Raw genomic sequence first — 56,178 nt, forward strand, 5'->3', positions numbered from 1 at the left:
AGTTGACAACCTATATAGGAACACCCCCCTGTCTGCGCTGGTCAACGGGGAAGTTTTGTGAAAGATTTTGTGCCCCAGAGTGGATTCGAACCACCGACACCGGCTTTAGGGGTACTCGAAGCAATATCGCCAGGATAAACGTACCGAAATATCCAGCGTAACTAGCCTTTTTGCCCCCTAGGTGGGTACTAGGTTAGTACGCGGGTACTACTCGGTTATGCACCCAAAGTTAGTACATAAGTTAGTACATATCGTTATTCTCTAGAAGTACTAACTTGCTAGTCTCGATGACGGGTTTGACGCTCACCGCGTCCGTGTATGACGCCCCGCTCACCTCCGGCGTATGCCCGAAATACGCGGAAATCAGGTGCGGCGGGAGAATCCCCGCCATTGCCGTCGTGAGAACCTTCCGCCACACATGAGAACGGTTCTTGCGCAAGAACTCGAACCCCTGTGTATCAGCTAGCCCTGTGTAGTAGTGACGTACGGCTTTCGTCGCCCCGCCGCGCTCCCATGCCTTACTCGTGTCAGTCGGTGCCGGTATGACCAGCCCCGTACCCGCGTGTGCTCTCGCTAGTGCCGCCGATACCTCTGGCACCAGCACCGGCACCCGGCGTGCCTTGCCCGTCTTCGCTAGCTCGGCGGTGACTGTTATCCAGGCTGTGCCGTCGGCGTCGATTTCGACATTTTCCCAGGTCAGGGTTAACGCCTCGCTGATTCTTAAGCCCGTAGCCATCTGCAGTACCGTTAGCTCCATCACTCGTGCGTGACGTGCTCGCGCACTCAGCTTCTTCGCTTGCGGTGAGTCTTGCCCCGGCATCGGCGCGTTAGCGTCTTCCTCGTGCAGAATGAACCGTAGAAGGGCCTTCCACTCCTCAACGGTAGGAATTGCTACATGCTCCTTTTTCGCCCGTGTGAAGGGCATAGAAACGCCGTGAATTGGGTTTCTATCCAGTAGCCCGTACTCGATCTGTTGTTGGATGACATACGCGCTGACCACACTGCGCGCTTGCCGTGCGCTCTCTGGCCCGTGCTTATCGGCGATATTCTTAATCACTGCCTTAATCGCCGCCGCCGTGGTTAGCGACCGCATTGAACGCCCGTCGGTGTAGTGGCGGTAAAGATGTAGAACCTCCAGGTAGCGCGCCTGTGTACGTGGTTTAGTATCCGCGCTTTTAACAGCGGGAATAACAACGTCATCAATAAAATCAGTAATTGAATCTTCTAGCGTCCAGCTGCTATCTGTTACTACCCCTGCGGATTCAGCGAGTATTTTCTCCCATGTCCTCAGCGCCCGCGCTCGGCATTCCCCGACGTCTCGCCCTTGTGTCCTCTTTTTGTGGGGTTGTCCCGTCCAGTCCCGCCCGAGCCAGCGTATTGCTTTGCCCTTGCGGAAGTTCGTCGCCTTAACTTGCATAATCGTGCTCTCGCCTGGTTGCAGTGGTTGTCTTCCCATGCTCAAAAGCCTAGCAAAGTTAGTACAAATTAGGGAAGTTCGATGCGGAGTTTTCCCTACAGTCTTGCGTAACCCAGTAGTAACCGTGTACTATTGACGATGAAAATTTCACACTCGCACCCGTTGTGTGGCCCCCGGGCAGAACAATACAGACGACAGACAAGGATTCTCAGTGCATAAGCGCTGGTAGGAATCGCTCACCCGGTGGATACCCACACTAAAAGCATGACTGGTTTTCTATAGGGCAGCAGGCGTTACGCGTAAGCCCCAGGTTGGTTGAAAACCGCCACCCCAGGAGGGGTTTTCAGTCATGCCAAAATCGGTATCAACCTGCGAATTACTCACCACGGCAGAACTCGCCGAACGCCTCAAAATCTCCGTAGCCACCGCTCGCCGCTGGCGACATAACGGAAAAGGCCCGAATTACGTCCGTCTCGGCCACAACGATGTGCGCTACAGGCTAGAAGACGTCGATGCCTTCCTTAAGGGCCAGACCGTCATCACCTTCGGCGGTGGTGCGTAGCCATGCAGCAAATGAAAAACTCCGCTGCGGTAACAGCGGAGCTCAATAAAACAAACTTCGCTTACAAGAATACGCGAATCATTGCCACCCCGCAAGGATTAAATTCACGCCCGTGGCAGAGTTGCCAGGTTTCTCCAAGATTCACAGGGAATTCTTCCACGAAAAGTGAATTCTCGAATACGGTGTGGTTTTTTGGATTTTTCCAAACGAATTTTCACCACACACAAAACGAAAACCCACAACTACCAGCAAAAACACTAACGCGCGCGGGCGAGCTGGGCTTGTGCCTCGCCCGCGGACTCCGCTGCGAAATTTTGCGTTTCCGCAGGTCACAGCGTTGCACCTCCGCGAAAAACACACATCGCAAAATCTGTGTTTTTGGATTTTTCCGCTTTTCGGTGGTGGTATGCGATGTCTAAGCCTGAAAAGTGTGACAAAACTCACATGACGGAAGATGCAACTTCAGCGCCGGAATCGGAGCCGCAAACAGTAAAGGCGTTGCCGGAATCGCTGCAGCTTCTGCAACTTGTAGGTACCGACAAGTGCCCGTTCGGACCAGGCGGGAAGTGGCACAACCACGACAAGAAGAAGTTCAGCGTGCTTTTCATCACGCAGCAAGCGTTTTACGACGGTTACGGTGACCTGCTCACGGAGGAGCGCATTAAAGAAGCGCTCGCCCCGAAGGGTATGACTGAATGGGCGTATATCAACCACGACCGCGACACGTACACGCCGAAGGACTTTAAGAGCAAGTACACGCCGCCGAAGGGTGCATCTGTCGGTGACAAAAAGCCTGCTCATTGGCACATTGTCATTTTCTGCAAGTCGCGTAAAACGATTGCAGCGGTCGCGAAAGCGCTTGGTGTTCCGCCGCAGTACGTAGAAGGAAAGCCGCCTAGTGCGTTTCTGCCGCTCTGTAAGTACTTGACGCACGAAGACCCTGCTCAGGCAGATAAAGAGACCTACGACCGCAGCGAAGTAGTCACCAACGTGCCGGATCTCTGGGAACAGGTCGACGAAGACGATGAGCGCCGCGCGCAGCAGAAGAAAGTTAACGTTGATGAAGTATCAGCGCTGGTCGCTCAGGGAAAAATGACGCTCGCTGAAGTGCGCGAAAAGTACTTGAAGCTTTACGTCAAGCGCGGAATGCTTGCGCATCTGACAAAGCTGCGCGGTGACTACTTGCAGTACGCGCCCTTACCGCCACGGATTGTGAATATCTTGGTCTACGGCGACGGCGGTACTGGCAAAGACCTGATGACCGGCCCGCTTCCGCACGAACTGGGTTTTCTGGTATTCAAAATCGGCGGCGAAAACGTCGGTTTTGACGGCTACGACGGTGAAGAGTGCGTTGTTTGGGAAGACGCCCGTGCCGGCTCGATTATTCAGGCTTGCGGCAATAGAGGAAACGCCTTCCGCATGTTTGCACCGTTCAGGCAACCTGGTGACGGCCGCCTTTCGGCCAATATCAAGTACGGCCGTACGTATCCCATTCAACAGCTCAACATCGTCACTGCGGCGACTACCCCAGATGATTTCTTCCAGGGACTCGCGGGTACCTACATAGATCGTTTTGGCCGCCCTCAGATGGCAGAAGACGAATCGCAAGCGTACAGGCGATTCCAGATTCTCATCAAGGTCGAGAAGGGTCAGTACATGATTTACCTGAACAAGGGATTCTTTAACGGCACACGCGAATACTTCGACTACATCACGGTTGGCCCGCTTTCGCAGAATCTGGAACAGCTGCGCCGTAGGGCCGAGAACATCGCAGACCCAGAAGAGCGCGAAGCGGTGATTAGCGAAATTGAATCGCGAACAGTCGCGCCGATTGTAGACGTCATCAAGCAGATTCTGTACGGCGACCCGAACACCCCGACAGAAGACGCCGACGCGCTACTTGCTGATTTCGCTGACGCAGGTCAGCAGGTCACGGCGCGCACCTCGCGTATCAACCCGCCGCAGATGGACTTTGCCGCAGACGCGAAGCCGAACGCGTACTTTTCGCGTACGGATTTCCTTTGCACAGCAATTTGCGCGAATCCCGCCGCGCCGCCGCGCGCTTGGCTGCTCGACGGCAGCGAAGACGGCCAGCAACACCGCATTTTGCAAGTGCAGAACTCTGACGGTACGTACACGAACTACCTTGCGGGACTCAGCTACAGCCGTAGCGGCTACGCAACACGCACTACAGGCGCGCTAGACAGCTCAGCAACGACGGTAAGCACCGCAGTAGCCAACGGCGTACTTGTCGCCGGAGAACCGGCCAATTCGCGACAATTATGCGTCAGCAGCAACGGCAAAACTTACGTTTGGCGCTGGCCCGGCACCGACGACAAGGAACGTACGAATCTTGAAGTACGGATTTCCGCGAACACCCGCGACGTCATCCGCGTAGTCAGCGAAAGCAATGACAGTCTCCCGGCGGAACAAAGGCACTCTATTCAGCGCTACAGCGCCGCACTGGTGGACAGCCCTACGTACGTCAGTCTTGAACAAAAGGTACTGAACGCCGATGAAGCTGTAGCGGTCATCACCCGGGGTACTTGGGCCACGGCCGCAGTCACTGACGAAGAACTACAACAGATCTTCGCCGCGATTACCGCAGGGGGTGCAGAACGATGACCCGTTTAGACCGCGTACGCGGACCTCCTGGAGTAAGGCACTCGCGCCTTGCCCCTCATGTCAAAACACCAAAACCAAAACAAGGAGAACTAACCGTCATGGCAACACTCGAAGAGCTACAGCAGCAGGCAAAGAACGCCCAGCGGCGTTTGAACAATGCACGCAAGCGCGCTGACGAAGAACTCGGCAAGCGGCTGCGGGAGATTCTCGCGGGCGAAGACAAGCTGAGTCGTGAGGCTCAGGACGAGCGCGCTCACGCCTTCATCGACGAGCATTTTGCTCAGGAGATTATCGAGCAGCGGCAGCGCGCCGAGCGTAAGAAGCAGGAGCGCGAGGAGAAGAAGAAGGCGAAGGAGGCGGAAGCCGACAACGACGAGGAGCGCCAGGAGCGCGACGAGCAAGACGGTCAGGGATACGAGGGCCACGGCCAGTATTCCTAGACCGTCAAAGCAAAACAGAAAGACCCCGGCACGTGATGTGTCGGGGTTTTGTTTTGCTCAGCCCCCGGCAGGGCCCCCGGAGGGCCCCAGGAACTTAGTGGAGCAGCGCGGAACTAAGTGTATGGGGCTACACTTATTGGAAAGTTAACTATTCAGAGGACAGGATAAGGACATGGCACAGACTCGCGTCACATGTGACGTCAGCAAGGGTGGCAAGGTTAAGGCCGATGCCACAACCGCGATGATTCGGCACTGGGCGCGCGACGTTGATGCTGCGAACGGGATTGAACGTGCTCACTCGAACGAGAGCATTGATACCAGCCGGTCGATTAACAACGAAACGTATTTCCCGACAGATGGGCCACGGGATGAATGGACCACGCCGGGAAGTACGGAGGAAATCGAACAACGGCTGCAGGACCGCTTAGCGACAGTCACGGGACGGACGCGCAAAGACTCAGTCGTTATGCGCGGGGTCGTACTGGGTCTGTCTCCCGAGTGGGTCGAAGAACACACGCCTAACTGGAAGACGGACCCAGCGGACCGAGAGAAGTTTATGGACGCGCTGCACCCGGTGGTGGAGCGAGTTATCGAGAAGGCCGGTGGCGCTAAGAACGTCATCTTGGTCACGGGTCATTTCGATGAAACCGCTCCGCAGATTCAGATGGCGGTCACGCCGGTGACGGAGGACGGCAGACTTAGACAGAACGATTTCGATCTGTTCAAGTCGCCGGGGTCACTGCGAAAGCTCCACAAGAAGATTCGCGAGGAGCTTAAAGAGTCTGGCCTGGACGTGATTCTCGAAAGCAGCGAGCGCAGCCGAGAACATCTGTCGAACCTTGAGTATGCACGCAAGGCGGACAAGGAGCGCGAGAAGGAAAAGGAAGCACTCGCCAAGGAGCGCCAGGAGCTTGAAGCCGAGCGCGAACAGTTGGAGCGCGACAAGGCTGCTCTGGCTGAGCGCCGACGTATAGCACGTGATGAAGGATTCCAGGAGGGCTACGAGGCCGGAGAGGTCGAAGCAGGCGCGCTGTATGCAGACGTGCAGCAGCAGCGCCAGGAGGTCGAGGACGAGCGAAAGCAGCTGGACGAAGACAAGGCGAAGCTGCCGGAGTTGAAGCGCGCAGCGGCAAAGAAGGGTTACGCCGCTGGCCACAAGAAGGGCTATGGCGACGGTCAGGAGCAGGTGGGCACGCTACTGGCTGATGCGCGTCAGAAGGCTAACGACATCGTTGCTCAGGCACACGCGCAGGTAGATGCGATACGCAAGCAGCGCGAGGACTTAGAGAAGGAGAAGGACAAGGAGAAAGCACTACTGCAGGAGACCAGCGACGCGGTCACGGCCAAGTACAACGAACTGCAGCAGCTGCGCCAGGAGGTCGAAGACGCCGAGGCCGTTAAGAACTCACGCGAGAACATGAAGCAGCTGGATTCTGATTTCTTGGACGACATACTCAAGTACCCGAAGATTCATCAGCGCTACGAGGACTTTAAGAAGAAGCGCGTGAAGGGGTTTGCAGCCGTCGTAGACGGTACGCAGGACTATTACGAGCGCACGGTAGGTGAAAACCAGCAGCTCCAGGAGCAGCGCGCTCAGACACGTCAGCGGCAGAACCAGCAGCAGCGAGGTACTCAGAAACCCACGCAGCCGGGCTATAAGCCGATGTTTTAGGGCTCTTCGCGCTGAGTCTAATTCTCTGCAAAGTCAGTACTTAAGTTAGTACTTCGGCGAATTTGCCCAAGAGTCAGGAAACCCCCGTAGCCCGTATGTGCAGGTCACGGGGGATTTTCTGTGCCCCAGACTGGAATCGAACCAGCGACACCGGCTTTAGGAGAGCCGTGCTCTATCCCCTGAGCTACTGGGGCGGGGTTGCGTGTGCAACGTGGCTAATCATAGCAGTGGGGCAGGGGCGCTCCGAAATGGCTGGGGTTTGGATTAGCTCTCGGCCAATTCCTTCTGCTTATTGCGCACAGAGGACGCCGGTGGGTTGGTAACGGAGGTGCCGTCGGAGTAAAGCACGGTTGGCACGATGCGGTTGCCGTCATTGACGGACTTGATCCACTCGTTTATGTCCTCAGTGCCTTCGGCCTCGACGTCGACAAGCGCGTATGGCGTCTCCGTGCGGTTCAGTGCCTTGAGCAGCTTCGCGCAAAACGGGCACCAGTCGGCGTAGAAGATCGTGACGTGCTCGGTGGTTTCGGGAGTTGCGACGGTCATTTAAGCGGCGTCCTTTCGTTCATAAGTTAAAAAGCGGTATTTAATCGGCAGCTCACTCGGGGGCTGCCCCGGAATGGTCAGGTGGCCCTTTTCAGAAGTGAGCCAATCAGTGCTAGCCGCTAGGCCGAAAGTCTCCGGAACTGCGGGGGCATAGACTGCGTCATCACCGTAGACATCCCCGATGTTAACGCCCATCAACGTAATTTCGATGACGTCGACCTCATCCAAGGTTGAGGCGTATAGCTGGCCGCCGCCGATGATCCAGGCGTCGGAAAGCGTGGAAGTTACGTCGTTGAGGTTGCTGGTTGTGCTCGCCCCAGCGGACCATTGGCCCGGCTCCTTGCGGGAGAGAACATAGTTATCGCGGCCTGGCAGCGGGCGAAACTTCGGGTTTAGCGATTCCCACGTGCGTCGGCCCATCACTACGGGCGAGCCTAGCGTGACCTCCTTAAAGTGCTTGAGGTCCTCTGGTACGTGCCACGGCATGACGGAACCATCGCCGATGATGCCGTCCAAGGACTGCGCCCAAATAGCACCCAACATTAGACGGAAACCTGCGCTTTGATGGTGGGGTGGGGATCGTAGCCTACGACCTCGAAATCGTCGAAGGTGTAGTCGAACAACGAGTCAGCCTTGTGCAGCTTGAGCTGCGGGTAGGGGCGTGGCTCGCGGGAGAGCTGCTCCTTGACCTGCTCCAGGTGGTCGTTGTAGATGTGGCAGTCGCCGCCGGTCCAGATGAGCTCGCCGACCTCCAGTCCAGCCTGTTGCGCAAACATGTGGGCCAGCGCAGCATAGGAAGCCAAGTTGAAAGGCACGCCCAGGAACATATCCGCCGAACGCTGATATACCTGCAGGGAGAGCTTGCCTTCTGCCACATAAAGTTGGAATAGCAGGTGGCAGGGCATAAGCGCCATCTTGTCTAGTTCTGCCACGTTCCAGGCGGAGACCAGGTTGCGACGAGAATCCGGATTATTCTGCAGTGTATCCAGAGCCTGCTGGATCTGGTCTACATGCGTGCCATCCGGGGTAGGCCACGAGCGCCACTGGACGCCGTAGACAGGACCCAGCTCGCCATCGGCGTCAGCCCACTCATTCCAGATACGGACGTTGTTGTCCTGCAGCCACTTCACGTTGGAATCGCCCTTGAGGAACCACAGCAGCTCGCCGATAACACCGTGGAAGTAGACCTTCTTGGTGGTCAGCAGCGGGAAAGACTCCGCCAAGTTATAGCGCAACTGCGCACCGAAAATTGAGCGCGTGCCGGTCCCGGTGCGGTCACCTTTGTCCGCGCCTTCTTCCAAAACTTTGCGGAGGAGGTCCTCATATGGGGTCTGGATCATGGTTCTCAAGTGTAGAAGCCTTTTTGCTGAAACGCCTAAAAGTTGAGGAACGGCTTAAAAGCCGCCGTTTTCTTCGGCATAGGCAGCAGCGTGCTCCAGGATTTCATCGGCGAGTTCCGGCCGGCAGATGAGCAGGTCTGGGATGAAGGTGTCCTCGTTGTTGAAACGAATTGGGGAGCCATCCAAACGGGAACAGTGCAGGCCCGCCGCCATGGCAACGCCCACCGGCGCAGCCTGGTCCCACTCGTACTGGCCGCCTGAGTGGATATAGCCGTCAAAGTCACCGAGCAGAACGTGCATTGCCTTGGCACCGGCAGAACCGATGCCGACGGTTTCAAATCCCATCTTCTCCCCAATATGGGAAGCCACCTGGGGCGGACGGTTGCGGGAGACCACAAACTTCTTAGAAAGCGGGCCGGTAACGGCGCGGGCATCGGAGGAGCGGAAGGTTACGCCCAAATCCGGCATGGCCACGGCCGCATGCTGTGGCATGCCGTTGACCACGAGCGCGATGTGAACAGCCCAGTCTTGGCGGCCGGTGGCAAACTCCTTGGTGCCATCGAGGGGATCGACGATCCACACGCGTTCCTTCTTCAAACGGCTGAGATCGTCTGCTGCTTCCTCGGAAAGCAGGCCGTCTTCGGGGCGGTGCTGCGCAATTACCCGGGTGATCCATTCTTGTGCGGCTTCATCGCCGGCGTCGCCAAGCGCGAGGCCGCGCAGCAGGCCACCGTTGCGCACACCTTTGAGGATCTCACCGCAGCCGTTGGCTAGTGAATTGGTCAGGCGGGAATCAGAAATCTCGACGGTCATGCATGCTAGATTACCGCGCGCGTTAGAGTAAGGCATGAACAAAAACGTCCTAACCCGCTTCCGGCCCCAAGTCCGGCAATGGTTCGAGGACGTTTTCGCAGCGCCCACGCCCGTACAGCGCGAGGCATGGGAGCAGATCTCATCCGGCAACCATGCGCTCGTGGTCGCCCCCACCGGCTCCGGTAAAACCCTGGCGGCGTTTTTATGGGCCTTAAATTCCCTCGTGGAAAAGGAAGGCCAAACTGCACTGCCCGTAGGACAGCCGGCAAAGGGCGGCAACTCAGGCGTCAAGGTTTTGTATATCTCCCCGCTGAAGGCGCTTGGCGTGGACGTGGAAAATAACCTGCGTGCTCCGCTGAACGGCATCGCTCGTGCGGCAGAACGATTAGGACTTGACGCCCCCGACATCACCGTCGGCGTACGCTCCGGGGATACACCTTCTGCAGAACGCTTCCGGCAGGTACGCCGCCCGCCGGATATCCTCATCACCACTCCGGAGTCGGCTTATTTGATGCTGACCTCGAAGGCCGCGGGCATCCTATCTGCCGTCGATACCGTCATCATTGATGAAATCCACGCCCTGGCCGGCACCAAGCGTGGCGTGCACTTGGCGCTCACGCTCGAGCGGCTGGCGGCCGTGGCGGGGGAGTTCCAACGCATCGGGCTATCGGCAACGGTGCGCCCGCTTTCTGCAGTGTCGAATTTTTTGGGCGGCGACAGGCCCGTAGAAATCGTGGCACCGCCGGCTGAAAAACGCTGGCAGCTTGATGTCCACGTGCCCGTGGAAGACATGTCGGATCTGCCCACCCCAGAGCAAGGTTCCACTATCGGTGAGATGACAGTGGATGATCCGCTGGGCATTACTGGCCCCGCGGCGGTGGCTGATTCGGCATTGCCCACCGCGAAATCCATTTGGCCATTTATTGAAGAAGACCTCTACGGCGAAATCATGGAGCATCGCTCCACCCTCGTGTTCGTGAACTCGCGGCGTACCGCGGAGCGCCTGACCTCCCGGCTCAATGAGCTTTATGCCATGGAGCATGAGCCGGAAAGCTTGTCGCCTGCTACGCGCCGGGACCCAGCGCAGCTGATGAAGCAAGTCGACGTCGCCGGCAAGGCACCTGCCGTCATCGCTCGCGCACACCACGGCTCGGTGTCGAAGGATGAGCGCACATTGACTGAAACGATGCTCAAGGAAGGCACACTGCGAGCAGTGGTGGCCACCAGCTCGCTAGAGCTGGGCATCGACATGGGCGCAGTAGATCTAGTGGTGCAGGTGGAATCACCGCCTTCGGTAGCCTCTGGTCTGCAGCGTGTGGGCCGCGCCGGGCACTCCGTGGGCGCGGTATCGCAGGGTTCTTTCTATCCGAAGCACCGTGCTGACCTTGTGCAATCCACTCTTACTGTGGCGCGTATGCGCGAGGGCCTCATCGAGGAGATGCACTCCCCGCAGAATCCGTTAGATGTGTTGGCACAGCAGACCGTGGCAGCCGTCGCCGCCGCCGAGGTTGCTCCGGTTACCTCCCCAGATAATGCGGGTGGCCTAGATGTGGATGCCTGGTACGCCATGGTGCGCCGCGCGTGGCCTTATCGCGATTTGGCCAGGGAGGTATTCGATTCCGTCATCGACCTGGTCTCCGGCGTCTATCCCTCCACGGACTTCGCGGAGCTCAAACCCCGCGTGGTCTTCGACCGCATCACTGGCCGGCTGAGCCCGCGCCCTGGTGCGCAGCGCGTGGCCGTTACCAACGGCGGCACGATTCCGGACCGTGGAATGTTTGGTGTCTTCCTTCCTGCGGGGGCAGAAAATGCCGCGCCCCGGCGCGTGGGTGAGCTCGACGAGGAGATGGTCTATGAATCCCGCGTGGGCGATATCTTTACCTTGGGTGCTACTAGCTGGCGCATTGAGGAAATCACGCGCGATCAGGTGATTGTCACCCCTGCGCCGGGGCACACTGGCCGGTTGCCTTTCTGGAATGGCGACCAGGCAGGGCGTCCTTATGAGCTGGGCAAGGCCTTGGGTGCGTATCGCCGGCAGGTGCACCTTTCTCCAGAGATCATCCAGGACGCAGATGGGCATGCGGTGGATAACATCGTGGCCTATCTGCAGGAACAGCATGAGGCCACGGGTGTTATTCCGGATGAGAAGACCTTGGTTCTCGAGCGTTTTAAGGACGAACTCGGGGATTGGCGCGTGGTGTTGCACACGCCGTTCGGCCGGGGTGTGAATGCCGCCTGGGCGCTTGCGGTGGGGCAGCGGGTGGCGGAGCTGACCGGCATGGACGCGCAAGCAGTGGCTGGCGACGACGGTATCGTCCTGCGCTTGCCCGAGGGGGAAAAGGAGCCGGATGCTGCGCTTTTTCTTTTCGACGCCGATGAAATTTCGGACATCGTGGCCGAGCAGGTGGGCGGTTCCGCGCTCTTTGCCTCGCGTTTTCGTGAGTGTGCCGCGCGTGCGCTGTTGCTGCCGCGCCGCAATCCCGGCAAGCGCGCGCCGCTGTGGCAGCAGCGTCAGCGGGCAGAACAGCTTCTCGACGTCGCGCGGAAGTACCCTTCCTTTCCCATCATCCTGGAGACGGTCCGCGAGGTCCTGCAGGATGTCTATGATCTGCCGGCGTTGACGGAAACCATGCGCGAGCTGGCTTTGCGTCGCATTCGCATCGCGGAGGTGACCACAGAGCAGCCTTCGCCTTTTGCTTCGACGCTGCTGTTTAATTACACCGGCGCCTTCATGTACGAGGGTGATTCTCCGCTGGCGGAAAAGCGGGCGGCGGCGCTGGCGCTTGATCCGGCGCTTCTGGCCAAGCTTTTGGGCACGGTGGAGCTGCGGGAGCTTTTAGATCCGGAGGTCATCGAGCAGGTGCATGCCCAGCTGCAGCGCACCTCCGCGGAGCGTCGGGCCCGCACGACGGAGGAAGTCGCGGACCTGCTGCGGGTGCTGGGGCCGATTCCGGTGGAAGAGATGGCGGAGCATGCCTCGGTGCCGCTGAGTGCAATTGATTCTCTGGGCGCCCGCGTGATGCGGGTGCGCATTGCCGGACGCGAGCACTTCGCGCAACCTCTTGATGCGCCGCTGCTTCGCGACGGACTCGGCGTGCCCGTCCCGCCTGGTGTTGCCGCGCAACAGTCCACCATCACCGATGCCTTGCAACAGCTGGTCTCGCGTTGGGCACGCACCCGCGGTCCTTTCGTGCTGGGGGACTTGCAGGCGGCCTTTGGCCTTTCGGCCTCGGCAGCACACACCGCGCTGGCGAGTCTCGATAGCGTGGTGGAAGGCCGCTACCGCCAAGGAATCGAGGAGACCGAGTACTGCGCTGCGGAGGTCTTGCGCACCATTCGCTCGCGCTCGCTGGCAGCGGCACGCGCTGCAACGGAGCCTGTTAGCGCCGCCGCTTTCGGACGCTTCTTGCCCGATTGGCAGCAGGTAGCGCCCGTGGGCAAGCGTCCTGCGCTACGCGGGGCGGATGGCGTCTACAGCGTGATTGAACAGCTCGCCGGCGTGCGTCTGCCAGCCTCTGCGTGGGAGTCGCTGATTCTGCCGACGCGCGTGGGCGATTACTCACCGACCATGCTCGATGAGCTGACCTCTAACGGCGAGGTGCTCATCGTGGGCGCTGGCAAGGCTGGCACGAATGACCCTTGGATCATGTTGCTGCCGGTGGACTATGCGGCGCAGTTGGCGCCGCAGGTTAACCCGGATGAACAGGGGCTGAGCATGTTGCAATTAGCGGCGTTGGAGGTCCTGCGCGGTGGCGGCAGCTACCTGTTCAACGATATCGCGGCGCAGGTGCCGGGCACTGCCGAGGAGCTGCGGGAAGCGCTGTGGCAGCTGGTAGAAATGGGCCTGGTTAGTCCCGATTCCTTTGCGCCAATCCGCACACACATTGCCGCGGCCGGCTCGCGCTCGGGAGCAACTGCGCACCGCGCTAAGCGACGCCCCACCCGTTCCCGGCTGCGCATGGGACGCACGTCCTTTGCCCAAACGCAGGGCCTCGGCGGGGCCGCAACCGCCCCGGACGTGGCCGGCCGTTGGGCTGCTTCCGTGTCAGGCCAAGGCGTCGACGCGACGAGCCGCTCCGTAGCACACGGTGAGGCTTGGCTTGACCGCTATGGCGTGCTGACTCGGGGTTCCGTGGTGGCCGAGGACGTGCTCGGCGGCTTCGCGCTGGCCTATAAAGTGCTCTCTGGCTTTGAGGAATCTGGCAAGGCGATGCGCGGCTATGTGATTGAAGGGCTTGGCGCGGCGCAGTTTTCTACTCCCGCGGTCATCGATCGCTTGCGTGGTATGAACGATTCTCCCGACGTGACGGGCTGGCCATCTGGCACTGCGAGCACTGCGGAAGTTAATACCTACGTGCTCGCCGCGACGGATCCCGCCAACCCATATGGTGCAGCCCTTGCTTGGCCGCAGCGCGATGGCGCGGACAGCGGCCACGGCCCCACCCGTAGCGCCGGTGCCCTAGTGGTGCTGATGGACGGGCTCTGCGTGGCGCATCTAACCCGCGGTGGAAAGACGCTGACAACTTTCTTGGACGCCCTGCCTGAAGACATCGATGCTGATGAAGTGCTTGGCAAAGTGCTTGAAGGTCTCACGGAGCTCATCGCCGCAGGGCGTTTGAGCCCGCTGGTGATTGAGAAAATCAACGGAGCGCCCGCATTCGAATCGGAAATCTCCACTCGCTTGCGAGGCCTTGGCGCAGGTATCAGTCCCCGTGGCGTGCGGATCTCGGCCAAGGCTGCGCCGCCGCGCACGTCCCGCCGCATCGAAGACAACCGCAGCGACCCCTGGCAAAAGCCCATGGAGCCGCGCCGCGGCCGAAGCGTTTCGGAAGCTCTGGCGGAGCTACCGGATTTAAGCTTTGACGATCCTCCCGAACCAGGCCGTGGCGTGCCGGGTGGATTTCGTCCGCGGGGCAGCCGCCGCTAGAAACAGGACTCAAACGGTAAAACCAGGATGGTAAATCCGAGACGGTAAATCCATGTGCCACGGGCCTCAGCGGCTACCGGGTACCTCATCTTTAACGAGCTGGTTTTGCCATCTAGTTAGACTGGTTGCATGCCAGAAGGTGATTCCGTCCTGCAGTTGTCCAATAAGCTGCAGTTTATGACCGGCCGTGAGGTCACCGGGGCGTCGCTTAGGGTGCCCCGGTATGCCACCGTGCATTTGGAGGGCAGCACAGTTTCTCGTGTGTGGCCTTATGGAAAGCATCTTTTCATGCAGTTCGCGCGGCCCGATGCCGAAAGCTTGGTGCTGCATACTCACTTGAAGATGGAAGGCCAGTGGGCCATTCACTACAAGGGCGATAGGTGGCGCAAGCCGGGCCATAGTGCGCGGGTGGTGCTGCAGCTCGCTAGTAGCCCGCGCGATATTGAGCTGGTGGGCCACTGGCTGGGCATGGTCGAGGCCTATCCTGCCTCCTTGTACAACGAGCGGATTTCGCATTTGGGCCCAGATATCTTGAGCGAGCAGTGGGAGTCTGAGGGCGCGGACGAAGCCGCGCGGCGAATCTTAAGCCAGCCCACCCGTACCATTGGGGCGGCGCTGCTGGATCAGAAAAACGTGGCCGGAATCGGCAACGAATACAGGGCGGAGGCCTGCTTCATCGCGGGCGTGCACCCAGCCCTTCGCGTGGCCCAAGTGGATGTGCCGCGGATTCTGGAGATATCGCGGCGCATCATGTGGGCCAACCGCAACTCCCCAGTGCGCGTGACCACGGGTGTGCGGCGCGCCGGGGAGACCACCTATGTCTTCGGCAGAAATAACGCCAAGTGCAGGCGGTGTGGCACGCCAATTGCCAAGTCGACGCTCGGCGGCGTTGACGCCGGCGGGGAAGAAGGCGAGCTGGAGCGCATCATCTGGTGGTGCCCGCATTGCCAGCCCTATTCCCGGGCCGGGGCTTAATTAGTTTCGAGCCAACCGTTAAGTGCTAGGCGCTTAGCGGTTGGAGCGGTACCAACCAATGAGCTCGTCGGTGGATTGGTCGCCGGATGCGGCTTCCTCCTTGCCGGAGACTGCCGGCGCCAAGTCATTAGCCTGCTGCTTGCCCAGCTCCACGCCCCACTGGTCAAAGGAATTGATATCCCAGATAACGCCCTGGGTGAACACGATGTGCTCGTAGAGCGCGATGAGCGCGCCCAACACAGCCGGGGTCAGCTGCTCCGCCATGATGGTGGTGGTCGGACGGTTGCCTGGCATGACCTTGTGAGGAACCAGCTCAGGGGCAACGCCTTCCGCCGTGATTTCCTCGGCAGTCTTGCCGAATGCCAGAACCTTGGTCTGAGCAAAGAAGTTACCCATCAGCAGATCGTGCATGGAGCCGGTGCCGTCGGCAGTAGGGAAATCCTGCTGCGGGCGAGCAAAACCGATGAAGTCCGCCGGGATAAGGCGAGTGCCCTGGTGGATAAGCTGGAAGAAAGCGTGTTGGCCGTTGGTGCCCGGCTCGCCCCAGTAGATTTCCCCAGTGCCGGTGGAAACTGCGGTGCCGTCGCGGCGAACGGACTTGCCGTTGGACTCCATGGTCAGCTGCTGTAGATAAGCAGGGAAGCGGCCTAGGTCCTCAGAATAAGGCAGGACCGCATGGGTCTGTGCGCCGTGGAAGTCGGAGTACCACACGCCGAGCATGCCCATCAGGACCGGTAGGTTCTGCGCAAGCTCCGCGGTGCGGAAGTGCTCGTCCATCGCATGGAAGCCGGCAAGCATGTCCGTGAAGTTATCCGCGCCGATGGTGCACATCAGGGACAGGCCGATGGCGGAATCCATGGAGTAGCGGCCGCCCACCCAGTTCCAGAAGCCGAACATGTTCGCAGTGTCGATGCCGAACTCGGAGACTTTCTCGGCGTTGGTCGATACAGCAACGAAGTGCTTGGCCACTGCCGCCTCATCACCCAACTTATTGATGAGCCACGCGCGCGCCGCGTGCGCATTGGTCAGGGTCTCCTGGGTGGTAAAGGTCTTAGAAGCAATGATGAACAGAGTCTCCTCAGCTTCTACCTGGTCCAGCGCTGCAGCCATGTCAGCCGGGTCAACGTTGGAGACAAAAAGTGCCTTGATGCCGGCGTCTTCGTAGCTGCGCAGCGCCTTCGAGGCCATGGCCGGGCCCAAGTCGGAGCCGCCGATGCCGATGTTGACCACGGTGCGGATCTTTTTGCCCGTATGCCCCAGCCAGCTGCCATCGCGCAGGGAATCAGAAAAGGCACGCATGCGGCCCAAAACTTCGTGAACGTCAGCTACTGCGTCTTGGCCATCGACGCTAAGCTCCGAGTCTGCCGGCTGACGCAGGGCGGTGTGCAATACGGCGCGGTCCTCAGTGTTGTTGATGTGTTCGCCGGCGAACATGGCATCGCGGCGGCCTTCTACGTCTGCAGCCCGTGCAAGTTCTACCAATGCCGTGAGGACATCGTCATCGACCAGGTTCTTGGAAAGATCGACATGCAGCCCCGCAGCGTCGAAAGTTAAGCGAGCCGCACGCTGCGGGTCAGCGGCGAAGAGCTCACGTAGATTGAGGTCTTTCTTCTCCGCAAAGAGCTGCTCAAGTGCGTTCCACTGGGGCTGGGTGGTGATGTCCATTACAAGGGCCTTTCTGGCTTTAGTCAGACACTAAAAATTACGGATACCACCGTAGTCCACGCGGGAGCATTTTGCCGTTAGCTACAGGACCATTGCTGCAATCCAGCCGGCGATGAGAAGCGGGATATTAAAGTGCAGGAAGGTCGGGATGACCGAATCGCGGATGTGATCGTGCTGGCCGTCCGCGCCGAGGCCCGCGGTGGGGCCGAGGGTGGAATCGGAGGCGGGGGAGCCGGCGTCGCCAAGCGCGCCTGCGGTGCCGACGATGGCCACCGTCGCGGCGGGGCTAAAGCCCAGTGACATGCACAGTGGAACATAGATGACGGAGATGATGGGAAGCGTGGAGAAGGAAGAACCGATGCCCATCGTCACGACAAGTCCCACGATGAGCATGACCGCGGCGGCCATCATCTTGTTGCTGCCGAAGATATCGCTGGTTGCACTCACCAGTTCCTCGACCTGACCTGTGGCTGTCATGACAGAGGCAAAGCCCTGGGCAGTAATCATGATGAAACCGATGAGCGCCATCATGCGCATGCCATCGGAGAAAACATCGTCTGCTTTGCGCCAATCGATGGCGCCGGTGACCAACATGATGCCAAGTCCTGTCAGGGCGCCGACCATAAGACCATCGGATTCGAAATCCATCGCCTGCATCGCAATCTGCACGCCGAAGGTGGCGATGATGGCGACAACGCAGACCCAAATCTTGTAACGCGACGGGGCTTCTTCGGTTGGCTCTTCATTGCTGAGCGGGGTATCGGCGTAATCGCGGGGTTTGCGGTAGCTGAAGAACATGGCAATCAGCAGGCCAGAGAGCATACCAAGGGCAGGAATTCCCATGACATGCATGATGGAAATGCTTTCGGTATTAAGGCCTGCTTGGCCGATGTTGAATAACAAAATGTCATTCAAAAAGATGGAGCCGAAACCTACCGGTAGGAACATGTAGGTGGTGACCAGGCCGAAAGTAAGGCAGCAGGTAATCAGACGTCGGTCGATGCGCAGGGCATTCATGACCTTGAGCAGTGGCGGCACGATAAGCGGGATGAACGCGATGTGCACGGGGATGACGTTCTGGCTCATCACAGCCATAGCGATGAGGCCGGCGACCAAGATCCACTTGGTGGCTTGTGCTGCGCTTGGCGACGCCCCGTCCCCGCCGATCCGCCGAATCAAGGCGTTGGCGAGCAGCTGCGGCACGCCCGCCGCGGCGACCGCCATGGCAAAGGCACCCAGCAATGCATAGCTCAAGGCAATTTTGGCACCGCCACCGAGGCCCTCCTGGAAAGCGACCATGGTGGCGTCGAGTCCCATGCCGGAAAGCAGGCCGCCCGTCAGCGCGCCAAGGAATAGTGCGACAACAACATGCACACGCAAAAGCGCGAGGACGAGCATGACGATGACCGCGACAAGAACTGCATTCATGGCGAAGAGATTACTGTATTTTATCCAGAAAAATGAAATTTATTGAAAGGTTTAGCCGAGTTTTCCGCGGCCCATGCGCAGCAGTGCAGAGGCGATGGCTGGGCCTTCCTCACCGAGCTCGTCGCGAAATTGGTTGAGAATGGCAATCTCGCGGGTGTGCACCAGCTTGGTGCCGCCGGCGTTCATGCGCGTGCGCCCGATGGTCTGGGAGATTTCCGTGCGGCGCTTCGCAGCGTCGAGGATAACGCGATCCAAGCGGTTGATTTCCTTGCGATAGTTCTGAATCTCCGCATCGCTCAAGGGATCATCGGTGCCGGAGGGCATGCGGATCTCCATGCCGTTGTCCACAACGTTGGTATCGAGGCTATTGGCGTGTGCGGAGTTTTCAGTCGGGTTGTTCGCAGAGGACATAGCCCAAGATTCTGCCACTTAGAAACCAAAAAGGAAACTGCAGCAGATAAATTCGAATTCCCCTGCATAAGGCGTGTTATGAGGGGATGTCCGGTGGTGCTAGTAGGTTGGTAGGCACTATGAGTAATGCGTCTGAATTCTCCCCAGCTCCACGCCCAGATGGAAAAAATTCTGCCAACAGCCAGCCGGATCTTTTTGGCGGCTTCGGCGGTTTCGGTGGGCCCGCTCGGCCTGCCGCGCCGCAGCCACAGTCGGGTGGCTTTGGGGCTCCTACTTCGAGGGGACCTGCTGCTGGTGCTGCATCGAACCCAGCTGGCGCGCCTGGCGCTGTGGACCCCGATCCGCTTACTGAGGGCCTGAACCCGCAGCAGCTTGAGGCGGTAACGCACGCTGGTTCGCCGCTGCTGATTGTGGCGGGTGCGGGCTCTGGTAAGACTGCTGTGCTTACCCGCCGCATTGCTTATCTCATGCGCAATCGTGGGGTGGCTCCGTGGGAGATTTTGGCTATTACCTTTACCAACAAGGCCGCCACGGAGATGAAAGAGCGCGTGGGCCAGCTGGTGGGGCCAGTGGCCGAGCGCATGTGGGTTTCTACCTTCCACTCCATCTGCGTGCGTATCCTGCGCCAAAACGCGCAGCTGGTGCCAGGACTGAACACCAACTTCACTATTTATGACGGTGATGATGCACGCCGCCTTTTGACCATGATCGCCAAAGACATGCAGTTGGATCTAAAGAAGTACACCGCCCGCGTGCTGGCCAATCAGATTTCGAATCACAAAAATGAGCTGGTCTCGCCGGCTGACGCTTTGGCAGAAGCAGAAAAGACCAAGAATCCTTTCGAGATTACGGTTGCACGCGTCTTCGATGAATATCAGCGCCGCCTGCGTGCAGCTAACTCCGTGGACTTCGATGACCTCATCGGTGAGGTAGTGCGTATTTTCCATCAGCACCCACAGGTGGTGGATTTCTATCGTCGCCGCTTCAAGCACGTTCTTATTGATGAGTATCAGGACACCAACCATGCGCAGTATGCGCTGGTTTCTGCATTGGTGGGTAGGGGAGAGCTAGGCCCCGATGCACCAGAATTGTGCGTGGTGGGTGACTCAGATCAGTCCATTTATGCCTTCCGTGGCGCTACGATCCGCAACATTCAGGAATTCGAGCGTGACTATCCGCAGGCGCACACCATTTTGTTGGAGCAGAACTATCGCTCCACTCAGACCATTCTGAACGCGGCGAACGCTCTCATCGCGAAGAACGAGGGCCGCCGTGAGAAGAACCTGTGGACTGCGCACGGCGAAGGCGCGAAGATCGTCGGCTATGTCGCCGATAACGAGCATGATGAGGCCCGTTTTATTGCTTCTGAGATCGACTCTCTGGCAGATAAGGGTCGCGCCTATTCCGATATGGCGATCATGTACCGCACGAACAATGCCTCGCGTGCGTTGGAAGATATCTTTGTTCGCTCCGGAATCCCGTACAAGGTTGTGGGCGGCACTCGCTTCTATGAACGCCGCGAAATCCGTGACATGGTGGCTTATCTGCGCATCATTGATAATCCGGATGACACAGTGAGCCTGCGCCGCATTATCAACGTTCCAAAGCGCGCCATCGGTGATAAAGCACAATCCCAGATCGCGCTGCATGCAGAGAACCTGGGAGTGAGCTTTGGAAAGGCCCTGTACGATGCCGCCGCGGGCAACATTGCGGGCATGGGCACACGAGCCGTTAATGCAGTGTCGAAGTTCAACGAGATGATGGAAGGCATCCGCGCTCAGATTCCGAGCATGATTAACGAGGTTACTCATCAGCCGGATCTTGGTGATCTGCTCAGTGCCGTGCTCGATGCAACTGGATACCGTGCGGAGTTGGAGAACTCGAATGATCCGCAGGATGGCGCGCGGCTGGATAACCTCAACGAGTTGGTTTCCGTTGCCCGAGAATTTAGCTCCGAGGCGGCTAATCAGATGGCGTTTACCGGAGCCGACGCTGTAGAAGATTTAAGCCCAGAGCTCGCCGAGGGGGAGGCCCTACCCGGCTCGCTCCAGGCTTTCCTAGAGAAGGTGTCTTTGGTAGCTGACGCAGACCAAATCCCTGACAACGAAACTGGCGTGGTCACGCTGATGACCTTGCACACTGCCAAGGGCTTGGAATTCCCAGTCGTCTTCCTCACAGGCTGGGAAGATGGCCAATTCCCGCACATGCGCTCTTTAGGGGATCCAAAAGAGCTCAGTGAGGAACGCCGCTTGGCTTATGTGGGCATCACACGCGCTCGCGAGCAGCTCTATCTCACCCGCGCAATACTTCGCTCGTCCTGGGGTAACCCGATGACGAATCCGGCCAGCCGCTTCCTCGCCGAGGTCCCCGAAGACCTCATCGACTGGCGCCGTGAAGAACCAGACAGCTCGCTGTCTAGCGCATGGGGCGGAGATGATTCCTACCAATATGGCCGCTCCTATGGCTCCGATTGGTCCGGCTGGGGCAGAACCTCACCGCGCGCTACGTCTTCCCCTTCGCAACGCACGCGTAAGCCTGCTCCTGCCAGCTCGATGCCTAAGAACAACCAGCTGAATTTAGTTGTGGGAGACCGCGTCAACCACGCCAAGTACGGCCTGGGAACGGTCATTGATGCCTCCGGCTCCGGTCCACGCGCCACGGTGACGGTGGACTTCGGAAGCGCCGGCAAAGTGCGCTTGATGCTCATCGGCGGCGTGCCGATGGAAAAGCTTTAAGCGCAAAGGGCGGTTCGCTTAGATGTTGATGCCACGCTGAGCGAACCAGTTGACCGGGTCCACGGCTGCGCCGCCGCCCGGGTGCACCTCGAAGTGGAGGTGCGGGCCGGTGGACTGACCCTCGTTGCCGATGACGGAGATCTGCTGACCTGCGCTCACGCGGTCTCCGACGTTGACAAGCAGTTGGTCGCCCGGCATATGGCCATAGACGGAGATGGTTCCATCATCGTGCTGGATGCGGATCCAGTGGCCAAAGCCTTGAGCCGGACCAGAGGAGATAACTTCACCGTCCATGATGGAGTAAATCGGCGTGCCAATCGGATTAGCAATGTCGATTCCGCTGTGGAAGGCGCCCCAGCGCGGGCCGAAGCCGGAAGTAAGAGTGCCGGAAGTAGGAAACACCACGGTGTTGCCCGCGGAGTCCTGGCTCTTCGTTGGCTTCAGTCCGGAGTGATTGCCGGAAGGCGCGAAAGCCTGGGCAAGCCCCGGAACACTCGAAGGGTCGAGAACGATGTTCAGCGCCCCGCCCTCATTCGATACCTCTGGGGTAGCAGCGCCCGCGAGTACGCCGGCCGTGGACTTGGTCAGCCCGACGAAGGCGTCGATAAGCGTTGCGTTATCTGCATTAGTAGATACTTCTGGCTGTGACGAGCCATCAGAGACGTCTACGCTAGCTGCCGGCTGCGCGGCAGAGGCGGTAGCGCCCATGGTGGTGGCAAGCGTGGTGCAAACTGCCAAGGCAGTAAGTGCCACAGTCTTGCGTGCGCGGAGATTGCGCTTCATAACTTCGGGTCCTTTTCATGGCGGTGCATGGTCGGGGTGGCTCGGTTAAGCCTTTAGTGCCAAACGGACGCGTTTCGACACGCCGAAAAAGTCCAATCCGGAATATCGAGGCCGTTTATGGCAACGAGATAAAGTTATCGAGCTTTTCGTACTGTTGCAATTGTGAAAATTGCAGGTAAAGACAGGAAATGTTCGAAAATTATTCGAACATGCCAGCATGTTACACATGTTACTAATGTGAAAATAGTTACGACTGTGAAGTATGGGTTTAGGTTGTGGGGGTGGATATTGGGGGTGACGTTATGGGGCTGCCAGGATTCATTCAGTAAAAGCCCCTCCTGAGCTGCGACAAGGCCTGTGCCTAGACTTGGTACAGGCCTTGCGTTCGGGTCAATTTGCTGTTGTGGCTCTTGGGCTAATCGTTTTGTTCAGCCTCGACTGCACTTAAGCGCCGGTGCACCAACCAGGAACCGCCCGCGCCAAGCAAAGGCACTATGAACACGCCCGCAAGTTGCCACCAGTCCATGCTGTAGAGATCTCCCTGATAGAACAGCTCGTTTGCTTCGGGCCTGCCTGGCCGCGGCACACGAATCATGATGATTCCAATAATCTCGCCGACGATGAAACCGAGCGTCATGCCGATCGTGCCAACCAACCACGTGCGCCAAGCGGCGACCTTCGGCATGAGGGAAGGTTCTGCACCCAAAGACTCAAAGAGCTTTCCGCTGCGGCGTAGCGCTGCCGCGGAGTTGGCGATGATGAGCACTAACAAGATGAAGCCGATGCCCCATAGGGCAATGGCAGGGGCGTATTCCTTTGCCTTGCTCGTGGTCTTTGTGAAGGAAATCTCGTATTCGCCGCCGGTAGCGTTTTCTACGGCTTCTTCAATTTCCTTCTGTTGGCTGCGCTCCAAAGTCTTATCGAAGACAATCGCCGTGCCGATTCGGGAGGAGGAGATCTTTAGCTTCTTTGCCGCCGCAGGGCTAACCAACCTGAGATCGCGGCCCAACGCGGGAAGCGCCTCGACCGCAGGCAGCGTAGCGCTAACCTCTTCGCGCGGTTCGGTTTGGCCCTGTGGGGTCCGAACAGCGGTGAACTCGGCATGGTCGCGTCCATCGAGGTGGCTGTTATGGGTTAAGACAACTCCGCCCTTACGGAGTGTATCTGCCGCCGCTTGGCGGTCAGCATCGCTGTCGAAGTTCCAGAGGTCGAGCGTTTCGGGCGTTGCTTCTAGCGTGCGGCCATAGCGAGTGAAGGCGCTAGACGGGAACCACGTCATCATGTCATGCAGACAATTCTGCCGTGCTTCTCCAGACTCATCGGTCCTGCGGCCATCTTTGTCGATGAAGGTAGCCTGCTCGACAGAGTCGTTGTAGGAAGTCTGCTCGCAGGTGTAGTCATATTCCATCTCGAGAGCAATATTTGGAATGGAAGAACCAGGAATAGAGGTGGAATTCCAATCGGTATATCCAAAAGTCTCAAGGGGCTTGCCAGGCTGCAGTGCAAGCGCACTATCGATGGCTCGCTGTTCCACCTTGTTGGCCGGTGCGCCCAAGTTCTTTTGATGATCCGTGTTTCTGACTATTGCTGAGGTGGAGGGATTTACTACCGTGTCCACCTTGTCCCACCATGCTTCGTCACTGCGAACGCCTACGGAACCCGCGGCCGCAGCTAAGGTTACGGCGATGAGCGCGATAGCGGTTGGGACCGTATGGAATCCACGTCGCATGAGATCGCGGCTGGCAATCCGCAAAGCGAGGCCGTGGTGACTGCATACGCGTGCGGTGGCATATACCAGCGCGGGAACGCTTGCGGCTGTGGCGAGGAAAGCCAGCAGGATGAGCAGTGAATAGATTGACTTACCGAATGGGGTAAGCAGCGCGATGAGGATAACGGGCAATGCGACAGGGCCGTATGCCATTTCCTTGCGCCAGTTGAGGATGCGATCCGGCATGCCGCCGTGGAGGGAGGGCGCAAGCGCCTGGCGGGCGGCGAGCCACGCGGGCACCAGAGCGGCGGCCGTGGAAGCAACAATTGCGATAGCCCAGAGTGCAAGTGGATAAAGCAGTGGAACATCGAGCTTTACTCCAGGAAAACGCAGTGCCCCGATGGCATAGCTGCCTGCGAGTCCGAGCACTGCGCCGCTCGTGGCGCCGAGCAGGCCTGTGAAGAAGCCATAGGCTAATACGGCTGTAGCGATGTGCTTTGGTTGTGCGCCCTGTGCTGCCATGAGTGCGTACATGCGTGTATTCCGGCGCAAAGCGAAGCTAAACACTGGCGCGATAAGTGCAAGGAGCAGCGTAACCGCAAAAGCAAAAGAACTGGCGATGGCGATGAAGCTTAAGAAGGCTTCAAAATTTAGGTGGACGCCGCTATCGATTATCGTTGCTTCAGATAAAGATTTGTCGTAAATGCTAAAGCCTGCCGACTGCACCCGTGCGATGTCATTTTGGTTGAGCACGGTATCGCCCACGATGGCCCACGTAGCTTGCTCCGGGTGCTGGGCCAAGAACTCCGTGTTCGTAAGGACTGGTGCCGTGGCATAGCTCCTACCGCCGGGGATGATGCCCGCGACCTTTGCCTCCGATAAGCCGCCAGGGGTAGGGGAACTTATGCTGACAACATCACCTTTGTGTACTCCTAATGAACGCGCATCTGCATAGGACAAGATGAGCGTTCCCTCGTCGGGGTGCGCGGAATCGATGAGGGGTTGTGCTTTAGTGGGCGGTAGAGCACTGTCGAATTGGGTGATCTGGATATTGGAGTGCTTTGAATCGTGCTGAACTCCCACGGTGACGGGCCCAAAAATCGGGGAGGGGCGCAGGTCACCAGGCAAGATTTCTTCTGCGCGGGAAGCAAAACCCGCTGCAGGTTCCAGGTGCACCGCTTTTGTATCTTCTGAAGCCGCCACGCCAATCGTGCGCGGATTGCTTGAAAATACGTTGTGGAACCTATCGCCATTGACGCCCAGTATGCCCAGGCACACCAAAACGGCGACGGGAAGTGCAACCAATGCCACCCCGGCTAGGCTGCGCCAGCGATGGGCCAACATGTCGCGATAGGTGGGGCGGGCGGCGGCTAAAAGAGCAGACATTGACTAATGCTCCTTTCCGCTGAGGACGCCATCGCGCATCATTACAACGGAGTCGGCCCATGCGGCGAAACGTGGCTCATGGGTAACGAGAAGCCCGGCGGCGCCAGCGTCGATGCGAGAGCGCAGCACCTTCATGACTTCTTCGCTGGTGGCGGTATCGAGCGCGCCGGTCGGCTCATCCGCGAGCAATACCTGGCGCGGGCCAATGAGTGCACGGGCGATTGCGGCCCTTTGCGCCTGACCGCCTGAGATTTCCTCAGGGAAGCGGTCAGCGACATTTTCCAGGCCTACTTCCGCAAGCGCAATTTCAGCGGCCTCGCGGCACTTCTTAGGGCTAACGCCATCTAATTCAAGGGGTAGGGTGACGTTCTCACCGATGCTGAGGGTGGGCACCAAGCTGAAGTCCTGGAAGACGAAACCTAGGTTCCGGCGGCGCAACTGAGCGGCAGCAGATTTGGACAGCCCCGCAGCATCCTCGCCGTTGACAAGCACGCGTCCAGAGGTCGGTGGCAGCAGGAGCCCAGCGACGTTGAGCAACGTGGACTTGCCGGAACCAGAAGGGCCCATGATGGCGATGAGCTTGCCGGGATGAAGCTGCAGGTTTGCCTCCTTAAGTGCGATAACTTGGCGCGCGCCAGAGCCGAACTCGCGGGAGACATTATGAAGCTCAAGTGGTAATGGGTGGGTGGTTTCTTCGCTGTTATGCATGGTCTATTCCTTTGGTTGATTGGAAGTAGAAGCGGAGGTGTGGGGATTTAGAGCCTCAGCCCGGTCGAGCCACCGCAGCAGTGCTTCAAGGTCAAAGATTTCGCGTTCGAGGGCCAGCCGCGTGGCGCTGCGGGTTTCAGGTAATTCGGTGGCCTGCTGGTTTAGAAGCCGAAGCTGCTTCAGGGTGGCAAAGCGCTGGGCATCCAGAATTTCAATGGCATCGACGTCGCTGCGTTGGGCAGCGAGCGCTACCTTGAGGACGAGTTCATCTCTTTCGAGCGCATGCTTGGCGACGCCCCGCGTCCACCAGTCCGCAAGCTCCGCACGGCCTTGTGTAGTGATGTGATAGGTCGTGGCATGCCTGCCCGTGGGGCCTACGGCTGTGCCGTGCTCCTCGATGAAGTTGTCTCTTTCGAGTCGTTTTAGCGTTTGTGCAACTTGGCCGATGTTGAGTGGCCATAGTCCATCCAGCGCTTCCGCGAAGTGGCTTTGCAGCATGCTGGCGGTAGCTGGCTCAGCGCTAAGGAGCGACAAGAGAGAATGTTTAATGGACATATTTCCTGCCAGGGGGATGGATATAGATTTTGGAAAGTTGCCGGTCAAGCCGATAGTAATCATTGATTACCGGGTAACCTATAGCGTAGCTTACTGGGTAAGTAATGCGGCGGCAAGGGTGGGTGGCCAAAACCACGAAAGCGGCAACAGGAAGCGAAGTCCTGTTACCGCTTAAACCAGGTGAGAAGGAGGGTGGGAAGAAGGAATTTTAAAGGCTAGTGCTTTAGGAGATGTTGATTCCGCGGGCTGCGAACCAAGAGATTGGGTCAACTGCGCCCTGGCCTGCTGGGTGAATCTCGAAGTGCAGGTGGGAACCAGTGGAAAAGCCCATCGAACCCATGCCGGCAATCTTCTGGCCGGCGTGCACGCGCTCGCCAACTGCAACGTCCAGGGTCTGCATGTGGCCGTAGACGGTCATGGAGCCGTCATCGTGCTTGATGCGGATCCACTGGCCGAAACCGGAAGCTGGGCCGGAATCGATGACGGTGCCGTCCATAGCGGCGAGGATTGGGGTACCGACAGCGTTAGCGATGTCGATGCCAGAGTGGAAGGAACCCCATCGTGGTCCGAATCCGGAGGTGAAAGTGCCCTCGGCTGGGCGGACGACGGATGGTGCGCGGGATGCTTCATCGGCAGCAGCACGTGCCTCAGATGCCTGAACTGCCTTATCCAGCTGAGCAGAAAGATCTGCTACCGGCTTTGCCTCGGCAACGTTCAGGATCTGTGGGGCAGCGGCGGCAGCTTCCTTGGCGGCAGCCTGGGCGCCATTCTGAACGTCCTGCAGGGCGTCAGACTCGGTAGCAAGGTTGTAGTCGACGGTCTGCGCCTTCATGCCGGCATTGTCTGCCTGAAGATTGGCGGCCGCTGCGCCACCGACACCTGCGGTGGACACAGCTCCTGCAGCGACGGTCACCAGTGCTAGACGACCTTTCGCAGTCTGCGAGGTGGCGATCTGGCGGTGACGGCCGGCGTTCCGCTGAGTCTTGCTTCGCATGATTTCTTCTTCCATTGTCTTCACAATCCGCCAACCGCACCTGCACTAGAAACCAAAAAATTAAGCGTTACGTCTTTGGGCGGTTGGTTACTGGATTGTGACCTTCCTGTTACCAACGAGATGTAACAGTAGCGTCTCGAAATAATAACAGCAAGCCGTTATGGAAATTTTTCGACCTTTTCGGTGAAATTAGCTGGACAGGGGCCTGAAAGGGTTTGTGTCACACTTTAGGTAGAGCTAGCGATAATCGTAATTGGCCAGTATAGACGGTGTATGTTTGCTCAGAGTGCACGGTCATCACGGTAGCGTTAATGGTTGCTTTCCGTTCCATACAGTATATATTGCGCTGTTGTGCGCCTGAGCTAGCACCTTAAGGTTAGTGCGAAGTGCCGCCAATTCAGCTTGTTATCGTCGCGCCAACCCAAAATGGACGATGGGCCATGGCAAAGTGGACGCGATGAACAAAAACACCAGCCCTCAAACGCGGTCGGCTTCCCGTTCGCGCGCGCAAGTGCGCGGGCGCGGTGGCGCCGGCTCATCCAAACCAGCTGCACGCGTGGCCAACAAGGTTGGCTCCCAGGCGCGCGCCCGTCGAGCTACCGCGCCTACCACTTTGGCCGGGCGCATCCGCCGAATGCTGTGGACGGTGGCAATCCCTAACGCCGTCGTGGTGTTGGTAGTGCTTGCAGTGGCATTGGCGGCGCTGCTTTTAACAAGCTCGCCTTTGGCATGGCTGCCCACGATCGTTGCCGAAGCGTGGATGGTGTTTAACCTCGCGCCGATTTCGGCAGGCGGAATTGAGCTTTCCGTTTTACCGCTGCTGCCCGCAGGAATCTTATCCTTAATTGTCGGGCGCCGGATCCGTCAGGCGATCAAGCATAAGGTCAGCATCAAAGATCTTTTGGTCCTCTTAGGCTGTGTTGTCGGTGTGCCGTTGCTTCTCACGATCATCGCGTGGCTGATGTTGTGGGACGCCGGCAAGGTATTTGACGTCTCGCCGCCTAATTTCTTCGTGGTCTTGCCGCGCATGCTTCTGCTACATCTGTCGGCGCTGGCCGGTGGCATGGGTTCGCGCTTGTGGAAGGCATTGGCCAAACGTTTCGGTATGCCGCGCATGCTTGTCGACGCCGCGCAAGTAGCGCTGCGTTACCTCGGTGTGCTTTTTGCTGCCTCGGCAGTAGTGTGCCTCATCGTCGCCATTGTGGGCTGGTCCCGTCAGAGCGAGATGATGAATGCGTACCCGAGCATCGATGGCTTGGGTGGATTCCTGCTCTACCTGATTAGCGCTCTGTATATCCCAAACGCAGTTATCGGCACAGGCGGCATTCTGTCTGGTTCTGAATTCCAGTTCGGCCCGGAAAGCAGCATCAGCCTGTTTAGCATCCACATGGTTTCCTTGCCGCCGCTGCCAATCGTGGGCGTAGTTCCTTCTTCCATTGCGCCTTGGGCGGTGGGCCTTCTCGTTGTTCCGATCGCCTCGGCCATCTATGTGGTCTGGCGCGCACGCCGCCACGTGAACTTTTTCTTTGCGGTCGCTGCGAGCGCCTTTGTTGCTTTCTTTACCTTGCTTTTGAGCTACTTTGTTTCCGGCGTGCTTGGCATCTATGGCGCAACGGGCCTAAACGTGTGGACTGCAACGGGTCTCGTGGCGTTATGGTTTGCGGCAATCGCATTGGGCTTTGCCTGTGCCTTCGCAATCGGCGCCTGGCATGCATCCCGCAACGCCTCGGCAGCAGCCGCCGCAGAATCCGACAAGGCTGAGGAAGCTGCGGCGGACGCTGCATTTGCAGAAGCCGAAGCAGAAGAAGCTGAAATGGAAGACGCTGAAGCTGAAGAAACTGCGCCAAACACTTCCGAAGGTGCCGTGGCGGAATCGATTAAACCGGATGCTGCAAGTGAAAATGCCACGGGTGAGGAATCGGCCGAAGAGGAGCCTGTTCCGGAAGAACCAATGGGTGCCCCTGAAGGGGAGTCGGTTGCAGACGCTCCAGAAGATGATGAGGCTGATGAAACAGCTGTAGAAAAGGCAAACGAATCGGCCGAAGAAGCAGCGGAAGAAACGGCAAAGTCCGCCGATTCTGGGGTAGAAGCGGAAGTCATCGACGGCGAAATTGTCGAAGAATTCCCGCAGGAGCCTCACAAGGACTAGGCTTATGTCCCGTGACTTCACAGCATCAGCCACAAGGCGAAACCGTCCGCACCTCCCGTCCGATTGAAATCGTCGTTCTGGTCTCCGGAACCGGCTCACTCCTGCAAGCCATCATCGATGCGCAGGATGAGAACTATCGTGTGGTCAAGGTCGTCGCTGACGTTCCTTGTCAGGGGGTAGAGCGCGCGAAAGCTGCTGGTATTGAAGCAGAAGTAGTAGAGATGGGTGCAGACCGCGCCGAATGGAATAAACGTCTGGTTGCCGCAGTAGAAGCTGCGCAACCAGACGTTGTTGTTTCGGCTGGTTTCATGAAGATTCTGGGCGCAGATTTCCTCGCCCGCTTCGAAGGCCGCACCATCAATACTCACCCGGCTTTGCTTCCGTCCTTCAAGGGCGCACACGGTGTCCGTGACGCGCTCGAGTACGGAGTGAAGGTCACAGGTTCAACCGTCCACTTTGTTGATGCCGGTGTAGATACCGGTCGCATCATTGCCCAGGAGCCAGTCTTGGTTCGGCAGGATGATGATGAGGCTTCGCTGCACGAGCGCATCAAGGTGGTCGAGCGCCAACTCATCGTTAAAGTCTTGCGCGCCGTTCAGGTAGCGCAGGATGCCAACGCAACCATTTCGATTCAGCTCTAAGACTTTTAGGAAGGCTTTCTCCGCACCATGAGCGATGACCGTAAGCAGATCAAGCGCGCGCTGATTAGCGTCTATGACAAGACTGGGCTCGAGGATCTCGCCCGCTCCCTCGACGCTGCCGGCGTTGAGATTGTGTCCACCGGTTCCACCGCCGCCAAGATTGCAGACCTTGGCATCAACGTCACCCCAGTGGAAAAGCTCACTGGCTTCCCGGAGTGCCTCGAAGGCCGCGTGAAAACCCTGCACCCGAAGGTTCACGCTGGCATTTTGGCGGATACCCGCAAGTCGGATCACCTCTCTCAGTTAGAAGAGCTGGGTGTGGAGGCATTCCAGCTGGTCGTAGTGAACCTGTACCCATTCCGTGAGACCGTTGCTTCCGGCGCGGACTTCGATGGCTGCGTTGAGCAGATCGACATCGGAGGCCCATCCATGGTTCGTGCGGCAGCGAAGAACCACCCATCCGTGGCCATCGTTGTGGACCCGGCTCGTTACGGCGACGTCGCAGAGGCTGCAAAGAAGGGCGGCTTCACCTTGGAGGAGCGCCGCGGCCTGGCACGCGATGCATTCCTGCACACCGCTGATTACGATGCCGCTGTTTCCCAGTGGTTCGTCGATCAGCTCGGCGGTGAGGGCGCTACCACCACCTTGCGCTACGGCGAGAACTCCCACCAGTCCGCGACCGTTACCCGCGATGGCTCCGGCAAGGGCCTGGCTAACGCGCAGCAGCTGAACGGCAAAGAGATGTCCTACAACAACTACCAGGACGCTGACGCCGCATGGCGTGCTGCATGGGATCACGAGCGTCCGTGCGTTGCCATCATCAAGCACGCCAACCCGTGCGGTATCGCCGTGTCTGATGAGTCCATCGCTGCGGCACACCGCGCCGCGCATGCGTGCGACCCGCTCTCCGCATTCGGCGGCGTCATCGCAGTAAACCGCGAGGTCAGCGTCGAGATGGCCGAGCAGGTCAAGGACATCTTCACCGAGGTCATCGTCGCTCCGTCTTACGAGGATGGCGCGGTGGATATCCTCAAGGAGAAGAAGAACCTCCGCATCCTTGTTGCCGAGCACGAGGCTCCGGCAGAGGAAATCAAGCACATCTCCGGTGGCGTCCTGCGCCAGGAGCCGGATACTTACCAGGCCGAGGGCGATAAGCCGGAGAACTGGCAGCTGGTTGCTGGTAACGCGCTTTCCGACGCCGACCTAGCTGAGCTCGAGTTCGCATGGCGCGCAGTGCGCTCAGTTAAGTCCAACGCCATCCTGCTGACCAAGGACAACGCCGCTGTGGGCGTGGGCATGGGCCAGGTCAACCGCGTTGACTCCGCGAAGCTGGCGGTCGAGCGCGCTAACACGCTTGCCGACGGCGCGAACCGCACCGCGGGTGCTTTCGCTGCTTCGGATGCCTTCTTCCCGTTTGCTGATGGCCTGGAGGTTCTGCTCGACGCTGGCGTCAAGGCCGTCGTCCAGCCGGGCGGCTCCATTCGTGACGAAGTGGTCATCGAGGCCGCCAAGCAGGCCGGCGTGACCATGTACTTCACCGGCACTCGCCACTTCTTCCACTAATTCGCTATCGCGAATTAGTACGTTGCGCCGCTAATTAGGCGCAGCGCTAATTGGCTGAGGGGCCTGGCAACTTATGGTTGCTGGGCCCTTTAGACGTTTTCGGATGGAACGTCGCTCATGGTCGTTGGCGCAGTTGAGGCTGGCGTCGAGGTTGGCGTTGACACCGTGTCTGCTGGGGCGTCTGGAATGTCTTTTGGCAGCAGGAAATATGCCGCGGCGCCTAAGACAATGGCGAGGAAGAGGAAGGCGGCAATCAGACCGATGATTGCGCCGCTAATCAATCCTTTGCCGTTGCGCGCTGGCATTTGCGCGCCGAAGTTATTAGGTTGCGTAGCCGATGCTGGGTGCGCGGGGTTCGTACCGGGGGCAAAAGATCCGGAACCAAATTGTGGCGATGATTGTGGCGCAGAAAACTGCGGGGAGCCAAACTGGGGCGATGAATTAGGACGCGAGTTATTAGGCTGCGAGCCAAAACCTGGATAGTTCGTCATAGGGATTTCTAAAACGGCCTTTCCTCAACAAAGACGGTGGCGAATCACATAAGCAGTGATAGCAATAGTGACAATGTAACCGAAGTTGTGGCTACTTCGCCTACTGCCAAGGAAGTTTCCCCAGATCCGCCTACTTTGGGTGAGTTCTGCACAAAAATTAGCTGGTCGAAGGGCACGCGTGTGCCATAATCAGAAATCTAAGTAATTACCATATCCCTGCATATAGGAGACGTTTTGTCTGGCGAAAACAACGGCTTTGGCCCCTACCAAGGCGCAAACGAAGCACCCAATACCAACCCTTGGGCAAAACAGTCAGGCGGGCAGAACGCGGCGGATCAACCACAACAGCAATTCCCGCAAGGTTACTCACAGCAGGGGTACCCGCCGCAGGACTATGGGCAATACGAGCAGTCCAACATGGGTTCACCATTTGCTGGTGACTCCGCGCCGTACTATGCGCAAGGCGAATACGGTCAGCAGTATGGTCCTGCGGATTACAGCCAGGCGGCGCCGGTGTACCAAGAAGAGCGCTCGAGCGGTACGAAGTGGGCAATCATTGCTCTTATTGTGCTTGCCGTCATCGCGCTCTGCGCTGCTTTGGCATTTTTCCTTCTCAAGGGCGGCAGCGATGAGAAGAACGCCAGCCCGATGCTGACAACCTCTGCAGAAGCAACCACCGAGGCGCCAACAACCGAAGAAACGACCAAGGCTCCGGAACGCCCAGCGTATCCCTCGCTTCCGGCCGGTGCGGTGGCCGCAAACGACGCAGCTATGTCTGGTGCTGCGGGCGGAGACCTGAACAACGTCTACCGTGATTCCACGATGACCTCTCCTGAGTTCGCCCGCGCCGTCCGCGATGCATATGTAGAGCATTTCCTAGATACCAAGGAATATAACGCGGTCATCACCGCATATAGCCCGGTTACTGGCATCAACTACACGATGGATTGCCGTGACAACGGCGAATATGTCACCTGCACCGGCGGCAACAACGCCATTGTTTACATCGTTTAATCGGCTCCGGCAGCGAGAGAGGACCCAACTAGATGAAGAAAAAGAACCTGTGCGGTCTGGGCCTACTATGCGTGGCTTTGGCCGCAAGTGCCTGCACGATCGGTGATGTGGAGGAAAGAGCGGAAGTTAGCATGACCACCAGCACGGATGTGGACCCGCGCCCCACTTTGAGCGGGCAGACGATGGTGCCCGATGCGGATGCTAAAGGCGATGGTGGAAAGTCTGACAAGGACCCGGCTCCTGCTGCAGCGAGGGGGAACGTCCAGGAAGCACTGCAGAAGATCGTCGAAGACGTTCAGAGCAAGTACGGCGGGAAAGCCGGAATCGCCGTTGCAGGTCAGGATGAGGTATATAGTGCCGGTATTTCTGAGCCGCGAGCCGCATGGTCTACATCGAAGGTGCCGGTGGCAATTGCCGCGGAACGCGCTGGTTCGGCAGATCCTTCGATGATTTCTCAGGCCATTACTTTTTCAGATAATGCGGCCGCAGAAAATCTCTGGCAATCCCTAGGCGGCGGGCAGTCTGCAGCTAGCGCCGCCAGCGCAGTTCTAGCGGAAGCAGGCTTAGACGTGCAAGTGCAGCCCACGGTTACCCGTCCGGGCTTTTCCGCCTTCGGGCAGACCCAATGGACAGTCGCTGATCAAGCGCGCTTTATAGGGCAGTTGGGTTGTATCGCACAGGGCAGCGGAGTGCTCACTGCTATGGCTGCCTCTGATCCTGCCCAAAGCTATGGCTTAGGCAGCCTCGATAATTCATCTTTTAAGGGCGGTTGGGGCCCAGATACAAACGGCGCCTATGAAGCACGGCAGATGGGCACGGTAGAGCTCAACGGTAAGAAGGTTGCGGTGGCTATTTACGCGACGTCGCCAAGCGGTGCCTATGGCTCGGCACAACAAATGCTCAGCGCCTTGGCCACCGAACTCGCGGGTGCGAAGGTCCAGTGGCCCAAGGCCGCTTGCTAGTTGGCGCTCCAGACGGTGCTGAACTGGCCGGTGTCTAGCTTGCTCGAGTCATAAGAGGTGCTGTCTGGGATGATTGTGAACTCGCTGCCATTAATCAGCAGCTGGCTGACATCGTTGAAGGTAGCGGTGTACGAAGTGCCGCTACCTGAGGCAGTGCCAACGGCCGGGCCGCTGGACCAATTGCCGCGGTAGACCAAGCCGGAGCCTTCGTCACAGATGACGACGTGCGCCTGTGGCGCGGACTTCTTGGCCGCGTACACGGCCTCGCCGCCGTTGCACTGCGCGCCGGAGATTCCGTCCCAGCCATTGGCGCTAAGCCCTGCCGGATAATCCTTGCGCTGCGTAGTGGTGTGGGTTTGCTGGCGCGGCTGCTGCCTTTGCTGATAGCGCGGCGAATTATTCTGCGCCGGGGAAGAAGAATCCTGGGTAGGCGTAGGATCAGACTCGGTTTCTTCCGTGGTCGTGACGGGTTCTTCCGAAACCTCCGTCGACGGCGGTGCCGGAGCGACAGGTGGCTGCTGAGCCTCGTCGCTCTTCTTATCCGCCCAGACCACGCCGCCGCCAATCAGCATGGCCAGGATGACTGCCAAGATGCACAGGATCGGAACCCAGTTTCGCGAGGGCCGCGCGGCGGGCGCTGTAAATCCCATCGGCTGCGTCGACTGGTAGCGGCCATTTGGGTCGGTATAGGGATTCTGCTCGCCAAATGGGGATTGCGACTGCGCGCCCGAGTACATATTCGTGGGCAGCGAAGGGTAGTGATTTGGGCCTTGGTTAGGGTTGGTCATTGCATCCTTCGGCAAAGAAATCGGCGATAGGAAATAAATACAGGCAGCAACTTAAAAGTTTCCGAGTAGTTACAAATAGTAGCTGCCTTCTACGAGCGGTTATGCTACCCCACAAGCGGGGTAGATAGGGCGATTCTTAGAACCTGCATCTACATCGGGTGTGGTGAAATATACGCGTGAATGATTCCCGTGTAGTTATGTGGCTGGAGCGCCAAGGATATGCAAACGTCCGGCGCATCGGTGGCGGTGGCATGGGAACCGTCTTCGCGGCCACCGATGTCGATCTAGGGCGCAACGTTGCAATCAAGACGGTGTTGCCGGAGCTACACAACGAAGAAGGGCTCAAGCGCTTCCATAATGAAATGAAGGCGCTGGCGGCCATCCATAGCTCCTATGTCACGCACATAAATAAGAAGCTGGCCGACACCGAGGGCAATCTCGGCTTTGAGATGGAGCTTTTCGAAGGCGGCACGTTGGAAGAGCTCATCCGTGAACGTCGCCATAGTAACGAGCCGGGTTTTAGCATCAGCGACGTCGTCAAGTACTTGCGCCCCGTGGCCAAAGCACTGGACCAGATGCATTCGATGCGCCCGGATGGGTGGATTCACAGGGATGTAAAACCGGCCAATATCTTGCTACGCCGCCGGCCCACCGATAGCGGCTATAGCGTTCTGAGCGACTTTGGAATCGCTATCTCGGAGGGGCAGTCGCGTTTAACCGCCGTAGGCAACGTAATCGGAACTGAAAACTACTCTTCACCAGAGAGCAATTCGCGTGATTACAGCGGCCAGGAAGCATCCTTTTCAGGTGATAACTATGCGCTAGCACTCATCGCGTTTGAGATGCTGACCATGTATCACCTCAAAGAGGTGATGTCGGAGTCTGCCTGGCGCACCAAGCGCATAGTCCCGGCGATGGGCACCCCGACTATCATGGAACGGCTTGATCCACAGGCGGCAATGGCCACTCAGCAGATTGATGCAGTGATGGAACGAGCACTGGATAACACTCCTTATCGGCGTTTCCCGGAGGCCTGCCAGTTCATCGATGCACTGGAGGCGTGCAGAAACGGTGGCGCGGAACTCAACGCGCGTTCCGCAGTTCCGGAGAACCAAGCCACTAACTATCCGGCAAGTGGTCAGCTTCCCGCCATGGGCTTTGGAATGGGCAGCGCACATAACCTCGCCGGGGGAGCGCAAAACTGGAGCAATCCTTCGATAGCTGCGGTGCCTTCTTATGGCGGGCTTAGCAATGCGCCCTTCAACCCAGGAATCAACCCGGGTGCGTCCATGCCTTCAACAAGGCCAATGCAGCAATCGCCGCAGCAGGTACAGTCTGCTCGGCCGGCGCAGCCTGCGAGGCCGCAGAAGGACAACAACAATGCGTTGATGATTGCGGCGACGATTCTCATCATCATCACGATTGCGATCACCACAATTGCGCTAGTAACCGGCTAACTTCCACGCTTTTAGGTATTAGTATGGACTTTTGGAATAAACCTATCCATCTATCCTCGACTTCGAAAGCGCCTAATCTATGCAGTCTAACGCCAGCTCGCCGGCAAACCTTGGACCGTGGCTTCAGATCAATGACTTGGTCGGGCAAGTCCACCGGATGGGCCCGGGCGACGAACTCATAGTCGGGCGCGCAGGCGACTTTGTAGTAGGCGCAGAGGACTTGGACCTGCACCGTCAGCTATTCCAGCTGTGGTACTCCGGCCAAGGCTGGATGCTTGCCAATGTGGGCCGCCATATCCCGCTGTATATCAGCCAGCGCAATGTGCGCTCCCATTCGCGCATCGAGGTAGGACCGCGCGGCTTGGCACCCATCCCACCGGGGCCGACCGCCATCACTTTCACCACGCCTGATTGCGTGTACGAGATTCACATCGACGTTCAAAACAACGACATGATTCGCCGCACCCCGCGCCCGCTGGATCAGGAGGGGGACCGCACGCGCACCCGCCACGTCCCGAATGACGAGCAGGAGCTGTTGCTGCGCCAATTGGCTAGCTACCTCCGCGCGCCGGGTGCCACGGATGCTAATATCCCGGCGATTCGAGAGCTGGCGCAGGCGCTTGGCTGGACCGAGAAGAAGACCAACCAGAAGATCGATCGCCTGATTGAAAGCCTTAAGGAAGACGGCGAAGCGGTGTATAAGCCTCATAAAAACTGCTTGGCTCACTATGCCGTTCAGCGCTATCGTTGAGGTCTAGGAAGACCTAGCGCACCTAGCCCATAGAGCATTTCTCGTATCGACACAGAAAAGAAGGCGCACACTATGACTTATCCGTATCCACAACAAAAAGATAAGTCCGGCGTGGTGCCTATCGTCGTTGGAATCGTCATTCTCGTCGCAATCGTGGCGGCCGCCGCTGCATTCTTCTTGCTTGGGCGGGGCGGTGAGAAAACTGAGCAGACTGCGCAGCAGCAATTCAAGCCGGTGGAATCGACCACCACCTCGACAGCCAGCACCACTTCCGCAGCGCCTAGCACTAAAGAAAGCCCAAGCCCGTCCGTAGTAACCGTGACGGAAACAGCGCCTAACCCAGAAGAGCATTACGACCACGGGCGCGATAAGTCCACCGTCAGCGGTGGTATTTTGAGCGACCGCGGTTGGTCCGGCAGCTATGCATCGTGCACCGCAGGCGAGGACCTCATCCTCGCTGGCACCAGCGATGACGGCAAGGTTGTCGTCTGCGGCAACGCCGGCGGTGCTACCTACCGTTCCGATATGTTCGGCGGCACCTTGGAGCTGCCCGCCGAAGGTCACGAAGGCACCTACCAGGTTGATGCCGATCCTTCGTCCATCGTGGTCAATGCCGACGGTCTGCGCGTCTACCAAGACAACGCGGCCGTAGAAAGCGTCACCTGGAACGACTACTGGCAGCGATAGGTGTTTGCTTGGCAGCACCACGCTGCACACACTAATTAATTGCCGGACTTCTTCTTACGATCCGCGGCAGCAGCGGCGGCAGAGGAGATGGAGTCGTGGCGGTTCTTGAGCAGCTCAAGAGTGGTCTCTTCCGCGTTGTCCGGAACCTTTGCGCCGAGAACGGCTAGCGCGGCGTCGGCAAGCATGACGGCGGTCTCCGGAACGCGCTGGGAAGCGTCGAAAGGCGGGGTGCCATCGTTCGGGCGCATCTCAATGACCGAAAGCGCGATGTGGAACGGAAGCTCGACGCGGGGGTCATCCTCGCCGACGATTGAGGCGGCAATTTCGCGGAAACGAGACTGCAAAGCAGTACGCTGTTCGTGGTACTCGGAGAACTCGGGGGAGTTAGCCACCGGCAACTGGTAGAGGCGGCCAACGTTCCAGCCGCTGGTTAGCAACAGGCGGGACTCCGCCGCGACGAGGGACCATAGGCGCTGCTCAGCCGTGGCTTCGGAGGCAGCAAGTTCCTCGGCGAGCTCGAGGGAAGGTTCGATGGTGGAGTTAAGGAGGGTTAAGAAGATCTCCGTCTTGGAGGGGAAATGATAATACAGAGACGCCTGGCGAATGCCCACGGCATCCGCAATCTGGTGCGTCGAAGTGGTGGCAAAACCCTGCGTGGTGAAAAGCTCTGATGAAGCGTCGAGAATCTCTTCACGGGCGGTAGTTCCACGGCGGCGCGGGCTGTTCTTGCGCGGCCTACCAACAGTTCCAGCCATGGGCAGGACGCCTCCTTTCGTGTGAATGAATTTTAATTCATTAAGCCAGTTAAGTGTACTCGTTTATATTCGCAGCAACTAATTAATTGTCCTGCGTGGAGCAGTCTTGCTGACGTTTACCAATGGACTCAAAGTTTGCGGATACCGTGCGGCAGGCGGAGCCATAAGCGGTGCGGTCGAGGGGTGGGAGAGTCGCAAGGACGCCATCGCGTCCGTTGACGCCGGCGTGCCACTGGCGCAACTCCAACGCGATGCCGGTGCCCCAGGCACTGGATAAGGCTTCGGCTTCGGCGGCGTCGAGAAGCTCACGCTCAACGCCGATCGCGAGGCGATCCGGAGTAGGGCGTGGCGCCGGCGCGGCCCAACGGGCAATGGCGGCGATGGGGGCGAGCAGGACACCCTGGATATCCACGGGCGCATTGCGATCCGGCAAGCCGTCGACCACCTTGAGCGCTGGCGGGCGCAAATCCAGTGCTTCCTTCAGCAGCGCATCTTCGCTGCCGACGCCCAGCGCCAGGCCAGCGTCGGCACGGCTGGCCATGTTCTCCTCCGCAGGACGGCCAACAAGGCCCACGTCCCTAAAAATAGATTCCAGCTGCGGGTCCTCGCCCAGCCAGGTGATGGTCATGGAAGGAAGTGCGTCACCGCGGGCGACGGGGCCGGAAAGGCGCACGGGGCTGGCGACGCCGGGCGAGCGCACGATGTCAGTGATAATGCGAGAAAACCACGTGGCAAGTTCTAGCTCGTTCGCGCTGTGGTCTAGAGAATTGTGCAGGAGATCCTGCGCTTCCGCGAGTAAGCCGCGGGCAGTAGCGGGGGACTGGCAGTGCGCTGCGAGCTCACTGAGATCCGCCAGGGATTGATGCAATGGCATGCGCCTTAAAAGCCCTTTCGAGGAGAGGGGAAGTGAATATCACTAATCTATCACCAGCTCGAATCCCGCATAGGGAAGTTGTGGGTTAAGTAGCAGATAGTTATCTCGTGGCCAAGAACAAAACGCACAAAAGCCGCTTTCCATCCAATCGAAGTGATTGAAAGAAAGCGGCTTTCGAAGGTTCTTTTACCGTGTCACACTTGCCAGCGGCAAAAGTGCGCTGTTGAGAAACCCAGCTACTGATTTAGCGGGCGGTGAACGGCAGGAGAGCCATTTCGCGTGCGTTCTTCACAGCGGTAGCGACCTGGCGCTGCTGCTGTGGGGTAAGACCGGTCACGCGACGGGAACGGATCTTGCCACGGTCGGAGATGAACAGACGCAGGGTCTTTACATCCTTGTAGTCAACCGTCTCGATACCCTCAGCCTTCAGCGGGTTCTTCTTCGGGCGACGGGTTTGTTCCATGCGGAACTTCTTTTGGTTATTGCGCTTGATAGCCATTGTGCAATTACCCCTTTACCAGCTGGACTTGCGAACGCCCGGCAGCTCACCACGGTGAGCCATGCCGCGCATACGGACACGGGACAGGCCGAACTTACGGAGGTAACCGCGCGGACGGCCGTCGGCTGCGTCGCGGTTACGGATGCGGGAACGGGATGCATCACGTGGCTGACGGTTCAGCTCGAACTGTGCGTCCAGACGATCCTCGTCCGAGGTGTTCGGGTTCTTGATGATGGCCTTGAGTTCAGCGCGACGCTCCGCGTAGCGGGCGACGATTTCCTTGCGCTGCTCGTTCTTGGCGATCTTGGACTTCTTAGCCATAGATTATCGCTCCTCGCGGAATTCGACGTGCTTGCGGACGATCGGATCGAACTTCTTCAGGGTGATGCGATCCGGGTTGTTGCGCTTGTTCTTACGGGTCACGTAGGTGTAACCGGTGCCCGCAGTGGACTTCAGCTTGATGATTGGACGGATGTCATTACGTGCCATCTTTAGATCTTCTCCCCACGTGCGCGAATCTTGGCGACGACGGACTCGATGCCGTCGCGGTCAATAATCTTCATGCCCTTGGTAGAGACATTCAGGGTGATGGTACGGCCCTCGGAGGGCAGGTAGTAGCGACGACGCTGCACGTTGGGGTTCCAACGGCGCGAAGTGCGGCGGTGCGAGTGCGAGACCTGCTTGCCGAATTCCGGCTTGCGGCCCGTTACCTGGCAAATAGCCGACATGGGTCTTCTTTCTCCTAGCCGCCCACATCATGGCTACTGACGGCTATGCCTTCTGCGGTGAGGTGCAGTGCTCGAAAAGTGAGGTTGAGCATGGGTGGCAAGACCGTCAAACACCAGTAGACGGGGCGTAAAACGTATACTTTGACAACAGCAAGGGGAAATCTTACAGCCCGTGGCCCAAATTACCTAATCGCCTTCCTTGTCCCAGTGCTGCAAGCTGATGCAGTGGGCTCGTGTGAACTACCTGCGCCATTTGGTCTTGTTAACGCCTGTGGCTGTTGTTAATTATGCGGGCCGATTCCTATATATACGGAGCGTAATAGCGTGTATGTGGGTTTGGGGAACTGATGGCAAAGGTGTAACATGCTTTAAGTTGTTGACATCTCCGCCCACGGGAAGCGCAAGCAATATCCCGGAGCGATGAGGTTAACGCCATTTTTAATCTGTACGTCCCAACTCGGGCACGATCTTCGACACCGATAGAAGGCTGCTTTGTAAAAAGTTCGCCCTTCTTTAAGGCTTAAGCCAGGTAGAAGAGTGAAGAACCGACCCGTAGTTTCAACCCTGAGGGAATAATTATGAAGAAGGATATCCACCCGGATTACCACCCGGTGGTCTTCAAGGACGCCGGCACTGGCCACTCGTTCTTGACCAAGTCCACTGCTACTTCCGATCGCACCGTTGAGTGGGAAGATGGCAACGAGTACCCACTGATCGTCGTTGACGTGACCGCTGAGTCCCACCCGTTCTGGACCGGTGCACAGCGCGTTATGGATACCGCAGGCCGTGTCGAGCGCTTCAACCAGCGCTTCGGTGCAATGGCTCGCCGCAAGAAGAAGAACGCGTAAGGAGGATAGAAGAAAATGGCAACTCCTAAGTTCAAGATGTCCCGCGCGAACACCCGCGCACGTCGCTCCCAGTGGAAGGCAGACAACGTCGCCCTTCAGGAAGTCACCATCGACGGTCAGACCGTGCGCATCCCGCGCCGTCTGGTCAAGGCTGCAAAGCTCGGCCTGGTAGACGTGGAGCAGTTCTAATCTAGAACGCACTACTTTTTAAAAAGCCTGCGAGAAGCGCCTAAAACAAGGCGTCTTCTTCGCAGGCTTTTTCTTTTGAACAGATTTTTTAAACAGATACATGGCCTAAAGGCGCCGCGAGAAACGTTAGCTTGTGGCTTTGGGGGGATGGAAAGGGGCTGGATTGCATGGTGGCTTCGAAAATCCACCGTGAATAGTTCATAATTATGTTTATGAAGATTCTTGTCGTCGACGACGAGCAAGCGGTACGCGAATCGCTGCGTCGCTCTCTCCGGTTCAATGGTTATGAAGTCATGATTGCCAGTGACGGCCTTGAGGCGGTGGAGGCTGTCCGCAATGAAAATCCGGAGCTGTTGATCCTCGACGTCATGATGCCCAACATGGACGGCCTTGAGGTCTGCCGTACTCTCCGCAGTGAGGGCTGGGAACACCCGATCCTGGTTCTAACTGCCCGCGATAGTGTCTCCGACCGCGTGGCTGGTCTCGATGCCGGAGCAGATGACTATCTACCGAAGCCATTTGCGCTGGAGGAGCTTTTGGCACGCGTGCGTTCTTTGCTGCGCCGCGCCGCTGCAGACTCCATTGGAGCACCGCACAGCGCGGAGACCGAGCTTTCCTTTGAGGATTTGCAGCTCAATGCGGAAACCCGTGAGGTAAAGCGCGGCGACCGGCAGATCTCTTTGACTCGTACTGAGTTTGCTTTGCTGCAGCTGCTGATGGAAAACCCGCTCAAGGTCATGCCGCGCAACGTGATTCTGGAAGAGGTATGGGGCTACGATTTCCCAACTTCCGGCAACGCACTAGAGGTCTACATCGGCTACCTGCGGAAGAAGACGGAAGGTGAGGGCGAATCGCGTCTCATCCACACCGTGCGCGGCGTCGGTTATGTTCTGCGGAAGTCGACACCGTGATTTTGAGGAAGCCAGCGCCCAACGCCGAGGCTTCCGAACAGGTACACCCCACCCCTGTTAACGAGATTGCCGGCGGAAGGGGGAGTTGGGCTTCTCGGGCGCCACTGCGGTGGCGTCTTTCGCTTGTTACGGGTCTGGTCGTGGCCATCGCCGTGGCGCTTATGACCCTGGCAACCTATTGGATCGTGTCTGAGTCTTTGACCGCGGCCGTCGACAAGCAGCTTGAGCAAAAAGCCGACGTGTTGATTCAGGAAAGCCTGGACCCGCGTTTTGTTGAATCTATCGATTCCGAAATCGCGAAGTTTAAGCTCTATAATCCATCGACTCGTATCGCGATTTCCCCGCCTTCCTGGAGCTTTACCTTTGGTGATGCCATCCCGGTGGGGGATAAGTTTCAGAAGGATGATGATTACACCGAGATCTCGGTGCGCACCGTCGGTGGCGAGCGCATCCTCGCAAAACGCCATGACTTAGGCACCACTGTGGTCTTGGCCCGGGACTTGAGCGAGACGAATGAGCTCATCGCGGCCATTGGTGCAATGCTGGTCGTTATCGTTGCGCTGGGCGTTCTGCTGGCGATCTTTGCCGGCATGCTCGTTTCCAAGACTGGTATGCAGCCGATTTCGCGCCTGAAGCGTGCGGCCGATTACGTCACGCAGACCAACGATCTGCGACCTATCGAGGTTGTCAACAATGACGAGATGGCGCAGCTTACGGTTTCCTTTAATCAGATGTTGGAAGCGCTGCAGCAATCGCGTGTGCAGCAGGCCCAGTTTGTGGCGGACGCGGGCCACGAGTTGAAGACTCCGTTGACCTCGATGCGTACCAACATTGAGTTGCTGATGATGATGAACAAGTCCGGCGGTGGGTTTGGTATCAGCGAAGAAGATCGCCGCGACTTGGAAGATGACGTCATGTCACAGATGACGGAGCTTTCTACGCTCATCGGTGACTTGGTCGACTTGGCTCGTGAGGACGCCACGGAGAAGGCTCCGGAGCCGGTTGACCTTATGGAGGTGCTCGAGTCTTCGCTAGCGCGCGCTAGGCGACGCCGCCCCGACGTCGAGTTCCGTGTGCGCTTTATTCCGTGGGTCCTAGAAGGCGATCCATTCGCCCTGGGCCGTGCAACGCTTAATCTGATGGACAATGCGGCGAAATGGTCGCCTGCGACCGGCACCGTGCGTGTGTTCATGCAGCAGATCAGCGAGCACGAGGTCCGTCTCCGGGTCGACGACTCTGGCCCGGGCATTCCGCCGGATGAGCGGGAGAAGGTATTCGAACGTTTCTATCGTTCCGCAGAAGCCCGCTCGATGCCGGGCTCTGGTTTGGGTCTGGCCATCGTCAAATCCGTGATTGAGCGCCACGAGGGCTCTATTGAAATTAAGGATTCGAACGACGGCGGCACGCGCATGGAGGCTATCTTGCCGGGGTACCGTGGGGAAGGCGAGACCTTCGTTGATGGCCTTTTCGATCCTTCCGCAAACGAAGAAGATGAGGCGGCAGTTGATCGCGGCACCATTTTCGCCGAGCGCTGGTTTAATCAGGGTTAATCTGCGCCGACCTTATTGCGGCATAAAAAGGAGTTGCGCTGCAGGTCAAGACATACAGAATTCTAACAGTTATTCTTATATGGCTAGCAGAATCGTTACAGATGCACCCCAGCCCACTGCGGCACAATTGCCTACATGAATACGAGGAACTCAAACATGAACGAGCCTGCGGATCCACGCGGCGAGAGGCCAGCGTCCGAGAATCAACCCAATCTTAGCAATTCTGCCGGTTGGAATGAACCGCGCCAGAACTCCGGGGCGCAGCCTAGCTCCAGTGGCCAGGCTGGTTCCTTTGGGATGCAGGGCGCAAATTTCAACCAAGGCGCGGGCAATCCCCAATTCGTCGGCGGCCAAGCAAATCCGCATACCCAAAGCTTCGGCGCGGGCCAGCCCGGCCAGGCAGGGCAGTTTGGCCAACCGGGCCAGCCTAATCAGGCCATAACTTACGTAGGGGCGCAACCGAACCCGCCAGAAAAGAAGAAGGTGGGCCTGGGCACGGCTTTGGCCATGATGCTCGCCGGCGCTGTCGCTGTGGGCAGCATTACTGGCCTAGCTCTAGGAGCGAAGGATAAGAACGATACGAGCACCGTAAACCAGGTTCTGCAGAATGAGCCGGTGGCTAATAGCACCGGTGAGGAACCAGCTGAGGGCTCGGTTGAGGCGACCGCGGCTAAGGTGCTGCCCGCTGTTGTTTCCATTGAGGCTTTGGGCCTTACCAGCGCTGCTGAGGGCTCTGGTTCCATCATCTCGCCGGATGGCTATGTGCTGACTAATCACCACGTGGTTGCCGGCGCTGAGCGTGGCGGCCAGTTGCGCGTCAGCATGAACGACGGCAGCAAGCACGAAGCTGAATTTATTTCTTCCGACGCAAACACCGACGTCGCGATCATCAAGATCAAGGACGTCAATGACCTGCCGTTCCTGCAATTCGGTGATTCTGACGCCGTGGCCGTTGGCCAAGAGGTCGTTGCTGTGGGCTCCCCGCTGGGGCTAAATGCCACGGTTACCTCGGGTATTGTCTCCGCGAAGAATCGCCCGGTTCGGGCTTCCCAGGAGGGCGGCGAGAGCTCGCTTATCGACGCCATCCAGACCGATGCCGCGGTCAACCCCGGCAACTCCGGTGGCCCATTGGTCGATATCAACGGCAACCTGATCGGTATGAACTCCATGATCGCTTCCTTGTCGAGCTCCGGCTCGAGCGAGGCAGGCTCCATCGGCTTGGGTTTTGCAATCCCGTCCAACTTTGCCAAGCGCATGGCTGACCAGCTCATCAACAAGGGCGAGGTTAAGCACCCAACCTTGGGCGTCAAGGTAGACGCGCGCGACAGTGGCGACGGCGCACGCATCGTCGAGGTTGAGCCAGGCAGCCCAGCAGAAGAAGCAGGGCTGAAGGCAGGCGACCTCGTCACCCGCGTCAATGACCGCCGCATCGAGAACTCCGATTCCTTGATTGCCGCAGCTCGCTCGCAAGACTTCGGAGCCAAGGTCACGCTCGAAGTCAGCAATGGGGAAGGAAAAGAACCTCGCCAGGTAGAGGTAACTCTTTCGGACGAGTAAATTATCCATTAACAAAAATCGCCCGAATCTTTGAAGAAGAATTTTTGGTCCTATAAAGGAGCTACATTGGCAGACCATGCTGACAACGAGACCAACAACGGCATTTTCGAGGTCTCTGAGGAATCCACAGGGTCTTTGTTGGACGTCGCTGAGCCTGATGACGCCTTCCTGATCGCCAGCGAGCAGGAACAAAACTTCAACGCGCCGCGCCGCGCACTGGTGGTTGTCATCACTGACCACCCAGACGAGAACTCGGATGATACGTCCCGTTTGGTCGGCGAGCTCCTTTCTGAGGCTGAATTCCAGGTCGATGGCTCCGTGACTGTTCGTTCCAAGAAGTCGAAGATTCGTCAGGCCATTGAAACCGCAGTTGTCGGTGGCGTTGACTTGGTCCTTACCGTCGGCGGTACTGGTGTTGGCCCGCGCGACAAGGCGCCTGAAGCCACACGCGCGGTCCTGGATCAGATGGTTCCCGGCATCGCGCAAGCACTGCGCTCTTCCGGCCAAGCCTGTGGCGCAGTCGATGCCTGCACCTCGCGGGGTATCTCCGGTGTTTCGGGCTCGACCGTCATCGTTAACTTGGCTTCCTCCCGCGCCGCAGTGCGCGACGGCATGGCCACGCTGGCCCCGTTAGTTCATTACCTCATCGACCAGCTGCAGAAGTACAGCGTCTAGTAGTAGCAGGTAAGTTCCCTTCTAGTATTCATGTCTGAACCTCGTAAACGCCGCCGGACCGTTCGTCGCTCCGCCGTGGACTATGACCGCACTGCCGACCAACCGGACTTTGTATCTGCTTTTGATAACTCAGGTCGGGAAAGCGGTGGGGACGCTCATCGCGTAGTCCAGCTCGATGAGGATGCCCCGGCTGAACGCCAGCACGATGAAGCGTTCTACAGGGAGCAAATGCCGCCGCATTATGGCCAATAGGCGCGAGCGTTTCCCACCTCTAATTATTGCCCATTAATAACGACGAACTCCGGTTGTCTTTTATCTAAAAGACAACCGGAGTTCGGTCTTTATGCAGGATGTAAAACCTTATGCCTGGTGGCGGCCGGTGCTCTCCTGGTTGTAGGAGGTCCCCGCAATGTTGTGGCCTGCACCGGAAGCGTTCTGTGCTTCCATTAGGTCGCGGATCTCGGTCAGGAGCTGCTCGGTGGTCGGAGCTGGCTCTTCTGGGTCAACGCCGTGGCGGCGCTTAGCAGCTTCGGAGAGCTTGTTGATCGGCATCACGATGAGGAAGTAAACAACCGCAGCGATGATGAGGAAGTTGAGGGCAGCGGTAATAACAGCACCGAAGTCCATGAAGGTGGACTCATTGTCGGTGATCTGGAAGCCCAGGCCCTTGACTTCTGCGGAGCCGAAGGAGTTGATCAGAGGCTGGATGAGATTGTTGGTGACGGCGGTGACGATAGCGGTGAATGCGCTACCAATGATGACTGCGACTGCCAACTCGATGACATTGCCGCGGAGGATGAAGTCCTTAAAGCCCTTCAGCATTGGGAGGGTTTCCTTTCCTAAAACACATTGTGACCCTCGCCCCCGAGTGACTTTTCCAAGTTAGTCATGAGTCAAATGTTATTAAAATTAAAAGCAGGGGCTAGTGAAGACTCACCCTAGCGAGTTTTAGGGGATGTGACAACGTTTCTGGCTCAATCGGAAGGCTTCTGGCAGCGGCTCTACGCTAGTTCATGCCGGTGGCTCGTTGTCCCACAATGACAACGGTGAGCGGTTGACTCAGCGAAGCGGCTGCCACGGCATCAGCTTGAGAAGCAGGCAGAGCTAAAAGCACGGTGGTGGCGCGGCTTTCTTCTTCGCCGCTGGTCGTCGTAATTACGCGCCCACCTGCGGCGATGACTGAGCCATCAGTTGTTTGGCCTTCTTCTATCTCTTCTTCGCTAGCGCCAGCGATGACATTGACCGTATCCCCATGGTGGAGGTGGGGAAGGATGTCAGGTTCTGCTGGCTTGAGTGGAATCATGTGGGATTCCTCGCCCGAGTTTTTTCCTGTGGAGTTATTCACTAAATCGTCCACGAGCTGCGGGCCAAGCAGTCTCGTCTCGGTAAGAATTTCTCCAGCCGAACCCGCCGATACGACCACGCGGCCTTCAAGCTCCTCGAGGTTGGTATCGACTTTCGTCTCCGGCAGTGCGCTGGCCGGGATGGGTGCTAGGGTGACGTCGTCAAGTGAAAGAGCATGGCCCGCAGGAACATCGCGGGCAAAGACCACCGCCAGAGGGTGTTCTTTGCGAGCGGAAAGCATGCTGAAACCTGCTGCAGCAACCAGCACCAATGCAACAAAGCGTCTTAACATCAACGCTCGCCGATGTCCTGGGGTGCGCAGCATTTTCAGCAATTTATCCGCAGTCATGCTCTTTTAGACTGCGGTTGCAGGACTATGGTTCCGCTTTTGCTGTTTCTTATGGCTAAACCGTCTAGCTAAACGTCTGGCTCAATGTCGACGAGCCCACGCTCAGTCAGAATGACATCAACTGGGCGGTCGTGTTCTTCTTTTGGCACATCCCGGACCTCGCTGGAGTGGACCATGGCAATGACCTTGGGCTTGCCGGGAACAAGGGGAGTAAGCGCGCGGTCGTAGTAGCCAGCGCCTTTTCCGAGGCGGTAGCCGCTCTTGTCCACTGCCATCGCTGGCGCAAAGATGAAGTCGAGCTCAGCCAAGATGGAGCTGGGGAAGCGCTCGCCGGTTGGTTCTGCGATGCCGAGCGCACCGGGTTGGAGGCTCTCGGGGCCTTCGTAAAGCGCCCAGTAAAGTTGTCCATCGTCGCCAGAGATAGGCAGATATACCGCTTTACATGCCTGTGCCAGGGTGTGGACAAACTCGCTGCCGCCAGGCTCTGAACCCAGAGGGTTATAGGCTGCGACCTGCATATCGGGGCTTAGAAGTTGGGCGGCCGCGTTGCACCAGGCGGCGTCGGCAGTGGCCTTCTCCTCGGGGCTGCGGGTGCGGCGGGCGTCGAGAAGCTCAATGCGCAACGCCTGCTTTTGCTTGGCTATCTCAGTCATAGAACTAATAGTAATTGCTGGTGTATCGCTGCACGAAAGAAAAAGTTCGGCCTGTAAGCTCAAACTTATGGCTAATAACAACGAGGGATCCCTGCACGGGATTAAGACAGTTGTCGTGCCGGCAGCGGGCCTGGGTACCCGCTTTTTGCCGGCCACTAAAACTGTTCCGAAAGAACTGCTCCCTGTGGTTGATACCCCAGGTATCGAACTCATCGCAGAGGAAGCCGCTTCGGTTGGTGCGCAGCGTTTAGTAGTTATTACTGCCCCCAACAAGCAAGAGGTGCTGCGCCACTTCGATGCCTTCCCGGAGCTTGTTGAGACCTTGGACGCACGTGGCAAGGACGAGCAGGTGGCTAAGGTGCGCCGCGCTGGCGACCTTATTCACCCGATCTCTGTGCCGCAGGAAAAGCCGCTCGGCTTGGGGCATGCGGTTGGTCTTGCGGAATCCGCATTGGACGATGACGAGGACTGCTTCGCCGTCATGCTCCCGGATGACATTGTCTTGCCGGCGACTGTCATGGAGGAGATGGCACGCGTTCGCGCCGCCGTCGGTGGCTCCGTTCTGTGCGCATTCGAAGTCGAGCGTGAAGAGACCTTCAACTACGGTGTCTTCGACGTGGAAGATACTAACGCTCCTGGCGTGAAGAAGGTCGTCGGCATGGTAGAAAAGCCAGAGCCTGAAGATGCGCCTTCGAACCTAGTGGCCACCGGTCGCTACCTGCTAGACCGCAAGATCTTCGATGCGCTGCGCCGCATTTCCCCAGGTAAGGGTGGTGAGCTGCAGCTAACCGACGCCATCGAGCTGCTCATCCAGGAAGGCCACCCGGTCCACGTGGTGGTTCACCGCGGAAAGCGTCATGACCTGGGCAATCCCGGCGGATATATTCCGGCAAATGTGGACTTCGGCCTGCACCATGAGAAGTATGGCCCGGCTTTGTACAAGGCAATCAAGCAGATCATTGCCGAGTATGAGGCTGAAAAGGGCATCAACTAATCTAGGTCAGAAGACAAACAGGGAAGGCGGCAATCTATGCGTTCAGTAGATGATCAGCTTGCGATGATTACTGATGCGGCGGTGACACCGGAACCAGTGCGTATCGCGATTGCGAACTCGCTGGGACTGATGTGCGCTGAGGAAGTGCAAGCCAATCAGCCGCTGCCCGGATTTCCGCAGGCGGCAATCGATGGCTACGCGGTGCGCGCCGTTGACGTGGGAGGCGAGCGTGCTTTGAAGGCGCGGCGCGCTACTGAAGAGGACGCAGAAGGGGAGCAAAAGGGCCCTGAGGTTGAGCGTTCCATCCCCGTGGTGGGTGAGGTTCCGGCGGGTTCGCGCCAGCCACTGCGCTTGCAGCCGAAACAGGCGGTGCGCGTTTACACCGGTGCGCCTTTGCCCACGCTTGCCGACGCCGTCCTTCCCCTCGAATGGACAGACCGCGGCCGCAAGCGCGTGACGGCGCATCGCCCTGTGCGCTCGGGTGACTTTGTGCGCCGAGTTGGCGACGATATCCAGCCGGGCGATGTCGCAGTTTCTTCGGGAACTATCCTGGGACCTGCGCAGATTGGCCTTTTGGCCGCTGTCGGTCGCTCAAAGGTTTTGGTCTATCCGCGCCCGCGCGTGACCATCTTGTCCTTTGGTAAGGAACTCGTGGACATCGATCGCGAACCGGGCCTGGGGCAAGTATTTGACGTTAACTCCTATTCCTTGGCCGCTGCGGCGCGGGAAGCAGGCGCTGACGTACAACGCGTCGGCATCGCGGAAGGCGAGCCGCGACGAATCCGCGAGGCGCTGGAAACACACATCGCCCGCAGCGAGGTCCTGGTGGTTTCCGGTGCGGTCGGCGGCGCCGGTTCTGAGGCAGTGCGTGAGGTACTGCGCGAGCTCGGCGATATCGATACCTCCCGCGTGGCCATCCATCCGGGGTCTGTGCAAGGCTTTGGCTTGCTGGGGGAGGAGCGTGTTCCAACGTTCCTGTTGCCTTCGAACCCGGTCTCGGCATTGGTCATTTTTGAAGTATTCGTACGCCCGCTGATTCGCCTTTCTCTGGGCAAGCGCAATGCAAATCGCCGCGTAGTTCGTGCACGTGCACTCAATCACATGGATTCGCGGCCAGGACGCCGCGGATTTATCCGTGCTCGCTTGATGCGCGATGCTGAGACTGCCGATTATTTGGTTGAAGGCTTGGGCGGTGCGAGCGGTGCGCCGGCCCACTTATTGGCGGGACTATCGGAAGCGAATGCGATGATTAGGATTCCTGAAAGCGCCACCGAGATCCGCCCGGGTGACGTCGTGGATGTGCTCTTTTTGACGCAGCGCAGCTAGGCATGCTGGATCCTTTCGGGACTGCGGCGGGGCGCCTACGTGTACCTGCGAGTGGGCCACCGCGAGAAGAACATCCAGGGTGGCCGGAATCCACCCCGAGTATTAGTTTGGCGCCTTCCAGAGTTCTACCGGAGGGCGGAGTCCTCCGCCTGCGTCCGCTGATGCGCGGCGATGGCCGTGACTGGCGCCGTCAGCGCGTCATCGATGAGCAATACTTACGCCCGGTGGAACCCACCATCCCAACGACGTGGGAAAACGCGCATTCGGGAAATTCTTGGTGGAACCATCTGATGTTCCTGCGTGACAACGCGCGGATGGGCAGTATCATCCCCCTGGTGATCGAGCTGGATGGTCAGTTTATGGGCCAGGTGACGCTGGGCAATATTCAGCACGGCAGCATCGGGGAATGCTGGATTGGTTACTGGGTTCATTCCGCAGTCCACCGCGCCGGCGTTGCTACGGCCGCGTGCGCACTGGGCGTTGACCACGCCTTCCGCCGCGTAGGTATGCACCGCGTGACAGCGACCTATTTGCCGGAGAACCCTGCCTCAGGCAAGATCCTGAAGTCCTGTGGTTTCCGCGAAGAGGGATATCTGCGTCGCAACCTGCATATCAATGGCGCCTGGCGCGATCACTACTTTGTGGCGCTCAACCGCGACGACTATCCGAACACCGCTGTCGCGCGGTTACGGGCGGAGGGGCGACTTCTTTAGCTGGGTGCCCCAGTTGGCGGGTAGATTTCGCCACTGTTTTCACACAAGTCACAACATTGTAATTTCCCCGATTTTGAGTCCTTATAGGGGCGGATAAGGCGCTAACGTTGAGTCAAACTCTGCACCCTACGGAAGGCCACCCATACCGTGTCCACTGCTGTGCCCATTATCGCCATCATCGTGGTCTGGGCTTTTATCTTGGCACCTTGGCTGCTGCGTTCGCAGCGTCCGATGAGCCACACAGGCGAAGCCTTTGATGACACTCGCGTGTTGTTCGAAGGCGACTCCGGAAACGTCGCCGCGCGTCGCCGCCCGCGAGTTAACAAGCGTGACGTGCGCCGTTTTGAAGACGATACCGAAGATTACGAAGTCGTCGACGCTAGCGATATCTCCGTGGTTGACGAGGAAGAAACCCCTGCCGTGACCATCGCCGGTGCCGCAGCAAAGGCTAAGGCGAATCCGCGCCAGCCGGGCGCGCAGCTGTCTGATGAGCCTGATGGCGATGACGCAGTAAAGGCGGACGCACCGGAGACCGTTGAGGGTGAAATTGTCGAAGAGTCCGGTAAGGCCAAGGCCGAGACTCCGGCGAAGGAAACAACCCCAGCCGGCTCCGCTGTCCCAGTTTCGGCGCAGCAGGATAAAAACGAAGAGTCGGAGGACACAGCGAGCGAATCCGAAGAGGATGAGCTCCTCATTGAGGATGAAACCGAAAAGGATAAGCCTGCGGATCTGAAATCCAAGCTGGCGGATGACGCGGAGGCGGCAGAGGTCTTCAGCGCGCCAGCAGTGGCCGAGGTCGCAGACGATGCTTACGACCTTGATTCGGCATATACCTCGCCTGTGGACTTGATGTATCCCGGCGCGGTCGACACCGAGGAACAGGTGAGCCAGATTCCACAGGCCATCGAGTCTGTCGAGGAATCCGAAACTGAGATGGATGAGGATACTGATCTATCTGAGGATGAGGTTGCTTTTGCGCAGCGTCGCCTTGGGCGCGGCGGCTGGGATCCGGTAGCAGAAAAGGCTGCTTCCGCAACCCGCTACCAGCGCCGTCAGCGTACGCTGTTGGGTCTTTCCTTGGCGGTTGTTCTCACCGTGTGCTTGGGCATCGTAGTAGGTAGCTGGACCTGGTGGTTTGCGGGAATCGCCGGCATCGTCACCATGATCTATTTGATTGCTCTGCGTACCCAGGTCCGTCAGGAGCAGGCATTGCTGCGTCGCCGCGTGTACCACCTGCGCCGCGCCCGTCTCGGCGTCCGCAGTGCAGAAGATGATGAACTGGCCATCCCGCGTAGCCTGCGCCGCCCAGGCGCTGTAGTACTGGAAGTTGACGATGACAGCCCGGACTTCGACCATCTGCCGGTCCATTATGATGACGATGAATTCGACGGCTTCGACGGACCGCACGTGAGCAATCGCCAGCGCCGCGACGACCTCGCATCACGCCGCGTGAGCTAGATGCCTTCGTGAACTAGATATTCTGAACTGGATGCTTGAAAGCATCCAGTTCACTTTCCCAGACCCCGGACGTTCCGCGGCGATGAGAGCCAATGAGATGGGCATCTACCATGCCGATGGCTTCCATTAGCGCGAAACAGGTAACGGGGCCTACGAAAGTAAAGCCCTCCTTCTTCAAGGCCTTGGATAATTCCTTGGCCTTGTCGGTCGTTTTAGGGATGTCTTCCATATAACGCGGGTAGAGATTTTCCTCCGGCCTGAAGGACCAGATGAATTCGCTCAAGCCGCCCTTTTCACGCAATTTCACCGTGGCATCTGCATTGTTAATGGCAGCCTCAATCTTGCGGCGATTCCGAATAATCTCCGGGTTATTGAGTAGACGCTCTACTTCAGCTGCACCAAAAGCCGAAACGATATCCGGGTCGAAGCCAGCGAACGCAGCGCGGAAGGCTTCGCGCTTGCGCAGGACAGTGGCCCAAGACAGCCCTGACTGGAAGCCTTCCAAAGTTAAGCGTTCAAAAAGTCCCGCTTCATCGCGGACCGGCATTCCCCACTCGGTGTCGTAGTACTCGCGCAACAGGGGAGAGGCCATCGCCCAAGGCGGACGGCCAACTCCCTCGGCGTCGTAGACCAGCCCGGTTCGCTCCGAGTTAGCCGTGTACTCGGGGGCGGAGGCGTTTGGGGTGCCTATGGTGGGTGCGATACCTGTGGTGGCCTTATCGCTTTCCGCCTGCTGCGGCTCGGCGAAAGGATTCGTCATGGTCATGTCTTTTCCTTCGTTGAATGTGTAAGCGCATTTGGCTCTTGCACTATTTGACTGCCTTTTGCCCGTATCGGTTCCCAGCGGCTGTCGATGAGCTGTGCGTTAGGGGCATATACAGTTGATTCGCCAGCACCTAGGGGTTCCAGGGTAGTGTATTTCTCATGAATAGACCCGCCGTTCGCGATACCGCGCTGCTGCTTTTGCGAGCAGTACTAGGCCTCGTTTTCGTCGCGCACGGTGTTGACAAGATGTTCTTCGCCGGAATCGATGAGACCACAGGGCAGTTCTCTGCGATGGGCATCCCTCAGCCCCATGTTTCTGCGTATATCGCAGCATTGGGGGAGATGATCGGCGGCTCCCTGCTCGTTGTCGGGCTTCTGACCACCTTTGTCGCCGGCGCCCTGGCGCTGTTTATGGCCTGTGCATTGTATTTTGTGCACCTAGGCCATGGGCTTTTCGCTGCGGACGGCGGCTTTGAATACCCGGCGGTGTTGATTGCCTCGCTGGTGATGATTGTTGTCTTCGGCTCCGGCCGCGTCAGCTTGGATGGAGTGTTGAGCCGTGTTGACGCATGAGGAAATCCAAGCGGCAATCTCCGCGCAGCTCGACGGTGAACCCACCGACGTTTCTAGCGATGTCATTGAAACTCACGTGGAAAGCTGCGAGCAGTGCCGTGCTTACCGCGACAAGGCCGCGGCGCTTTCCCGCTCATTGAGCTTCGTCGAATCGGCCGAAGGAATGGCACCCCCACAAGATCTTTCTGAGGTCATCATCGCCGGCGTTGAGCCAGAGTGGCGCCGTGCCTCCAGCGCACGTCAGACCACGCTGACGGTAGCGCGCGTTGCACTCGTGGTACTCGGATTGCTCTTTTCTATCTGGGCTATCTTCGTGGTGGTTAGTGCTTCCGGGCTCGCCGTCACCGGCGCCGAGGGAACACTCGACCCTACCGCTGATCCTGAACGTGCACGCCTTCTCATCGAGGGCGCGGCCTTGCGCTTCGGCCTGGCCATCGGTTTGTTCTTTGCTGCCTGGCGGCCAGCATCCGTTCCCGGCATGCTGCCGGTTGCAGCAACCATGTTTGCCTTCCTTTTTGGCTTTACCATGCGCGATATTGCGCTGGGCACAATCATGATGAGCCAGATATACATTCTCCTGGCCACCGGTATCAGCGCGATTGTCCTGGCTTGGGCTTGGGTAGCCCATAAAGGTTATTCAGCCGCCGATTTCTGGCGTTCTTTGAGCGCGAATCCGCATTAAGAGATCGCGCTGAGAAACCGGATTACAGGAATCTAGGTCCAAGAGTTCAGCCACATCATCGACTCGTACCACTTGTCCGGAATCATGAAGCCATAAAGAATCGGCGAGAAGTAGATGAACATCGTTACTACCAAGCACAAGTAGCAAATTGCTACGAATGTGCCAGTCCGGATTTCCCCGCCAGCAAGCGAAGTCAGCCAGTCCCAAGAAATCCTCTTGCCGTGTCCAATCATCTGGCCCAGCGCGAGGGAGATCAGCACGATGACAAACGGGATGAAAGCCGTGGCGTAGAAGAAATACATTTGGCGGTCGAACGCAGCCAACCAAGGCAGGAAACCTGCTGCGAATCCAACCAACGGGATGAGGAATGCGCGGTTGCGGCGCACCAGCAGTGACCATAGACCCCACAACACGGCTGGAATGACCAGCCACCAAATGGCAGGCGTGCCAAAGAGATAGAGCATCTCGCGGCAGGTGCCGGCGCCGCTGCACTGCAGATCAGTAGAGGAGTAGTAGAGGATGGGGCGGGCCGCCACGAGCCA

55 protein-coding genes and 1 tRNA gene (1 of these 56 only partly in view) are annotated in these 56,178 nt (G+C 58.3%); 29 read left to right on the top strand and 27 right to left on the bottom strand.

Annotated elements, in window-relative coordinates; genetic code table 11:
• Positions 1–241: 241 nt before the first annotated feature.
• A complete protein-coding gene (locus HMPREF2888_RS00970) occupies positions 242–1,057 on the bottom strand; it encodes a tyrosine-type recombinase/integrase (RefSeq protein ID WP_210386792.1) in 816 nt (271 codons plus the stop codon).
• Between the two features lie 709 nt (positions 1,058–1,766).
• On the opposite strand from HMPREF2888_RS00970, the gene HMPREF2888_RS00975 reads away from it, so the two are divergent.
• The 5 genes from HMPREF2888_RS00975 (at position 1,767) to HMPREF2888_RS00990 (ending at position 6,716) form a co-directional block, all read left to right on the top strand.
• A complete protein-coding gene (locus tag HMPREF2888_RS00975) occupies positions 1,767–1,979 on the top strand; it encodes a helix-turn-helix transcriptional regulator (protein WP_070518073.1) in 213 nt (70 codons plus the stop codon).
• 2 nt (positions 1,980–1,981) lie between these two features.
• Entirely contained in the window at positions 1,982–2,398 is a 417-nt protein-coding gene (locus tag HMPREF2888_RS12675; protein ID WP_141744796.1) for a hypothetical protein, read from the top strand.
• Between the two features lie 25 nt (positions 2,399–2,423).
• Positions 2,424–4,604 carry a Rep family protein gene (locus HMPREF2888_RS00980; protein ID WP_070518074.1) on the top strand — a complete coding sequence of 727 codons (2,181 nt, stop codon included), beginning with the start codon at positions 2,424–2,426 and terminating at the stop codon, positions 4,602–4,604.
• Positions 4,605–4,702: 98 nt separating this feature from the next.
• Positions 4,703–5,044 carry a hypothetical protein gene (locus HMPREF2888_RS00985; RefSeq protein WP_070518075.1) on the top strand — a complete coding sequence of 114 codons (342 nt, stop codon included), beginning with the start codon at positions 4,703–4,705 and terminating at the stop codon, positions 5,042–5,044.
• Positions 5,045–5,216: 172 nt separating this feature from the next.
• A complete protein-coding gene (locus HMPREF2888_RS00990; protein WP_083296595.1) occupies positions 5,217–6,716 on the top strand; it encodes a plasmid recombination protein in 1,500 nt (499 codons plus the stop codon).
• Between the two features lie 121 nt (positions 6,717–6,837).
• Here the strand turns inward: HMPREF2888_RS00990 and HMPREF2888_RS00995 are convergent.
• The 5 genes from HMPREF2888_RS00995 to HMPREF2888_RS01015 all read right to left on the bottom strand — a co-directional run bounded on the left by HMPREF2888_RS00995 (position 6,838) and on the right by HMPREF2888_RS01015 (position 9,415).
• Positions 6,838–6,910 (bottom strand) — tRNA-Arg (locus HMPREF2888_RS00995).
• A 70-nt stretch (positions 6,911–6,980) separates the two neighbouring features.
• Positions 6,981–7,262: a glutaredoxin domain-containing protein gene (locus tag HMPREF2888_RS01000; RefSeq protein ID WP_061921202.1), complete on the bottom strand. Its 282-nt coding sequence runs from the start codon at positions 7,260–7,262 to the stop codon at positions 6,981–6,983.
• Complete coding sequence (locus HMPREF2888_RS01005; RefSeq protein WP_061921204.1) at positions 7,263–7,805, bottom strand: dihydrofolate reductase; 543 nt, start codon at positions 7,803–7,805, stop codon at positions 7,263–7,265.
• Positions 7,805–8,611, bottom strand: a complete 807-nt coding sequence (locus HMPREF2888_RS01010; RefSeq protein WP_201040670.1) for a thymidylate synthase — start codon at positions 8,609–8,611, stop codon at positions 7,805–7,807. The genes HMPREF2888_RS01005 and HMPREF2888_RS01010 overlap by 1 nt, the downstream gene beginning before the upstream one ends.
• Positions 8,612–8,656: 45 nt before the next feature.
• The gene (locus HMPREF2888_RS01015; RefSeq protein ID WP_061921487.1) at positions 8,657–9,415 is read right to left on the bottom strand and encodes a 3'(2'),5'-bisphosphate nucleotidase CysQ; all 759 of its coding nucleotides are present in this window, start codon (positions 9,413–9,415) and stop codon (positions 8,657–8,659) included.
• A 34-nt stretch (positions 9,416–9,449) separates the two neighbouring features.
• Here HMPREF2888_RS01015 and HMPREF2888_RS01020 point away from each other — a divergent pair, with 34 nt between their 5' ends.
• Both HMPREF2888_RS01020 and HMPREF2888_RS01025 read left to right on the top strand, forming a co-directional pair.
• Entirely contained in the window at positions 9,450–14,342 is a 4,893-nt protein-coding gene (locus tag HMPREF2888_RS01020; RefSeq protein WP_070518077.1) for an ATP-dependent helicase, read from the top strand.
• A gap of 129 nt (positions 14,343–14,471) precedes the next feature.
• Entirely contained in the window at positions 14,472–15,317 is an 846-nt protein-coding gene (locus HMPREF2888_RS01025) for a DNA-formamidopyrimidine glycosylase family protein (protein WP_061921212.1), read from the top strand.
• A gap of 33 nt (positions 15,318–15,350) precedes the next feature.
• Here HMPREF2888_RS01025 and pgi read toward each other — a convergent pair whose 3' ends face one another.
• From pgi to HMPREF2888_RS01040, 3 genes are all read right to left on the bottom strand, one after another.
• A complete protein-coding gene (gene pgi / locus HMPREF2888_RS01030) occupies positions 15,351–16,982 on the bottom strand; it encodes a glucose-6-phosphate isomerase (protein ID WP_070432580.1) in 1,632 nt (543 codons plus the stop codon).
• 81 nt (positions 16,983–17,063) lie between these two features.
• Entirely contained in the window at positions 17,064–18,410 is a 1,347-nt protein-coding gene (locus tag HMPREF2888_RS01035) for a Na+/H+ antiporter family protein (RefSeq protein ID WP_061921217.1), read from the bottom strand.
• Positions 18,411–18,461: 51 nt separating this feature from the next.
• Entirely contained in the window at positions 18,462–18,821 is a 360-nt protein-coding gene (locus HMPREF2888_RS01040) for a chorismate mutase (RefSeq protein ID WP_061921220.1), read from the bottom strand.
• Positions 18,822–18,940: 119 nt separating this feature from the next.
• On the opposite strand from HMPREF2888_RS01040, the gene pcrA reads away from it, so the two are divergent.
• Positions 18,941–21,556, top strand: a complete 2,616-nt coding sequence (gene pcrA, locus HMPREF2888_RS01045; RefSeq protein ID WP_082778568.1) for a DNA helicase PcrA — start codon at positions 18,941–18,943, stop codon at positions 21,554–21,556.
• Between the two features lie 18 nt (positions 21,557–21,574).
• On the opposite strand, the gene HMPREF2888_RS01050 is transcribed toward pcrA, so the two are convergent.
• From HMPREF2888_RS01050 to HMPREF2888_RS01070, 5 genes are all read right to left on the bottom strand, one after another.
• Entirely contained in the window at positions 21,575–22,339 is a 765-nt protein-coding gene (locus HMPREF2888_RS01050) for a M23 family metallopeptidase (RefSeq protein ID WP_061921226.1), read from the bottom strand.
• A 415-nt stretch (positions 22,340–22,754) separates the two neighbouring features.
• Complete coding sequence (locus HMPREF2888_RS01055; protein WP_061921229.1) at positions 22,755–25,433, bottom strand: ABC transporter permease; 2,679 nt, start codon at positions 25,431–25,433, stop codon at positions 22,755–22,757.
• 3 nt (positions 25,434–25,436) lie between these two features.
• Positions 25,437–26,141, bottom strand: coding sequence for an ABC transporter ATP-binding protein (locus HMPREF2888_RS01060; protein ID WP_061921232.1), 705 nt, complete (start codon positions 26,139–26,141; stop codon positions 25,437–25,439).
• Between the two features lie 3 nt (positions 26,142–26,144).
• A complete protein-coding gene (locus HMPREF2888_RS01065) occupies positions 26,145–26,675 on the bottom strand; it encodes a PadR family transcriptional regulator (protein ID WP_339019205.1) in 531 nt (176 codons plus the stop codon).
• Positions 26,676–26,919: 244 nt separating this feature from the next.
• Positions 26,920–27,690 carry a M23 family metallopeptidase gene (locus HMPREF2888_RS01070; RefSeq protein WP_061921490.1) on the bottom strand — a complete coding sequence of 257 codons (771 nt, stop codon included), beginning with the start codon at positions 27,688–27,690 and terminating at the stop codon, positions 26,920–26,922.
• A gap of 457 nt (positions 27,691–28,147) precedes the next feature.
• Between HMPREF2888_RS01070 and HMPREF2888_RS01075 the strand changes: the two genes are divergently transcribed.
• The 3 genes from HMPREF2888_RS01075 to purH are packed head-to-tail and all read left to right on the top strand — an operon-like array spanning position 28,148 to position 32,043.
• Positions 28,148–29,839: a cell division protein PerM gene (locus tag HMPREF2888_RS01075; RefSeq protein ID WP_061921239.1), complete on the top strand. Its 1,692-nt coding sequence runs from the start codon at positions 28,148–28,150 to the stop codon at positions 29,837–29,839.
• Between the two features lie 11 nt (positions 29,840–29,850).
• Positions 29,851–30,480: a phosphoribosylglycinamide formyltransferase gene (gene purN, locus HMPREF2888_RS01080; protein ID WP_061921242.1), complete on the top strand. Its 630-nt coding sequence runs from the start codon at positions 29,851–29,853 to the stop codon at positions 30,478–30,480.
• A 27-nt stretch (positions 30,481–30,507) separates the two neighbouring features.
• Complete coding sequence (gene purH / locus HMPREF2888_RS01085) at positions 30,508–32,043, top strand: bifunctional phosphoribosylaminoimidazolecarboxamide formyltransferase/IMP cyclohydrolase (protein WP_061921245.1); 1,536 nt, start codon at positions 30,508–30,510, stop codon at positions 32,041–32,043.
• An 89-nt stretch (positions 32,044–32,132) separates the two neighbouring features.
• On the opposite strand, the gene HMPREF2888_RS12935 is transcribed toward purH, so the two are convergent.
• The gene (locus tag HMPREF2888_RS12935; protein ID WP_061921248.1) at positions 32,133–32,348 is read right to left on the bottom strand and encodes a flagellar basal body-associated FliL family protein; all 216 of its coding nucleotides are present in this window, start codon (positions 32,346–32,348) and stop codon (positions 32,133–32,135) included.
• A gap of 420 nt (positions 32,349–32,768) precedes the next feature.
• On the opposite strand from HMPREF2888_RS12935, the gene HMPREF2888_RS13035 reads away from it, so the two are divergent.
• The gene (locus HMPREF2888_RS13035; protein WP_061921252.1) at positions 32,769–33,548 is read left to right on the top strand and encodes a hypothetical protein; all 780 of its coding nucleotides are present in this window, start codon (positions 32,769–32,771) and stop codon (positions 33,546–33,548) included.
• Between the two features lie 131 nt (positions 33,549–33,679).
• The gene (locus HMPREF2888_RS01100; RefSeq protein ID WP_235591017.1) at positions 33,680–34,510 is read left to right on the top strand and encodes a serine hydrolase; all 831 of its coding nucleotides are present in this window, start codon (positions 33,680–33,682) and stop codon (positions 34,508–34,510) included.
• Here HMPREF2888_RS01100 and HMPREF2888_RS01105 read toward each other — a convergent pair.
• Entirely contained in the window at positions 34,507–35,298 is a 792-nt protein-coding gene (locus HMPREF2888_RS01105; RefSeq protein WP_061921259.1) for a hypothetical protein, read from the bottom strand. The genes HMPREF2888_RS01100 and HMPREF2888_RS01105 overlap by 4 nt on opposite strands.
• Positions 35,299–35,474: 176 nt before the next feature.
• Between HMPREF2888_RS01105 and HMPREF2888_RS01110 the strand changes: the two genes are divergently transcribed.
• The 3 genes from HMPREF2888_RS01110 to HMPREF2888_RS01120 all read left to right on the top strand — a co-directional run bounded on the left by HMPREF2888_RS01110 (position 35,475) and on the right by HMPREF2888_RS01120 (position 38,193).
• Positions 35,475–36,755: a serine/threonine-protein kinase gene (locus HMPREF2888_RS01110; protein WP_141744798.1), complete on the top strand. Its 1,281-nt coding sequence runs from the start codon at positions 35,475–35,477 to the stop codon at positions 36,753–36,755.
• 79 nt (positions 36,756–36,834) lie between these two features.
• On the top strand, positions 36,835–37,506 hold the full coding sequence (locus tag HMPREF2888_RS01115; protein ID WP_061921265.1) for a hypothetical protein: 672 nt from the start codon (positions 36,835–36,837) through the stop codon (positions 37,504–37,506).
• A 72-nt stretch (positions 37,507–37,578) separates the two neighbouring features.
• Positions 37,579–38,193 (top strand): hypothetical protein, encoded by a 615-nt coding sequence (locus HMPREF2888_RS01120; protein ID WP_061921267.1) that lies wholly within the window; start codon positions 37,579–37,581, stop codon positions 38,191–38,193.
• A 35-nt stretch (positions 38,194–38,228) separates the two neighbouring features.
• On the opposite strand, the gene HMPREF2888_RS01125 is transcribed toward HMPREF2888_RS01120, so the two are convergent.
• From HMPREF2888_RS01125 to rpmB, 6 genes are all read right to left on the bottom strand, one after another.
• Positions 38,229–38,948: a TetR/AcrR family transcriptional regulator gene (locus tag HMPREF2888_RS01125; protein ID WP_061921270.1), complete on the bottom strand. Its 720-nt coding sequence runs from the start codon at positions 38,946–38,948 to the stop codon at positions 38,229–38,231.
• An 82-nt stretch (positions 38,949–39,030) separates the two neighbouring features.
• Entirely contained in the window at positions 39,031–39,822 is a 792-nt protein-coding gene (locus HMPREF2888_RS01130) for a hypothetical protein (protein ID WP_061921275.1), read from the bottom strand.
• 244 nt (positions 39,823–40,066) lie between these two features.
• Entirely contained in the window at positions 40,067–40,315 is a 249-nt protein-coding gene (gene rpsR / locus HMPREF2888_RS01135; RefSeq protein WP_034657238.1) for a 30S ribosomal protein S18, read from the bottom strand.
• Between the two features lie 21 nt (positions 40,316–40,336).
• Positions 40,337–40,642 carry a 30S ribosomal protein S14 gene (rpsN, locus tag HMPREF2888_RS01140; protein WP_061921278.1) on the bottom strand — a complete coding sequence of 102 codons (306 nt, stop codon included), beginning with the start codon at positions 40,640–40,642 and terminating at the stop codon, positions 40,337–40,339.
• A gap of 3 nt (positions 40,643–40,645) precedes the next feature.
• Positions 40,646–40,810, bottom strand: coding sequence for a 50S ribosomal protein L33 (gene rpmG, locus HMPREF2888_RS01145; RefSeq protein WP_010187624.1), 165 nt, complete (start codon positions 40,808–40,810; stop codon positions 40,646–40,648).
• 2 nt (positions 40,811–40,812) lie between these two features.
• On the bottom strand, positions 40,813–41,049 hold the full coding sequence (gene rpmB, locus HMPREF2888_RS01150; protein ID WP_005279911.1) for a 50S ribosomal protein L28: 237 nt from the start codon (positions 41,047–41,049) through the stop codon (positions 40,813–40,815).
• Positions 41,050–41,627: 578 nt separating this feature from the next.
• Here rpmB and HMPREF2888_RS01155 point away from each other — a divergent pair.
• The 7 genes from HMPREF2888_RS01155 (at position 41,628) to HMPREF2888_RS12310 (ending at position 47,031) form a co-directional block, all read left to right on the top strand.
• Positions 41,628–41,897 carry a type B 50S ribosomal protein L31 gene (locus HMPREF2888_RS01155; protein WP_061921281.1) on the top strand — a complete coding sequence of 90 codons (270 nt, stop codon included), beginning with the start codon at positions 41,628–41,630 and terminating at the stop codon, positions 41,895–41,897.
• Between the two features lie 15 nt (positions 41,898–41,912).
• Positions 41,913–42,086, top strand: a complete 174-nt coding sequence (rpmF, locus tag HMPREF2888_RS01160; protein WP_005530148.1) for a 50S ribosomal protein L32 — start codon at positions 41,913–41,915, stop codon at positions 42,084–42,086.
• Between the two features lie 212 nt (positions 42,087–42,298).
• Positions 42,299–42,997: a response regulator transcription factor gene (locus HMPREF2888_RS01165; RefSeq protein ID WP_070432767.1), complete on the top strand. Its 699-nt coding sequence runs from the start codon at positions 42,299–42,301 to the stop codon at positions 42,995–42,997.
• Entirely contained in the window at positions 42,994–44,547 is a 1,554-nt protein-coding gene (locus HMPREF2888_RS01170; RefSeq protein WP_070518078.1) for a HAMP domain-containing sensor histidine kinase, read from the top strand. Before HMPREF2888_RS01165 ends, HMPREF2888_RS01170 begins: the two co-directional genes overlap by 4 nt.
• Before the next feature lie 156 nt (positions 44,548–44,703).
• Complete coding sequence (locus tag HMPREF2888_RS01175) at positions 44,704–46,104, top strand: S1C family serine protease (RefSeq protein WP_246815014.1); 1,401 nt, start codon at positions 44,704–44,706, stop codon at positions 46,102–46,104.
• Positions 46,105–46,206: 102 nt separating this feature from the next.
• A complete protein-coding gene (locus tag HMPREF2888_RS01180) occupies positions 46,207–46,779 on the top strand; it encodes a MogA/MoaB family molybdenum cofactor biosynthesis protein (RefSeq protein WP_061921496.1) in 573 nt (190 codons plus the stop codon).
• Positions 46,780–46,809: 30 nt separating this feature from the next.
• On the top strand, positions 46,810–47,031 hold the full coding sequence (locus tag HMPREF2888_RS12310; protein ID WP_082787616.1) for a hypothetical protein: 222 nt from the start codon (positions 46,810–46,812) through the stop codon (positions 47,029–47,031).
• A 108-nt stretch (positions 47,032–47,139) separates the two neighbouring features.
• On the opposite strand, the gene mscL is transcribed toward HMPREF2888_RS12310, so the two are convergent.
• The 3 genes from mscL to HMPREF2888_RS01195 form a co-directional block, all read right to left on the bottom strand.
• On the bottom strand, positions 47,140–47,601 hold the full coding sequence (gene mscL, locus HMPREF2888_RS01185) for a large-conductance mechanosensitive channel protein MscL (RefSeq protein ID WP_062035580.1): 462 nt from the start codon (positions 47,599–47,601) through the stop codon (positions 47,140–47,142).
• A gap of 184 nt (positions 47,602–47,785) precedes the next feature.
• A complete protein-coding gene (locus tag HMPREF2888_RS01190) occupies positions 47,786–48,472 on the bottom strand; it encodes an SAF domain-containing protein (protein ID WP_070432757.1) in 687 nt (228 codons plus the stop codon).
• 68 nt (positions 48,473–48,540) lie between these two features.
• The gene (locus tag HMPREF2888_RS01195; protein ID WP_062035578.1) at positions 48,541–49,125 is read right to left on the bottom strand and encodes a 5-formyltetrahydrofolate cyclo-ligase; all 585 of its coding nucleotides are present in this window, start codon (positions 49,123–49,125) and stop codon (positions 48,541–48,543) included.
• A gap of 67 nt (positions 49,126–49,192) precedes the next feature.
• Between HMPREF2888_RS01195 and HMPREF2888_RS01200 the strand changes: the two genes are divergently transcribed.
• From HMPREF2888_RS01200 to glpR, 4 genes are all read left to right on the top strand, one after another.
• Positions 49,193–50,119, top strand: coding sequence for a UTP--glucose-1-phosphate uridylyltransferase (locus tag HMPREF2888_RS01200; protein WP_070518079.1), 927 nt, complete (start codon positions 49,193–49,195; stop codon positions 50,117–50,119).
• A 36-nt stretch (positions 50,120–50,155) separates the two neighbouring features.
• Positions 50,156–51,445, top strand: coding sequence for a molybdotransferase-like divisome protein Glp (gene glp, locus HMPREF2888_RS01205; protein WP_062035576.1), 1,290 nt, complete (start codon positions 50,156–50,158; stop codon positions 51,443–51,445).
• A 2-nt stretch (positions 51,446–51,447) separates the two neighbouring features.
• Positions 51,448–52,158, top strand: coding sequence for a GNAT family N-acetyltransferase (locus HMPREF2888_RS01210; RefSeq protein ID WP_061921308.1), 711 nt, complete (start codon positions 51,448–51,450; stop codon positions 52,156–52,158).
• A gap of 147 nt (positions 52,159–52,305) precedes the next feature.
• Positions 52,306–53,616, top strand: coding sequence for a divisome protein SepX/GlpR (gene glpR, locus HMPREF2888_RS01215; RefSeq protein ID WP_061921311.1), 1,311 nt, complete (start codon positions 52,306–52,308; stop codon positions 53,614–53,616).
• A gap of 13 nt (positions 53,617–53,629) precedes the next feature.
• On the opposite strand, the gene HMPREF2888_RS01220 is transcribed toward glpR, so the two are convergent.
• Positions 53,630–54,382, bottom strand: coding sequence for a DNA-3-methyladenine glycosylase I (locus HMPREF2888_RS01220; RefSeq protein WP_235591019.1), 753 nt, complete (start codon positions 54,380–54,382; stop codon positions 53,630–53,632).
• Positions 54,383–54,540: 158 nt separating this feature from the next.
• On the opposite strand from HMPREF2888_RS01220, the gene HMPREF2888_RS01225 reads away from it, so the two are divergent.
• The gene (locus HMPREF2888_RS01225) at positions 54,541–54,954 is read left to right on the top strand and encodes a DoxX family protein (RefSeq protein ID WP_061921314.1); all 414 of its coding nucleotides are present in this window, start codon (positions 54,541–54,543) and stop codon (positions 54,952–54,954) included.
• The gene (locus HMPREF2888_RS01230) at positions 54,941–55,636 is read left to right on the top strand and encodes a zf-HC2 domain-containing protein (protein ID WP_061921319.1); all 696 of its coding nucleotides are present in this window, start codon (positions 54,941–54,943) and stop codon (positions 55,634–55,636) included. The genes HMPREF2888_RS01225 and HMPREF2888_RS01230 overlap by 14 nt, the downstream gene beginning before the upstream one ends.
• 32 nt (positions 55,637–55,668) lie before the next feature.
• Here the strand turns inward: HMPREF2888_RS01230 and HMPREF2888_RS01235 are convergent, their stop codons facing one another.
• A protein-coding gene (locus HMPREF2888_RS01235; RefSeq protein WP_141744801.1) for a dolichyl-phosphate-mannose--protein mannosyltransferase crosses the window boundary here: on the bottom strand, positions 55,669–56,178 show its end. 1,101 nt of this gene lie beyond the right edge of the window; only the last 510 of its 1,611 coding nucleotides appear in the window; the start codon falls outside the window, past its right edge — the gene reads right to left on this strand; the stop codon is at positions 55,669–55,671.

The sequence above is a fragment of the Corynebacterium sp. HMSC077D03 genome (assembly GCF_001808545.1).
Taxonomy (GTDB): domain Bacteria; phylum Actinomycetota; class Actinomycetes; order Mycobacteriales; family Mycobacteriaceae; genus Corynebacterium; species Corynebacterium simulans.

Bases quoted from the DNA above. Each gene is read 5' to 3' on its own strand.
- pgi (WP_070432580.1), bottom strand. From the start codon at position 16,982: ATGGACATCACCACCCAGCCCCAGTGGAACGCACTTGAGCAGCTCTTT.
- HMPREF2888_RS01035 (WP_061921217.1), bottom strand. From the start codon at position 18,410: ATGAATGCAGTTCTTGTCGCGGTCATCGTCATGCTCGTCCTCGCGCTT.
- HMPREF2888_RS01100 (WP_235591017.1), top strand. From the start codon at position 33,680: ATGACCACCAGCACGGATGTGGACCCGCGCCCCACTTTGAGCGGGCAG.
- mscL (WP_062035580.1), bottom strand. From the start codon at position 47,601: ATGCTGAAGGGCTTTAAGGACTTCATCCTCCGCGGCAATGTCATCGAG.
- HMPREF2888_RS01005 (WP_061921204.1), bottom strand. From the start codon at position 7,805: ATGTTGGGTGCTATTTGGGCGCAGTCCTTGGACGGCATCATCGGCGAT.
- HMPREF2888_RS00990 (WP_083296595.1), top strand. From the start codon at position 5,217: ATGGCACAGACTCGCGTCACATGTGACGTCAGCAAGGGTGGCAAGGTT.
- HMPREF2888_RS01220 (WP_235591019.1), bottom strand. From the start codon at position 54,382: ATGACCATGACGAATCCTTTCGCCGAGCCGCAGCAGGCGGAAAGCGAT.
- HMPREF2888_RS01055 (WP_061921229.1), bottom strand. From the start codon at position 25,433: ATGTCTGCTCTTTTAGCCGCCGCCCGCCCCACCTATCGCGACATGTTG.
- HMPREF2888_RS01120 (WP_061921267.1), top strand. From the start codon at position 37,579: ATGACTTATCCGTATCCACAACAAAAAGATAAGTCCGGCGTGGTGCCT.
- HMPREF2888_RS01020 (WP_070518077.1), top strand. From the start codon at position 9,450: ATGAACAAAAACGTCCTAACCCGCTTCCGGCCCCAAGTCCGGCAATGG.
- HMPREF2888_RS01075 (WP_061921239.1), top strand. From the start codon at position 28,148: ATGAACAAAAACACCAGCCCTCAAACGCGGTCGGCTTCCCGTTCGCGC.
- HMPREF2888_RS01225 (WP_061921314.1), top strand. From the start codon at position 54,541: ATGAATAGACCCGCCGTTCGCGATACCGCGCTGCTGCTTTTGCGAGCA.
- HMPREF2888_RS01200 (WP_070518079.1), top strand. From the start codon at position 49,193: ATGGCTAATAACAACGAGGGATCCCTGCACGGGATTAAGACAGTTGTC.
- HMPREF2888_RS00980 (WP_070518074.1), top strand. From the start codon at position 2,424: ATGACGGAAGATGCAACTTCAGCGCCGGAATCGGAGCCGCAAACAGTA.
- HMPREF2888_RS01195 (WP_062035578.1), bottom strand. From the start codon at position 49,125: ATGACTGAGATAGCCAAGCAAAAGCAGGCGTTGCGCATTGAGCTTCTC.
- rpmG (WP_010187624.1), bottom strand. From the start codon at position 40,810: ATGGCACGTAATGACATCCGTCCAATCATCAAGCTGAAGTCCACTGCG.
- HMPREF2888_RS12935 (WP_061921248.1), bottom strand. From the start codon at position 32,348: ATGCCAGCGCGCAACGGCAAAGGATTGATTAGCGGCGCAATCATCGGT.
- HMPREF2888_RS01040 (WP_061921220.1), bottom strand. From the start codon at position 18,821: ATGTCCTCTGCGAACAACCCGACTGAAAACTCCGCACACGCCAATAGC.
- HMPREF2888_RS01165 (WP_070432767.1), top strand. From the start codon at position 42,299: ATGAAGATTCTTGTCGTCGACGACGAGCAAGCGGTACGCGAATCGCTG.
- HMPREF2888_RS01155 (WP_061921281.1), top strand. From the start codon at position 41,628: ATGAAGAAGGATATCCACCCGGATTACCACCCGGTGGTCTTCAAGGAC.
- rpmB (WP_005279911.1), bottom strand. From the start codon at position 41,049: ATGTCGGCTATTTGCCAGGTAACGGGCCGCAAGCCGGAATTCGGCAAG.
- pcrA (WP_082778568.1), top strand. From the start codon at position 18,941: ATGAGTAATGCGTCTGAATTCTCCCCAGCTCCACGCCCAGATGGAAAA.
- purH (WP_061921245.1), top strand. From the start codon at position 30,508: ATGAGCGATGACCGTAAGCAGATCAAGCGCGCGCTGATTAGCGTCTAT.
- HMPREF2888_RS01070 (WP_061921490.1), bottom strand. From the start codon at position 27,690: ATGCGAAGCAAGACTCAGCGGAACGCCGGCCGTCACCGCCAGATCGCC.
- HMPREF2888_RS01060 (WP_061921232.1), bottom strand. From the start codon at position 26,141: ATGCATAACAGCGAAGAAACCACCCACCCATTACCACTTGAGCTTCAT.
- HMPREF2888_RS01125 (WP_061921270.1), bottom strand. From the start codon at position 38,948: ATGGCTGGAACTGTTGGTAGGCCGCGCAAGAACAGCCCGCGCCGCCGT.
- HMPREF2888_RS01190 (WP_070432757.1), bottom strand. From the start codon at position 48,472: ATGACTGCGGATAAATTGCTGAAAATGCTGCGCACCCCAGGACATCGG.
- HMPREF2888_RS01000 (WP_061921202.1), bottom strand. From the start codon at position 7,262: ATGACCGTCGCAACTCCCGAAACCACCGAGCACGTCACGATCTTCTAC.
- rpsN (WP_061921278.1), bottom strand. From the start codon at position 40,642: ATGGCTAAGAAGTCCAAGATCGCCAAGAACGAGCAGCGCAAGGAAATC.
- HMPREF2888_RS01210 (WP_061921308.1), top strand. From the start codon at position 51,448: ATGCTGGATCCTTTCGGGACTGCGGCGGGGCGCCTACGTGTACCTGCG.
- HMPREF2888_RS12675 (WP_141744796.1), top strand. From the start codon at position 1,982: ATGCAGCAAATGAAAAACTCCGCTGCGGTAACAGCGGAGCTCAATAAA.
- rpmF (WP_005530148.1), top strand. From the start codon at position 41,913: ATGGCAACTCCTAAGTTCAAGATGTCCCGCGCGAACACCCGCGCACGT.
- HMPREF2888_RS01175 (WP_246815014.1), top strand. From the start codon at position 44,704: ATGAACGAGCCTGCGGATCCACGCGGCGAGAGGCCAGCGTCCGAGAAT.
- HMPREF2888_RS00975 (WP_070518073.1), top strand. From the start codon at position 1,767: ATGCCAAAATCGGTATCAACCTGCGAATTACTCACCACGGCAGAACTC.
- HMPREF2888_RS12310 (WP_082787616.1), top strand. From the start codon at position 46,810: ATGTCTGAACCTCGTAAACGCCGCCGGACCGTTCGTCGCTCCGCCGTG.
- HMPREF2888_RS01105 (WP_061921259.1), bottom strand. From the start codon at position 35,298: ATGACCAACCCTAACCAAGGCCCAAATCACTACCCTTCGCTGCCCACG.
- glp (WP_062035576.1), top strand. From the start codon at position 50,156: ATGCGTTCAGTAGATGATCAGCTTGCGATGATTACTGATGCGGCGGTG.
- HMPREF2888_RS01050 (WP_061921226.1), bottom strand. From the start codon at position 22,339: ATGAAGCGCAATCTCCGCGCACGCAAGACTGTGGCACTTACTGCCTTG.
- HMPREF2888_RS01130 (WP_061921275.1), bottom strand. From the start codon at position 39,822: ATGCCATTGCATCAATCCCTGGCGGATCTCAGTGAGCTCGCAGCGCAC.
- HMPREF2888_RS01025 (WP_061921212.1), top strand. From the start codon at position 14,472: ATGCCAGAAGGTGATTCCGTCCTGCAGTTGTCCAATAAGCTGCAGTTT.
- HMPREF2888_RS01015 (WP_061921487.1), bottom strand. From the start codon at position 9,415: ATGACCGTCGAGATTTCTGATTCCCGCCTGACCAATTCACTAGCCAAC.
- HMPREF2888_RS01115 (WP_061921265.1), top strand. From the start codon at position 36,835: ATGCAGTCTAACGCCAGCTCGCCGGCAAACCTTGGACCGTGGCTTCAG.
- HMPREF2888_RS00985 (WP_070518075.1), top strand. From the start codon at position 4,703: ATGGCAACACTCGAAGAGCTACAGCAGCAGGCAAAGAACGCCCAGCGG.